The 40671-nt window shown below is 64.1% G+C and carries 47 protein-coding genes (1 of these 47 running past the window's edge); 28 read left to right on the forward strand and 19 right to left on the reverse strand.

Annotated features, from left to right (window positions below; translation table 11 throughout):
• Window positions 1-180 carry the 3' portion of a glycosyltransferase family 2 protein gene (locus PHA8399_RS12555; RefSeq protein ID WP_058286489.1) on the forward strand. 813 nt of this gene lie to the left of the window's left edge, so only the last 180 of its 993 coding nucleotides appear in the window; its start codon lies off the left edge, out of view; its stop codon occupies window positions 178-180.
• 6 nt (window positions 181-186) lie between these two features.
• On the opposite strand, the gene PHA8399_RS12560 is transcribed toward PHA8399_RS12555, so the two are convergent.
• The 5 genes from PHA8399_RS12560 to ispH form a co-directional block, all read right to left on the reverse strand.
• Entirely contained in the window at window positions 187-810 is a 624-nt protein-coding gene (locus PHA8399_RS12560) for a trimeric intracellular cation channel family protein (RefSeq protein ID WP_058286490.1), read from the reverse strand.
• Window positions 811-826: 16 nt separating this feature from the next.
• Window positions 827-1291 carry a ribonuclease HI gene (gene rnhA / locus PHA8399_RS12565; RefSeq protein WP_058286491.1) on the reverse strand — a complete coding sequence of 155 codons (465 nt, stop codon included), beginning with the start codon at window positions 1289-1291 and terminating at the stop codon, window positions 827-829.
• The gene (locus tag PHA8399_RS12570; protein ID WP_058286492.1) at window positions 1284-1883 is read right to left on the reverse strand and encodes a class I SAM-dependent DNA methyltransferase; all 600 of its coding nucleotides are present in this window, start codon (window positions 1881-1883) and stop codon (window positions 1284-1286) included. Before PHA8399_RS12570 ends, rnhA begins: the two co-directional genes overlap by 8 nt.
• A gap of 34 nt (window positions 1884-1917) precedes the next feature.
• Window positions 1918-2532 carry a LysE family translocator gene (locus PHA8399_RS12575; RefSeq protein ID WP_058286493.1) on the reverse strand — a complete coding sequence of 205 codons (615 nt, stop codon included), beginning with the start codon at window positions 2530-2532 and terminating at the stop codon, window positions 1918-1920.
• Window positions 2533-2631: 99 nt separating this feature from the next.
• Window positions 2632-3582 (reverse strand): 4-hydroxy-3-methylbut-2-enyl diphosphate reductase, encoded by a 951-nt coding sequence (gene ispH, locus PHA8399_RS12580; RefSeq protein ID WP_058286494.1) that lies wholly within the window; start codon window positions 3580-3582, stop codon window positions 2632-2634.
• Window positions 3583-3724: 142 nt separating this feature from the next.
• On the opposite strand from ispH, the gene PHA8399_RS12585 reads away from it, so the two are divergent.
• Window positions 3725-4186 carry a c-type cytochrome gene (locus tag PHA8399_RS12585; protein WP_058286495.1) on the forward strand — a complete coding sequence of 154 codons (462 nt, stop codon included), beginning with the start codon at window positions 3725-3727 and terminating at the stop codon, window positions 4184-4186.
• Window positions 4187-4251: 65 nt separating this feature from the next.
• On the opposite strand, the gene PHA8399_RS12590 is transcribed toward PHA8399_RS12585, so the two are convergent.
• Window positions 4252-4821, reverse strand: a complete 570-nt coding sequence (locus tag PHA8399_RS12590) for a LabA-like NYN domain-containing protein (protein WP_008555764.1) — start codon at window positions 4819-4821, stop codon at window positions 4252-4254.
• A 137-nt stretch (window positions 4822-4958) separates the two neighbouring features.
• Here PHA8399_RS12590 and folK point away from each other — a divergent pair, with 137 nt between their 5' ends.
• The 9 genes from folK (at window position 4959) to rnc (ending at window position 12110) form a co-directional block, all read left to right on the forward strand.
• The gene (folK, locus tag PHA8399_RS12595; RefSeq protein ID WP_058286496.1) at window positions 4959-5528 is read left to right on the forward strand and encodes a 2-amino-4-hydroxy-6-hydroxymethyldihydropteridine diphosphokinase; all 570 of its coding nucleotides are present in this window, start codon (window positions 4959-4961) and stop codon (window positions 5526-5528) included.
• 94 nt (window positions 5529-5622) lie between these two features.
• Window positions 5623-5976 (forward strand): DNA-directed RNA polymerase subunit omega, encoded by a 354-nt coding sequence (gene rpoZ / locus PHA8399_RS12600; RefSeq protein ID WP_058286497.1) that lies wholly within the window; start codon window positions 5623-5625, stop codon window positions 5974-5976.
• A 38-nt stretch (window positions 5977-6014) separates the two neighbouring features.
• Window positions 6015-8150 carry a RelA/SpoT family protein gene (locus tag PHA8399_RS12605; RefSeq protein ID WP_058286498.1) on the forward strand — a complete coding sequence of 712 codons (2136 nt, stop codon included), beginning with the start codon at window positions 6015-6017 and terminating at the stop codon, window positions 8148-8150.
• Between the two features lie 42 nt (window positions 8151-8192).
• Entirely contained in the window at window positions 8193-8834 is a 642-nt protein-coding gene (locus tag PHA8399_RS12610; RefSeq protein ID WP_058286499.1) for a DUF2062 domain-containing protein, read from the forward strand.
• A 105-nt stretch (window positions 8835-8939) separates the two neighbouring features.
• The gene (locus tag PHA8399_RS12615) at window positions 8940-9686 is read left to right on the forward strand and encodes a pyridoxine 5'-phosphate synthase (protein ID WP_058286500.1); all 747 of its coding nucleotides are present in this window, start codon (window positions 8940-8942) and stop codon (window positions 9684-9686) included.
• 7 nt (window positions 9687-9693) lie between these two features.
• Window positions 9694-10113: an ABZJ_00895 family protein gene (locus PHA8399_RS12620; protein ID WP_145977034.1), complete on the forward strand. Its 420-nt coding sequence runs from the start codon at window positions 9694-9696 to the stop codon at window positions 10111-10113.
• Window positions 10110-10541 (forward strand): holo-ACP synthase, encoded by a 432-nt coding sequence (acpS, locus tag PHA8399_RS12625; RefSeq protein WP_058286502.1) that lies wholly within the window; start codon window positions 10110-10112, stop codon window positions 10539-10541. The genes PHA8399_RS12620 and acpS overlap by 4 nt, the downstream gene beginning before the upstream one ends.
• Before the next feature lie 58 nt (window positions 10542-10599).
• Window positions 10600-11436: a signal peptidase I gene (lepB, locus tag PHA8399_RS12630; RefSeq protein WP_058286503.1), complete on the forward strand. Its 837-nt coding sequence runs from the start codon at window positions 10600-10602 to the stop codon at window positions 11434-11436.
• Window positions 11433-12110, forward strand: coding sequence for a ribonuclease III (gene rnc / locus PHA8399_RS12635; protein ID WP_058286504.1), 678 nt, complete (start codon window positions 11433-11435; stop codon window positions 12108-12110). Before lepB ends, rnc begins: the two co-directional genes overlap by 4 nt.
• Window positions 12111-12114: 4 nt before the next feature.
• On the opposite strand, the gene PHA8399_RS12640 is transcribed toward rnc, so the two are convergent.
• Window positions 12115-13497: a multicopper oxidase family protein gene (locus tag PHA8399_RS12640; protein WP_058286505.1), complete on the reverse strand. Its 1383-nt coding sequence runs from the start codon at window positions 13495-13497 to the stop codon at window positions 12115-12117.
• A gap of 201 nt (window positions 13498-13698) precedes the next feature.
• Between PHA8399_RS12640 and era the strand changes: the two genes are divergently transcribed.
• The 3 genes from era (at window position 13699) to recO (ending at window position 15823) form a co-directional block, all read left to right on the forward strand.
• Window positions 13699-14604, forward strand: a complete 906-nt coding sequence (gene era, locus PHA8399_RS12645) for a GTPase Era (protein WP_058286506.1) — start codon at window positions 13699-13701, stop codon at window positions 14602-14604.
• Between the two features lie 94 nt (window positions 14605-14698).
• Complete coding sequence (locus tag PHA8399_RS12650; protein WP_008557039.1) at window positions 14699-15028, forward strand: DUF1491 family protein; 330 nt, start codon at window positions 14699-14701, stop codon at window positions 15026-15028.
• A gap of 69 nt (window positions 15029-15097) precedes the next feature.
• The gene (gene recO, locus PHA8399_RS12655; RefSeq protein WP_058286507.1) at window positions 15098-15823 is read left to right on the forward strand and encodes a DNA repair protein RecO; all 726 of its coding nucleotides are present in this window, start codon (window positions 15098-15100) and stop codon (window positions 15821-15823) included.
• On the opposite strand, the gene PHA8399_RS12660 is transcribed toward recO, so the two are convergent.
• The 3 genes from PHA8399_RS12660 to PHA8399_RS12670 all read right to left on the reverse strand — a co-directional run bounded on the left by PHA8399_RS12660 (window position 15807) and on the right by PHA8399_RS12670 (window position 18994).
• Window positions 15807-16199 carry an META domain-containing protein gene (locus PHA8399_RS12660; protein ID WP_058286533.1) on the reverse strand — a complete coding sequence of 131 codons (393 nt, stop codon included), beginning with the start codon at window positions 16197-16199 and terminating at the stop codon, window positions 15807-15809. The two genes, recO and PHA8399_RS12660, sit on opposite strands and share 17 nt — an antisense overlap.
• 259 nt (window positions 16200-16458) lie before the next feature.
• Window positions 16459-17133: an SGNH/GDSL hydrolase family protein gene (locus PHA8399_RS12665; RefSeq protein ID WP_058286508.1), complete on the reverse strand. Its 675-nt coding sequence runs from the start codon at window positions 17131-17133 to the stop codon at window positions 16459-16461.
• A gap of 175 nt (window positions 17134-17308) precedes the next feature.
• Entirely contained in the window at window positions 17309-18994 is a 1686-nt protein-coding gene (locus PHA8399_RS12670) for an acyl-CoA dehydrogenase family protein (protein ID WP_058286509.1), read from the reverse strand.
• A 145-nt stretch (window positions 18995-19139) separates the two neighbouring features.
• Between PHA8399_RS12670 and PHA8399_RS12675 the strand changes: the two genes are divergently transcribed.
• The 3 genes from PHA8399_RS12675 (at window position 19140) to dgt (ending at window position 22246) form a co-directional block, all read left to right on the forward strand.
• A complete protein-coding gene (locus PHA8399_RS12675) occupies window positions 19140-19907 on the forward strand; it encodes a sulfite exporter TauE/SafE family protein (RefSeq protein WP_058286510.1) in 768 nt (255 codons plus the stop codon).
• Window positions 19908-19930: 23 nt separating this feature from the next.
• Window positions 19931-20827 carry a cation diffusion facilitator family transporter gene (locus PHA8399_RS12680; RefSeq protein WP_058286511.1) on the forward strand — a complete coding sequence of 299 codons (897 nt, stop codon included), beginning with the start codon at window positions 19931-19933 and terminating at the stop codon, window positions 20825-20827.
• 63 nt (window positions 20828-20890) lie between these two features.
• Window positions 20891-22246 carry a dGTP triphosphohydrolase gene (dgt, locus tag PHA8399_RS12685; RefSeq protein WP_208856300.1) on the forward strand — a complete coding sequence of 452 codons (1356 nt, stop codon included), beginning with the start codon at window positions 20891-20893 and terminating at the stop codon, window positions 22244-22246.
• On the opposite strand, the gene PHA8399_RS12690 is transcribed toward dgt, so the two are convergent.
• Window positions 22243-22863, reverse strand: a complete 621-nt coding sequence (locus tag PHA8399_RS12690) for a methyl-accepting chemotaxis protein (RefSeq protein WP_145977035.1) — start codon at window positions 22861-22863, stop codon at window positions 22243-22245. The two genes, dgt and PHA8399_RS12690, sit on opposite strands and share 4 nt — an antisense overlap.
• 229 nt (window positions 22864-23092) lie before the next feature.
• Window positions 23093-24691, reverse strand: a complete 1599-nt coding sequence (locus tag PHA8399_RS12695) for a phosphoenolpyruvate carboxykinase (RefSeq protein ID WP_058286513.1) — start codon at window positions 24689-24691, stop codon at window positions 23093-23095.
• 344 nt (window positions 24692-25035) lie between these two features.
• Here PHA8399_RS12695 and PHA8399_RS12700 point away from each other — a divergent pair, with 344 nt between their 5' ends.
• The 7 genes from PHA8399_RS12700 to PHA8399_RS12730 are packed head-to-tail and all read left to right on the forward strand — an operon-like array spanning window position 25036 to window position 30430.
• Window positions 25036-25740: a response regulator transcription factor gene (locus tag PHA8399_RS12700; protein WP_058286514.1), complete on the forward strand. Its 705-nt coding sequence runs from the start codon at window positions 25036-25038 to the stop codon at window positions 25738-25740.
• Between the two features lie 50 nt (window positions 25741-25790).
• Window positions 25791-27506: a sensor histidine kinase gene (locus PHA8399_RS12705; protein WP_058286515.1), complete on the forward strand. Its 1716-nt coding sequence runs from the start codon at window positions 25791-25793 to the stop codon at window positions 27504-27506.
• A gap of 3 nt (window positions 27507-27509) precedes the next feature.
• Entirely contained in the window at window positions 27510-27947 is a 438-nt protein-coding gene (locus tag PHA8399_RS12710; RefSeq protein ID WP_058286516.1) for an HPr kinase/phosphorylase, read from the forward strand.
• Entirely contained in the window at window positions 27940-28830 is an 891-nt protein-coding gene (gene rapZ, locus PHA8399_RS12715; RefSeq protein WP_058286517.1) for an RNase adapter RapZ, read from the forward strand. Before PHA8399_RS12710 ends, rapZ begins: the two co-directional genes overlap by 8 nt.
• Complete coding sequence (locus PHA8399_RS12720; protein ID WP_058286518.1) at window positions 28827-29234, forward strand: PTS sugar transporter subunit IIA; 408 nt, start codon at window positions 28827-28829, stop codon at window positions 29232-29234. Before rapZ ends, PHA8399_RS12720 begins: the two co-directional genes overlap by 4 nt.
• Window positions 29235-29504, forward strand: coding sequence for an HPr family phosphocarrier protein (locus tag PHA8399_RS12725; protein ID WP_027235562.1), 270 nt, complete (start codon window positions 29235-29237; stop codon window positions 29502-29504).
• 32 nt (window positions 29505-29536) lie between these two features.
• Window positions 29537-30430, forward strand: coding sequence for a lysophospholipid acyltransferase family protein (locus tag PHA8399_RS12730; protein WP_058286519.1), 894 nt, complete (start codon window positions 29537-29539; stop codon window positions 30428-30430).
• Window positions 30431-30523: 93 nt separating this feature from the next.
• On the opposite strand, the gene PHA8399_RS12735 is transcribed toward PHA8399_RS12730, so the two are convergent.
• Window positions 30524-31399: a 3-hydroxybutyryl-CoA dehydrogenase gene (locus tag PHA8399_RS12735; RefSeq protein ID WP_058286520.1), complete on the reverse strand. Its 876-nt coding sequence runs from the start codon at window positions 31397-31399 to the stop codon at window positions 30524-30526.
• 153 nt (window positions 31400-31552) lie between these two features.
• Here PHA8399_RS12735 and PHA8399_RS12740 point away from each other — a divergent pair, with 153 nt between their 5' ends.
• A complete protein-coding gene (locus PHA8399_RS12740) occupies window positions 31553-32377 on the forward strand; it encodes a DUF6473 family protein (protein WP_058286521.1) in 825 nt (274 codons plus the stop codon).
• A 72-nt stretch (window positions 32378-32449) separates the two neighbouring features.
• Here the strand turns inward: PHA8399_RS12740 and PHA8399_RS12745 are convergent, their stop codons facing one another.
• From PHA8399_RS12745 to PHA8399_RS12770, 6 genes are all read right to left on the reverse strand, one after another.
• Complete coding sequence (locus PHA8399_RS12745) at window positions 32450-33379, reverse strand: electron transfer flavoprotein subunit alpha/FixB family protein (RefSeq protein ID WP_058286522.1); 930 nt, start codon at window positions 33377-33379, stop codon at window positions 32450-32452.
• Window positions 33379-34137 carry an electron transfer flavoprotein subunit beta/FixA family protein gene (locus PHA8399_RS12750; protein WP_058286523.1) on the reverse strand — a complete coding sequence of 253 codons (759 nt, stop codon included), beginning with the start codon at window positions 34135-34137 and terminating at the stop codon, window positions 33379-33381. Before PHA8399_RS12750 ends, PHA8399_RS12745 begins: the two co-directional genes overlap by 1 nt.
• 353 nt (window positions 34138-34490) lie before the next feature.
• Window positions 34491-35063 carry a cob(I)yrinic acid a,c-diamide adenosyltransferase gene (locus PHA8399_RS12755; RefSeq protein ID WP_058286524.1) on the reverse strand — a complete coding sequence of 191 codons (573 nt, stop codon included), beginning with the start codon at window positions 35061-35063 and terminating at the stop codon, window positions 34491-34493.
• A gap of 6 nt (window positions 35064-35069) precedes the next feature.
• Window positions 35070-35273 carry a twin transmembrane helix small protein gene (locus tag PHA8399_RS12760; RefSeq protein ID WP_008553684.1) on the reverse strand — a complete coding sequence of 68 codons (204 nt, stop codon included), beginning with the start codon at window positions 35271-35273 and terminating at the stop codon, window positions 35070-35072.
• 73 nt (window positions 35274-35346) lie between these two features.
• Window positions 35347-36177: an SDR family NAD(P)-dependent oxidoreductase gene (locus tag PHA8399_RS12765; RefSeq protein ID WP_058286525.1), complete on the reverse strand. Its 831-nt coding sequence runs from the start codon at window positions 36175-36177 to the stop codon at window positions 35347-35349.
• Window positions 36178-36213: 36 nt separating this feature from the next.
• Window positions 36214-36678 carry an SH3 domain-containing protein gene (locus PHA8399_RS12770; RefSeq protein WP_244270217.1) on the reverse strand — a complete coding sequence of 155 codons (465 nt, stop codon included), beginning with the start codon at window positions 36676-36678 and terminating at the stop codon, window positions 36214-36216.
• Window positions 36679-37108: 430 nt separating this feature from the next.
• Between PHA8399_RS12770 and parC the strand changes: the two genes are divergently transcribed.
• The 3 genes from parC to PHA8399_RS12785 all read left to right on the forward strand — a co-directional run.
• Window positions 37109-39457, forward strand: coding sequence for a DNA topoisomerase IV subunit A (parC, locus tag PHA8399_RS12775; RefSeq protein ID WP_058286527.1), 2349 nt, complete (start codon window positions 37109-37111; stop codon window positions 39455-39457).
• 127 nt (window positions 39458-39584) lie between these two features.
• Complete coding sequence (locus tag PHA8399_RS12780; RefSeq protein ID WP_058286528.1) at window positions 39585-40184, forward strand: hypothetical protein; 600 nt, start codon at window positions 39585-39587, stop codon at window positions 40182-40184.
• 123 nt (window positions 40185-40307) lie between these two features.
• On the forward strand, window positions 40308-40671 hold a 364-nt coding region (locus tag PHA8399_RS12785), incomplete at its 3' end, for a GTP-binding protein (RefSeq protein ID WP_208856302.1).

The raw sequence follows: 40671 nt of genomic DNA on the forward strand, positions 1-40671 counted from the left end.
CTGGCCGACAATTTCGCTGCCGCGCTGGAGATCAAGGAAGACCTGCTGCGCGATGCCAGCCTGCGGGAATACCATGAAATGGCGCAGATCTGGCACCGCCGCCGCGGCCGCAAGGCCCGTATCAGCGATGAGGGGCAGGCGTTTCTGAAAGCCATGGAGGAGAGCCGCAAAAACGCCTGAACCGGCTCAGCTGCGGGGCGGGCGGCTTTTGTAGACGGGCAGGTGCCAGCCGAACAGGATGGAGCCCGCGCGCAGGGTCCAGCAGACGCCAGCGCAGGCGAGCAGGGCAAACCGCAGCTCAAGCCCTGCGGAAATTGCCAGCACGGCGGTGATTGCACCGGCCATCGCGCAGGTGATGTACAGCTCGCCCTGTTTCAGGACCAGCGGCACCTCGTTGCAGACCACATCGCGCATCAGCCCGCCCAGCGAGCCGGTCGCCATGCCCATCAGCACAACGATCACCGGCTCCTTTCCCAGCGCAATCGCGGCGCCGGTGCCCGCGGGCACCGCAATCGCCAGGGCGAAACTGTCCAGCCAGATCACCCAGCGCATCCGGCTTTCCACCAGATGCGCGGTAAAGAACACCGTCACCGCGGCGGCGGCTGCGAGCAGGATGTAGTTGGGGTCACCGACCCAGAACACCGGGTCCCGGTTCAGCAGCAGATCCCGGACCGTGCCGCCGCCGACCGCCGTCAGGCAGGCCACGAAGGCAAAGCCCACGATGTCGAGCTGTGCCCGGCTGGCAACCAGCGCCCCGGTCAGGGCGAAGATCAGCACCGATGCGTAATCGAGCAGGGTCAGAAAGTTCATGCGGCGGCCCCGTGCATCAGGCGCCTTTCATTTTCTTGAATGGCGCCATGCCGGCGCGCGCCAGTTCATCGGCGCGTTCGTTCTCGGGGTGGCCTGCGTGGCCCTTGACCCATTCCCAGGTCACCTTGTGGCGGCGCTGGGCCTCGTCCAGCCGCTGCCACAGCTCGACGTTTTTCACCGGCTTCTTGTTCGAGGTTTTCCAGCCGTTCTTCTTCCAGCCGAAGATCCAGCCGGTGACGCCGTTCTTCACATAGGCGGAATCGGTGACCACGGTGATCGTGGAGGGCCGCGCCAGGCTTTCCAGCGCATTGATCGCGGCCAGCAGTTCCATCCGGTTGTTGGTGGTCTCACCCTCGCCGCCGCTCAGTTCTTTTTCTTTGACGATGGAGTCACCGTCCATGGCGCGCAGCAGAACGCCCCAGCCGCCGGGGCCGGGATTTCCGGAACAGGCGCCGTCGGTATAAGCAAACAGTTCAGGCATGGGCGGTCAGGATCACGTAGGTTTCAACGCCGCCGGCCAGGCCCTGGCCATTGCCGCGGCGGGTCCGGGTTACGGTGAAGCCCGCGTCTTGAAGCAGATTTTTCAATTCATCCTCGCTGTAATAGGCATAGAAACGTCCCAGCTTGTCTCGCCCTTCGCCGTCTCCGAGCTTCATGCCAATATGGAAGATACCACCGGGGTTCAAGGCGCGATGAACCTGCGCCAGATGTCCGGGCAGGTCAGCCCGCGGCGCGTGCAGCAAGCTGAAGTTGGCCCAGATGCCATCGAAAGGGCCTTTACCTCTCACTGCTTCGAAGGTGGCGACCTCAACCTCGATCCCGAAACCGGATTTCGCCAGTTCCGCCATCTCGGGCGAGGCATCCATGGCGGAAACCGTGAACCCCATTTCCTTGAAACGGGCGGCCCAATGGCCCGGTCCGCAGCCCAGATCCAGAATGCGGGCGCCGGCTGGCAGACGGGCAATGAAGGCCGCGAAATCCGGATCGTGAAACCTGTCATCGGGGCGGGCAAAACCGTCCGCGTAAGCCCGGGCTGCTGCCGCGTAGACGTCCAGTGTTTGCCGGTCGCTCATGACCTGCCTCGTTTCCTTTCTGCGAATGGCCGGTTCAGGCGCGCTCCACGGCCAGCCGGGCCGCGAGGCCAGCAAAGACGGCGGCAAAGCCGCGGCTCATCCATTTCAGCACCCGCTCGCTGTTCAACAGGTATGCGCGGGCCTGGGCAGCAAACAACCCGTAGAGCACAAAGATGGCAAAGGTCATTGCCATGAAAACCAGGCCCAGAACCGACATCTCCAGTGTGGCGCTGGCGGGATTTCCGCTCAGGAACGGCGGCAGCAGGGCCAGGAAGAATACTGACAGCTTGGGGTTGAGGATGTTGATCAGTGCTCCGCGCCAGGCGATTTTCCATCCCGGCTGGCTGGTGCGGTTCGAGGACACGGCCAGCGCACCGCCGCTGCGCAGCGCCTGCCAGGCGAGATACAGGAGATAAGCCACGCCTGCGGCCTTGACGATTTGGAACAGAAGGGCGGAGCTGTGCAGCACCGCCGCCAGCCCCAGCGTGGCGGCGGCGAGGTGCGGAACAATGCCAAGGGTGCATCCAATCGCGGCCCAAATGGAGGCGCGCCAGCCTTGGCCGAGGCCCAGGGCCAGCGTGTAAATAACCCCTGTGCCGGGTGCGAGGACCACAACAAATGCAGTGATCAGAAAGTGCAGCGTAATCATGAATGCAGCTCCGAAGGAAATACCCGGGGATTAATGCGTATCATGATTAACCCGCGGCGGGTGTGTTTTCTGTAACCTGGATTGCACCCGGGAGGGAGATTATGCAGGTTGCCGCAAAACGCGAGGCACCTTGAACTCAACGGTTTCGACGGCTGTTTCCACCACCTCGACGGTCACGTCATAACGGGCGCGGAAGGCGTCGATCACCTCGTTGACCAGCAGTTCCGGGGCAGAGGCGCCGGCGGTGATCGCAATGGAGCGGATGCCTTCCAGCGCGCGCCAGTCGATGTTTTCGGCGCGCTGCACCAGCTGGGCGTACGCACAGCCGTTCTTGGCGCCGACCTCAACCAGGCGGCGGGAGTTGGAGGAGTTGGGCGCGCCGACCACCAGCAGGGCATCCGCCTTTGGCGCCACCGATTTCACCGCCTCCTGACGGTTGGTGGTGGCATAGCAGATGTCTTCCTTGTGCGGGCCGATAATGTTCGGGAAACGCGCTTCCAGAGCCGCAACGATGCCCTTGGTGTCATCGACCGACAGGGTGGTCTGGGTAACATAGGCCAGACGGTCCGGGTCACGCACCTCAACCGTTGCCACATCCGCTGCGGTTTCGACCAGCAGCACTTCGCCCTCGGGCAACTGGCCCATGGTGCCGATGGTTTCCGGGTGGCCCTTGTGGCCGATCATGATCATCTGCAGCCCGGCCTCGGCATGGCGCTGCGCCTCGATATGCACCTTGGAGACCAGCGGGCAGGTGGCATCGACATAGATCATCTCGCGCGCCTCAGCGGCGGCGGGCACCGATTTCGGCACCCCGTGGGCGGAGAAGATCACCGGCCGGTCGTCGGGGCATTCGTCCAGCTCCTCGACAAACACCGCGCCTTTTTCGCGCAAGGAATCGACCACGAATTTGTTGTGCACGATTTCATGGCGCACATAGACCGGCGCCCCCCATTTGCCGATCGCCATTTCGACGATCTTGATGGCGCGGTCCACTCCGGCGCAAAAGCCGCGCGGCGCTGCGAGGTAGAGGGTCAGGGCTGGCTTGGTCATGGGCGTCTCCTTGGGCGCCAGAGGTAAGCGGTTCAGGCGGCGAGGTCCAGTGCCCGGGCGGCCTCACAGGTTTGTGATTGGAGGTTCCCGCGGGGGAAGGCGGCAAAAGCCCGCCTTGCACAGCAACAGGCATGGGGACAGCATGAAGAAGGGGGTTGCCGTTACCGTTGCGGCCGGGTTGGCGGCGGCCGGGTATTACTGGCTGGCGGAGAGCGGCCCGCAGGCCGCCGGGATCCTGCCCTATCAGGATCCGGAGGCAGTGGCCTTGGGCGAGGCGGTTTATCTGGACCACTGCGCCAGCTGCCACGGAGCAGACTTGCAAGGCGAGCCAAATTGGCAGGACCGGGACAGCGACGGCTATCTGCCGGCGCCGCCGCAGGACGAAAGCGGCCACACCTGGCATCACCCGGACGCGCAGCTGCTGGACATCACACGGCGCGGCGTTGCGGAGGTGGTTGGCAACGGCTACCGCAGCCGCATGGGCGGCTTTGCCGGTGTGCTGACGGAGGAGGAAATGCTGGCAGTGCTGGCCTACATCAAGAGCCGCTGGCCAGCGAAAGTGATTGCCCGCCATAACCAGATAAACAGCCAGGCAGACAATTGATCAGGTCCGGAGAAGGCGCCGCCCCATCAGGCGCCTCGCTCCGGGTATAAGGCGGCTGCTTGCGCTCAACCGTGCGCGACCGTTGCCGAACGCTGGTCGCTCTGCTCGCGCGGCGGGCGGCCGATCACGTCGCGCAGCTCTTCCAGCTCGATGAAATTATCGGCCTGGCGGCGCAGGTCGTCAGAGATCATCGGCGGCTGGCTGCGGATGGTAGACACCACCGAAACCCGCACGCCCTGGCGCTGGAGGCTGGCAATCAGCGGGCGGAAGTCCCCATCGCCCGAGAACAGCACGATATGGTCCACCCGCGGTGCCAGTTCCATGGCATCGACGGTCAGTTCGATATCCATGTTGCCTTTGACTTTGCGGCGGCCCAGGCTGTCGGTGTATTCCTTGGCCGGTTTGGTGACCATGGTGAAGCCGTTGTAATGCAGCCAGTCCACCAGCGGCCTGATCGGCGAATACTCGTCATTTTCCAGGAGAGCGGTGTAATAAAAGGCGCGCAGCAGCTTACCGCGGCGCATGAATTCCTGCCGCAGAAGCTTGTAGTCGATGTCAAACCCGAGCGCCTTGGCCGCGGCGTACAGATTCGACCCGTCTATGAACAGCGCAAGCCGTTCGTCTTTGTAAAACATCAAATGTTCCTTCCGGTATATCCGCCTCAGCCTTGAGTTCCGTGAGTGTGAGCTTGAAAACGGCGAAACGGGTGGACTTAATGTAAGTTATTTGTCATCTGCCGCAAGTATACTGCCATTCTGAAATAGGGTCAAAAATGGCCGGAAACCGGAAACTGTCGTTGATCGCACTTGGCGGTAACCTGCCCGCTGACGCTAGTGCGCCGGAAGTCACCTTGTCAAAGGCCATCGCCGCTTTGCAGGCAGAGGATATCAGGCTGCGCAGTGTCTCGCGGTTCTTTCGCACGCCCTGCTTTCCGGCCGGTGCCGGCCCGGATTACGTAAACGCCGCTGTGGCGGTGGAAACCTCCCTGTCCGCTGATGCCCTGCTGGCGCGTCTGCACGAAATCGAGGCGCAGTTTGCCCGGGTGCGGGAGCAGCGCTGGGGAATGCGCACGCTGGATCTGGATCTGCTCGACCACGGCGGCGCGGTGCTGCCGGATGCAGCAGGATACCGCCGCTGGCAGGGGCTGCCGCTGGAACGCCAGATGCAGGAGGCGCCGGGGCAGATCATCCTGCCGCATCCGCGCATCCAGGACCGCGTCTTTGTGCTGGTGCCGCTGCAAGACATCGCGCCGCGCTGGCGCCACCCGGTCTTGCAGAAAACCGCGGCCGAAATGCTGGCGGAACTGCCGCCGGAAGAGGTGGCCGAAGTGTGCCCTCTGTAGCGCGCGCGATGCGGTGTTTTCCGCCCTTGTCAAGAGAAAGATTTGGGCGTAGAAGTCTGCCTTCTGGACCAGGAATTGAATTGGAGAGTCGCTGATGGCCCGCGTGACGGTTGAAGATTGCGTCGATAAAGTGCCCAACCGCTTTGAGCTGGTGATGCTGGCTGCGCACCGTGCCCGCGAAATCTCGGCTGGTGCCCCGATCACTGTCGAACGTGACAACGACAAGAACCCGGTTGTGTCCCTGCGCGAGATCGCCGAAGAGACCCAGAGCGCGGACGAGCTGCGCGAGCGTCTGATCGAGAGCAACCAGACCCAGATCGAGGTTGACGAGCCGGAAGAGGATTCCATGGCTCTGCTGATGGGCGCGGACCACGACAAGCCCGCTGAAGACGACATGTCGGAAGAGAAACTGCTGCGCGCGCTGATGGAGGCCCAGGGCCAGGGCTGAGGCGCGCGTTCCGAGAATTTTGAGGCTGCGGACCGGACATGATATCCCCTGACGACCTGATTGCTCTGGTCCGCAACTACAACCCCAAGACCAATGCAGCACGGATCGCAGAGGCTTATGCCTTTGGCGAGAAGATGCATGAGGGGCAGTTCCGCCATTCGGGCGAGCCCTATTTCACGCATCCTGTCGCGGTGGCCGCAATCCTGACTGAACAGCGGCTGGATGATGCAACCATCATCACCGCGCTGCTGCATGACACCATCGAAGACACCAAGGCGAACTACGAAGAAGTCGCCCGCCGCTTTGGCGGCGAGGTGGCGATGCTGGTTGATGGCGTCACCAAGCTGACCAACCTGCAGCTTAGCAGCCGCGAAACCAAGCAGGCGGAAAACTTCCGCAAGCTGTTCATGGCGATGTCCAAGGATCTGCGGGTGATCCTGGTGAAGCTTGCCGACCGTCTGCACAACATGCGCACCATCAAGGCGATGCGCCCCGAGAAGCAGGCCCAGAAGGCGCGCGAGACCATGGATATCTATGCGCCGCTGGCGGGCCGCATGGGCATGCAGTGGATGCGCGAGGAGCTGGAGGATCTGGCCTTCCGCGTGCTGAACCCGGAAGGGCGGCAGTCGATCATCCGCCGCTTTGTGACCCTGCAGCGCGAAACCGGCGACGTGATCCACCGGATCACCGGCGACATGCGGCTGGAACTGGAGAAGGCCGGGATCGAGGCGGAGGTGTTTGGCCGCGCCAAGAAACCCTATTCGATCTGGCGCAAGATGCAGGCCAAGGATCAGGGTTTCTCGCGGCTGTCGGACATCTACGGTTTCCGGGTGATCACCGGATCCGAAGAAGACGCCTACCGCGCGCTGGGCGCCATTCACCAGCGCTGGCGGGCCGTGCCGGGCCGCTTCAAGGACTATATCAGCCAGCCGAAATCCAACGGCTACCGTTCAATCCACACCACGGTGTCGGGCCGCGACGGCAAGCGGGTTGAGGTGCAGATCCGCACCCGCCAGATGCACGATGTGGCGGAAACCGGCGTTGCGGCGCATTGGTCCTACCGCGACGGGGTGCGCTCGGAAAACCCCTTTGCCGTCGATCCGGCCAAGTGGATTGCCTCGCTGACCGAACAGTTTGACGCCGAGGACGATCACGACGAATTCCTCGAAGCCGTCAAGCTTGAGATGTACTCGGATCAGGTGTTCTGCTTCACCCCCAAGGGCGACGTGATCAAGCTGCCCAAGGGCGCGACGCCGATCGACTTTGCCTATGCCATTCACACCCGCATCGGCCATGCCTGCGTCGGGGCCAAGGTGGACGGGATCCGGGTGCCGCTGTGGACCCGGCTGCGCAACGGCCAATCGGTGGATGTGATCACCGCCGAGGGCCAGACCCCGCAGGTCAGTTGGCTGGAGATCGCCACCACCGGCAAGGCCCGCACATCCATCCGCCGCGCCCTGCGCGAAGCTGACCGGGCGCGGTTTGTGAAGCTGGGGCATGAACTTGCGCGTTCGGCGTTTGAGCATGTTGGCAAGAAGGCGACGGACAAGGCGCTGGAAACCGCGGCCCGCGCGCTGCGCGCCAGCGGCGTAAACGAGCTGCTGGCACGGCTGGGCGCGGCCGAGATCACCGCGCATGATGTGGTGCAGTCGGTCTATCCTGAACTGACCACCTCCGGCGATGGCGACGAAATCTCACCCCGCCGGGCGGTGATCGGGCTGGAGCCGGGGCAGAGCTTTGAGCGTGCGCCCTGCTGCCAGCCGCTGCCAGGCGAGCGCATCATCGGCATCACCTACCGCGGCCGCGGCGTGGTGGTGCATGCTGCCGATTGCGACAAGCTGGGCGAATTCGAGGACCAGCCGGAGCGCTGGATGGACGTGCATTGGCACAGCGGCACCCATCCGGCAGCTTATGGCACCACGCTGGAACTGACCATCGGCAATGATGCCGGGGTGCTGGGGCGCATTTGCACATTGATCGGCGAGAAAAAGGCCAATATCTCGGACCTTGAATTTGTTGACAGGAAACCAGACTTTTACCGGCTTATGATCAATGTGGAGCTGCGGGATGTGGAGCAGTTGCACTCGCTGATGCTGACGCTTGAGGCGGAAAGCGATGTTGCCGCGGTGGCGCGGTTCCGGAACAAGCCGGAAGAACGCCATTTTCCGGGGTAAGCCGCTGAAACTCTGAGCCGGAACTGGGAAGGACGGACAGCTTTGGTATTCAGGCGCCGGGACAGACGTTCGCCCCTCCGGGCGCTTGCGGACTTCGTCTGGCCGCGCGGCGGCTGGGGCCGGGCCTTCCTGTACGTGAAACACCGGGTGCGGCGGCTGCCCGATTCGCCCGAGCGCATCGCCCGCGGGATCTGGGCCGGGGTATTCACCACCTTCACGCCTTTTTACGGCATGCATTTCCTGGTGGCGGCGATCATCGCGCGGCTGATGAACGGCAATATCCTGGCCTCGCTCAGTGCCACCTTCTTTGGCAACCCGCTGACCTACGTGCCGATCGGGGTCGCCAGCCTGCAAACCGGTCATTGGCTCTTGGGCACCGAGTTCGACGAGGAAGTCGACAAGTCGCTGGCGGGCAAATTCCTGGCCGCGGGCGCCGACCTGAAGGACAACCTGTTTGCGCTGTTCATGGACAAGCCGGCCGACTGGCAGGGGCTGCACCTGTTCTATAATGAGGTATTTTATCCCTACATGATCGGCGGCATCATCCCGGGCATCATCAGCGCCACGGTCTGCTATATGCTCAGCCTGCCGGTGATCCGCGTTTATCAGCAGCGCCGCCGGGCCAAGATCAAGGCCAAGTTCGAGGCGATCAAGCAGCGTGCCGAGGTCAGCACCGGCTCCTGAGCCGCGCGCCGGATTGTACCATTATCGCTTGCAGGCTTGCTCTTGCCCGCCGTCTGTCTAGTCTTTGGCTCAAGGCTTTGACTTCAGACGGATGAGAGACCTCTCATGACACAGAACCAACTGCGCCTGGGCGTGAACATCGACCATGTCGCCACCGTGCGCAATGCCCGCGGCGGCGCTTATCCGGACCCGGTCCGCGCTGCAAAACTGGCGGAGGAGGCAGGCGCCGACGGCATCACCGCCCACCTGCGCGAAGACCGCCGCCATATCACCGACGCTGACATTGACGGGCTGATGGAGGCGCTGAGCGTGCCGCTGAACTTCGAGATGGCAGCGACGGAGGAAATGCAGAAGATCGCCCTGCGCCACAAGCCGCACGCGGTCTGCATCGTGCCGGAAAAGCGCGAGGAGCGCACCACCGAGGGCGGGCTGGAAGTGGCGCGCGAGGAAAACCGCCTGGCGCATTACATCGCGCCGCTGCGCGCGGCGGGCTGCCGGGTGTCGATCTTCATTGCTGCCGACCGCAAGCAGATCGAGGCTGCGCACCGGATCGGGGCCGAGGTGATCGAGCTGCACACCGGCGCCTATTGCGACTTCCACGCCGAGGGCAAGGTCGCGGAGCGCGACCGCGAGTTGGAGGCCCTGCGGGAGATGTCTGCCTATGCCCATTCGCTTGGGCTGGAGGTGCATGCGGGCCATGGCCTCACCTATGAGACCGTGCAGCCGGTTGCGGCCTTTCCGGAGGTGAAGGAACTGAACATCGGCCACTTCCTGATCGGCGAAGCGATCTTTCGCGGGCTGACCCCGGCGGTGCAGGAGATGCGCCGCCTGATGGATGAAGCGCGGGGGTGACGGGGCGATGCACGTCAATCTGATCCGCTACGGGCTCTTGTGGATGGCGGCCTCTGCCGGGATGCTGATGCTGGGTCTGCTGCTGGCGCAGTTTGGGGCCGGGATGCCGGCCGGGCTGGCAACCGTGCTGCCGCCGATGTTTGCCGCCGTGCTGGAAGGGATGCGCATTGCGCAGGCCACCCGGGCACCTCTGGCGGGCAGGGCGGCCTGGGTCAACGCGGCAGCAATGACCGGGGTTGTGGCGGTGCTGACGGCCGTGCAGCTGCCGCTTTACTGGAACAATCCGGTGGTGGCCGAGGCGCGGCAAACGATTCCGGCCCTGTTCCTGGCAGGTGTATGTGTGCTGCTGCTGGCGGTCATCCTGATGGTCAACCGGCTGTTTCTGGGCCATGGCATCAAGCTGGGTTTGAAACGGCTGGAAGAATGATCCTGGGCGTCGGAACCGATCTTGCCAATATCGAGCGGATCCAGCGGACGCTGGACCGGTTCGGCGACCGGTTCCGGAACCGGGTTTTCACCGAGACGGAGCAGAAAAAGGCCGAGCGCCGCCGTGATGTGGCGGGCACCTACGCCAAGCGCTGGGCCGCCAAGGAGGCCTGCTCGAAGGCGCTGGGCACTGGTCTGCGCATGGGCATCGCCTGGAAGGATATGGCGGTCTCCAACCTGCGCACCGGCCAGCCGGTGATGCATGTGACCGGCTGGGCGGCCGACCGTCTGCGCGAGATGACCCCGCCCGGCCATGAGGCGGTGATCCACGTGACATTGACCGACGACCACCCCTGGGCGCAGGCCTTCGTGGTGATCGAGGCGCGCCCGTCCGCCAGCGACCCGGCGGAATCACCTTCGGGAACTTGACTTGGCCCCCGCAGGCCCGCATGTAGCCCCGGACCCTGTTTCCAAACCGGAGAGCCTGATGACGGCCAAAGCAAAGACCGGCAGTTCGATCCTTGAGACGATCAAGACCATCGTCTACGCGCTGCTGATCGCCGGTGTCTTCCGCACCCTGTTCTTCCAGCCTTTCTGGATTCCGTCCGGATCAATGAAGGAAACCCTGCTGATCGGGGATTTCCTGTTCGTGAACAAGATGGCCTACGGTTATTCCTATGCCTCTTGCCCCAGCGTGCGCATTGGCGCGGTCGGGCTGAACATTGACGCCAAGGACATCTGCGGCTTTCTGGACGGCGACAACACCCGCCTGATGGGCGGCCAGCCGGAGCGCGGCGATGTGGTGGTGTTCCGCCATCCGGTCAACGGCAACGACTTTATCAAGCGGCTGGTCGGCCTGCCGGGCGACAAGATCCAGATGAAGAACGGCGTGCTGTTCATCAACGGCGCCCCGGTCAAGCTGGAAGACGCTGGCCAGTTCGAGGAAGTGATGGAACGCCAGGGGCCGCAGGGCTCCTTCCCGCGCTGCGAAAACGCGCCGGTGGGCCAGGGGGCCATCTGCAAGAAGTCGCGCAAGCTGGAAACCCTGCCGGGCGGCAATGAGCATATCGTGCTCAACATCACCAACCAGGGCATGGACCACACCGGTGTGTACCAGGTTCCGGAAGGCCACTATTTCTTCATGGGCGACAACCGGGACAACTCCTCCGACAGCCGCCTGCCGCAGTCTGCGGGCGGGGTTGGCTTTGTGCCTTTTGAAAACCTGATCGGCCGTGCCGACCGGATCATGTTCTCCTCTGCCGGGCGGTCCATGCTGTATTTCTGGACCTGGCGGAGCGACCGTTTCTTCAAGGGGATCGAGTGAAACTGTCCAAGGAATTGCGTGCGTTCGAGGAACGGATCGGGCATAAATTTGCCCGCCCCGACCTGCTGCAGCGCGCCGTGACCCACGCGTCCGTGTCGTCGTCCAACCGCAAGGACAACCAGCGGCTTGAGTTCCTGGGCGACCGGGTTCTGGGGCTGGTGATGGCGACCGCGCTCCTGGAGCATGACAAGACCGCCACCGAAGGCCAGCTGGCGCCGCGCTTTAACGCGCTGGTGCGCAAGGAAGCCTGCGCCGATGTCGCCAAGGAGATCGACCTTGGCGCGGTGCTCAAGCTTGGCCGCTCCGAAATGATGTCCGGCGGCCGCCGCAAACAGGCCTTGCTGGGCGACGCGATGGAGGCGGTGATTGCCGCCGTTTACAAGGACGCAGGCTTTGACGCGGCTGCGGAGATGATCCTGCGCCTGTGGAGCGGACGCATTCACCTAGTCGAGACCGATGCGCGCGATGCCAAGACCTCGTTGCAGGAATGGGCGCAAGCGCGCGGGCAGAAGGTGCCGACTTACGTCGAGGTGTCGCGCAGCGGCCCGGACCACGCCCCGGTCTTCACCATCGCGGCGCGGCTGCAGGACGGCACCGAGGCACACGCCACCGCAGGCTCCAAGCGGCAGGCCGAACAAGCTGCCGCCAAGGCGCTGCTGGAACAGCTCGGCTGACCGCTCAGGTCACCCGGATATAGCCCGCTAGCCCGGTCTTCTGATGCTCGATCACATGGCAGTGGAACGCCCAGTCGCCGGGGTTGTCGGCGACCAGCGCAATCTCGGTCACCTCGTCCTTCAGCAGCAGCAGGGTGTCCGTCACCAGCGCCGGCAGCTTTCGCAGGTTTGAGCGGATCGGCACAAACGCCAGCCCGTGCAGGTGGATCGGATGCAGGTTGGGCGATTCATTGCGCAGCCGCAGCACATAGCTCTTGCCGCGCTCCAGCGTGGCCAACGGCCCGGAGCCCTTGGCGGCATCGCCGGCCCAGGGGGTGCGGTTGATCGACCAGAAACTGTAACCCATCGAGCCGCAATAACCGTCGTTCGGCGCCCCGCCCTCCGGTGTCCAGCCAAACACGAAATCATGCACTTCTGCCTTCGTAAGATCCGGCCGGGCAATCGGGTTGGCAGGCAGCGGCTTCAACTCCCGCAAATCCCGCGCCAGATTCGCGCCCATTGAAATCAGCCGCGCCATGGTGCGGGTTGGCTGGCCCGGCAGCTCAGCCAGCAGATCCGCCGTCTGCCCTTCACCCGCAGGCATGTGCACCGCGAAGTCCACCCGCTGCCCGGGGCCAACCAGCAGTGGCTCCTTTGCTGAGGGCAGGGGCATATCAAACTCAATCGGATGCCCGTCCCAGGCAATGATACCCGCTTGATCCGTGCTCAGATGCAGCTTGTAAATCCGCGTGGTGTCCGTGTTCACCACCCGGAGCCGCACCAGCCCGCCCGCCGGGTGATCATAGACCGGCGCCTGCAGCCAGTTCGCCGTCAGCACATTGCCGTGCGTCCCGCCGCGGGCCGCCCCGCGCGCCGTGTAATAGGGCAGGAACGCGCCCTGATCATCCAGCCGGAAATCCCGCAGGTTGATGGCCTGATCACCGTCAAAACCGGGGTCCTCCGCCTCCCGGATCACCATCACCCCGGTCAGCCCGTGCGCCATCTGCGCCATGGTCATGCAGTGCGGGTGATACCAATAGGTGCCGGCATCCGGCGGGGTGAACGCGTAATCGAACACCTCGCCCCCTGCGATCGGCATCTGGGTCAGGTAGGGCACCCCGTCCATCGCATTGGCAATCCGCAGCCCGTGCCAGTGCATCGCGGTGTAATCTTCGGTGCCATTCTGCACCCGCAGCCGCATGGGTTTGCCTTGCGTCCCGTACAGCACCGGCGGCGGAGCGTCCGGTGACAGGCTCACCAGACCCTCGGTCGGCGTCTCACGGAAAGCGAAACTGGCAGGCTGGATGATAAGCCGCTGCGCCTCACCGGCAGCCGTCAGCCCCCAGCCGCCCGAGCCAAGCACCCCTGCAGTTGCAGCTGTTCCCAGCAGAAAGTCACGGCGATTCATCAGGCAAGCCCTTTTATGTGCACTCAAAGAAAGGCCTGGCTCGCGGTGTGGCTTGGCGCTGCGGGTCTCCCACGGGATCTGCCACAGGTCTTTGACACAGGGCAAGCCTGTGCGACGCTGTCCCAAGCCCCGTGAAAACGCCTCTGGCCCCTGTGGGTAAAATCCTGTAGGGGATCGGCTCTGCAAACAGGACCAGTACAGATGACCACACGCGCCGGATTCGTTGCCCTGATCGGAGAGCCCAACGCGGGCAAGTCGACCCTTCTGAACCGCATGGTCGGGGCCAAGGTCTCAATCGTGACCCATAAGGTGCAGACCACCCGCGCCCGCATCCGCGGCGTGGCGATGGAGGGTGATGCGCAGCTGGTGTTCGTCGATACCCCCGGCCTGTTCAAGCCGCGCCGCCGCCTGGACCGGGCGATGGTGGCCGCCGCCTGGGGCGGCGCTGCGGACGCTGACGTTGTCGTGCTGATGGTCGAGGCCCACCGCGGCATCACCGAAGGGGTTGAGACCATCCTCGAAGGCCTCGCGGAGATCGGCGAAGGCCGCACCGTGGCGCTGGCGATCAACAAGATCGACAAGGTGCCCGCGGAAAAACTTCTGGGCTTGGCCCAAAACCTGAACAGCCGCTACGCATTCGCCGAAACCTTCATGATCTCGGCAGAGCGCGGCCATGGCGTCGATGACCTGCGCAAATGGCTGGCGGGGAAGCTGCCGGAAAGCCCCTGGCTCTACCCCGAAGACCAGATCGCCGACCTGCCGATGCGGATGATCGCGGCGGAAATGACCCGCGAGAAGCTGACCCTGCGCCTGCACCAGGAGCTGCCCTACCAGCTGACCGTCGAGACCGAGAAATGGGAAGAGCGCAAGGACGGCTCCGCCCGCGTCGACCAGATCATCTATGTGGTCCGCGACGGCCACAAGGGGATCGTTCTGGGCAAACGCGGCGAGACGATCAAATCCGTCTCCCAGGCCGCCCGCGCCGAGCTGGAGGAATTCCTGGGCCGCAAGGTGCATCTGTTCCTGCAGGTGAAGGTGCGCCCGAACTGGCTGGAAGAGGCGGAGCGCTACTCTGAAATGGGCCTCGACTTCAAGGACGGCAATTGACGCCGCCCGTGCTTTTCATCTTTCCAAAAGTACTCCCGCCGGAGGCTCCCGCCCTCGCCCTCGCCTTTGGCGCGGGCGCAGGCGAGGGCGCGGCATGACCCGCCTCACCGCCCGCTTCTGGGTGGATGCCTACCTGGCCCGGCTGCGGTTTCAGGACATCCCGGCCTTCATCACCGCGCATGGCGACGACACCGCAGGCGCGGTGCTGGTCAAGCTCAACACGCTCGACGGCCAGGCCCGCGCCTTTCACCGCACCTACGACCTGATGAGCGGCAACCGCAAATGGGATGAGCTGTCCGCCGGCGCCGAGACGGAGGTCGATGCCTCCATCCGCCGCCAGCGCGAGTTCGACCCCGACCTCTGGGTGGTCGAGGTCGAGGACCGGCAGGGCCGCCACCTGCTGGACGAACCCGGCCTCGAATGATCCTGCCGCTTGCAGCCCATCCGGCAATGCGCTCAGGTAAGGCAGGCCGCAGGACAGGGAGGCAGGGCGTTGGAGTGGCGTGATCACGGCATATTGCTTTCGGTGCGCCGCCACGGCGAAAGCTCAGCCATCATCGACGTCTTTACCGAAGGCCACGGCCGCCATGCAGGCGTCGTGCGCGGCGGCGCCGGCCGCCGGATGGCCCCTATCCTGCAGCCCGGCGCGCAGCTGGACGTGACTTGGCGGGCGCGGCTTGAAGATCACCTGGGCAGCTACCATGCCGAACCCCTGCGCAGCCGGGCTGCCGCCGCGCTCTCCGGGCGGCTGGCGCTGGCCGGGCTCAACACCGTGACGGCGCTCTTGTCCTTTTGCCTGCCGGAGCGGGAACCGCATCCGGACCTCTATTCCCGCAGCGAACAGCTGCTCGACCTTCTAGGGAACGAAGACCTCTGGCCGCTGGCCTATTTGCGCTGGGAGCTGGCGCTGCTGGAGGAGATGGGCTTTGGCTTGGACCTGTCGGCCTGCGCCGTGACCGGCAGCCGCTTCGGTCTGGCTTACGTGTCGCCGAAAACCGGCCGGGCTGTTTCACGTGAAGGCGCAGGCGACTGGGCGGACCGGCTGCTGCCGCTGCCGCCGGTGATGCTGGGCCAGGGCAACGCTGACGATGCCGAAATCTTGCAAGCCCTGCGAACCACTGGCTACTTCCTGGAGGCGCACCTGGCGCCGTCGCTTGGCAACCATCCGCTGCCTGAGGCGCGCGGGCGGCTCATGGATCAGCTCAGCCGCCGTCTTTGAACAGCATCTCGCGGCCCGCCTCGTTGCTGAGGATCAGCACATCGCCCGACACCTCCGCCAGCGTCATCTCCTGCAGGGTATGGAGGAACGCGGCCTCAGCCTCCAGTTCCGGGCAGGCAGCGCGCGTCACCGCCAGCGGCCCGGTTTCAAACCACGGATAGGGGGCATTCTGGCTGCCTTGGAGACTGTTGCAAGGCCCGCGGCCGGCGATCCTGCCCGGTTCCGGAAACGTCAGGTGCGCGGAGGCTGGAAAGGCTGCACCATCGATGCTCTGGAGCTGCCACATCTTGCCTGCGGCGCCATAGGCCGACAGGCTCTCATCCCCAGCGCAGGCGTTTGCAAGCAGCAGGGAGCCGATCAGAGCAGCGCGCAGCATCAAGACCTCCAGCAATAGCATCTCAAATCAATTTGGGACGCGGCAGCGCCCCGCACAAGCAAAGCCTGCAGCAAGTGCTCCCGCCCGCCGCCGCGGCATTGGAAATGCCTTGCGCCCGTTGGGCCCGGCGCCGCGCAGGGCGCGGCGCCTGCCGTGTCATTCCGGCGAGGCACTGCCGCGCCGTGCGCAGCACGGCGCCCGGCTCAACGCCTCAGGCGCATTCCAGGAATGCGCCGCAAGGGGGCGGGAGCAGACCCATTCAGTTTGTGCGGATAATCTCGGCGACCTTGCGGCCGATCTCGCCGCTGGCCTTGATCGAGGGGTGGATCATGTCCGGCGCGTGGTAGGAGCGGTCGCCGTGGGGCACCATGTCCTTGTTTGACACAAAGAAGATACCTTCATCCTGTGCCGCCAGACGGGTGATGCGGGCTTCCAGTGCGTTGCCCTCGTCCCGGCAATGCTCGATCAGCGACCCCACGCCGGGGCTGCGCAGATAGCCGACGTAGATCACCTTGGCACCGGTTGCGCGCAGCTCTGACAGCATCGCGGCGATGGCCCCGCCACGCCCGTCAGCCGTGATCAGCTTGTCCATCTTGCGGCCGCAGGCAACGCAGCCGAGCCACAAGTCATTGCCGCCGCCGTTCACGATCACCCAGTCCCATTTCCCGGGCGTGTACTGCTTGCGGATGTTCATCCCGGCGGCGCCGGAAAGGGGCAGTTTGTAAAGTATCCGCGCGGCAGAGACCGAGCGGTCCACCACCGGTTCCTGCAACTCCCGCGCCACTGTGTCCGGAATCGATTTGCCCGCCAGGCTATGCCACGCCAGCAGGGAATCCCCCATCGCCAGGATGCGCGGGTGATCCGCCGGCACCGCATCACCGCAGGCGGACAGAAGAATCAGGAATGGCAGGAGGAGGCAGCGCAGCAGTGTCATACCCCCTTGTTAAACAGGTTTCGCAAAGGAGCGAACAACCTGTACTGGAAATAAAGTTATTTTGCGCTGCGGTTTCGGACCGGACGCATGCAGCGCGGGTCCGGGTGGTAAAAAAGCCCGGCGCGAACGCCGGGCAAGAAGGGGAATGCTCCCCTGCGGTGGTCACTGGCGGCGGTCAGCCCAGCAGGCGGCGGGCGATGACCTGCGCCTGGATTTCGGCAGCACCCTCAAAGATGTTGAGGATGCGGGCATCGCACAGCACGCGGGAGATCTTGTATTCCATCGCAAAGCCGTTGCCGCCGTGGATCTGCAAGCCATTGTCCGCGGCCGCCCAGGCGACCCGCGCGCCCAGGAGCTTGGCCATGCCGGCCTCCAGGTCGCAGCGGTGGCCGTGGTCCTTTTCCCAGGCCGAGAAATAGGTGAGCTGGCGGGCGATCATGATCTCCACCGCCATCATCGCCAGCTTGCCGGAGACGCGCGGGAAATTGATCAGCGCCTTGCCGAACTGCTTGCGCTCCTGCGCGTACTGCATGGCGATATCCAGCGCCGACTGCGCCACGCCGATGGCGCGGGCCGCGGTCTGGATGCGGGCCGATTCAAAGGTCTCCATCAGCTGCTTGAAGCCCTTGTTCTCCTCGCCGCCCAGCAGGTTTTCCTGCTTCACGTGGAAATTGTCGAAGCCCAGCTCGTATTCCTTCATGCCGCGGTAGCCCAGCACCTCGATCTCGCCGCCGGTCATGCCTTCGGTCGGGAACGGGTGCTCATCTGTGCCCGGGGTCTTCTCCGCCAGGAACATCGACAGCCCGCGGTGATCTGTGGTGTTCGGGTCGGTGCGCGCCAGCAGGGTCATCACGTGGGTGCGGGCGGCGTGGGTGATCCAGGTCTTGTTGCCGGTGATTTTGTAGTCGCCGTTCTCGTCCTTGACCGCACGGGTGCGTAAGTTGCCAAGGTCGGAGCCGGTGTTCGGCTCGGTGAAGACGGCGGTGGGCAGGATTTCAGCGCTGGCGAGCTTCGGCAGCCAGTTGGCTTTCTGCTCCTCGGTGCCGCCGCAGAGGATCAGTTCTGCCGCGATTTCAGAGCGGGTGCCTAGCGAGCCGACACCGATATAGCCGCGCGACAGCTCCTCGGAGACCACCACCATCGAGGCCTTCGAGAGGCCGAAGCCGCCGTATTCTTCCGGAATGGTCAGGCCAAAGACGCCCATCTCCGCCAGCTCCTCGATCACCTCCATCGGGATCAGCTCATCCTTCAGGTGCCAGTCATGGGCATTTGGCTCGACCTTCTCCACCGCATAGCGGCGGAACTGGTCGCGGATCATCTCCAGCTCTTCTTCCAGGCCGGAGTTGCCGAACATGGTGGAACCGGCCTGCACCTCCATCAGCTCCACCAGCCGGGTCCGTGCGGCCTGGCTGTTGCCATGCGCGCAAAGCGTCTCCACCGCGGGCACCTTCAGCGTGTTCAGCGCGTCAGCGCCCAGGCCCAGATCCTGCAGGCGGATGATCTCGCCCTGGTTCATCTGGATGCCGCCGCTGACCTGCAGCAGGTATTCGCCAAAGCCGATCTGGTGGATCAGCTGCTCCATCTCGCCGAATTTGCCTTCGGCCTGCAGGTTTTCCGCCCATTTCTGCATCTGCCGCAGGCAGTAGACGTAAGTGGCAAGCCACGACAGCCCGTGTGCCGCCACCTGGTTTTCCTCGATCAGACGGCCGGATACCCGGCCCTCCTCGCTCACCATATCCTTGACCGAGGCGCGCGCGGCCTCAAACAGCTGGTTTAGCGGTTCCAGCGATGCGGCGGTCAGCGCCAGCAGGTCGGGAATGAGAGTCGGTTTCATATGCAAGTCCTGTCCGTCGTGGGCCATGAATCAGATCCTTCTTCGGTCGCCCGGTGGTAAATCATTTTGCAGGTGCAGCGCAACAAAAATACTAACTGGCGTGTCATTTGGATCAAATATTGCGTGTCGATTTTGCCAGTGCAGCACGCTGCGGATGTGATAGAGCGGTGGCATGACGGCACTGTTTTCTCTCCTTTCCCCGGCGGAGCTGTCGGCTGCATTTGGCATTGCGCTGCTGGCCGGCACCGTCAAAGGCCTGGTCGGTTTTGCCATGCCGATGATCTTTATCTCCGGCCTCAGTCTGTTTCTGGCGCCCGATTTGGCGCTTGCAGGGCTGATTTTGCCAACCTTGGTTGCAAACGGGATGCAGGCGCTGCGGCAAGGTCCGGCGGCCGCCCTGGCCTCGATCCGCCGGTTCCGGGTGTTCCTGCTGACTGGTCTTGTCTGCCTGCTGCTCAGTGCGCAGATGGTGCGGGTTCTGCCGCAGCAGGCGCTGCTTCTTGTGATTGGCCTGCCGGTGACGGTCTTTGCCTGCATTCAGCTGATGGGAAAGGTGCTCACCCTCTCCAATCCCAGCCGCCGCAGCGAGGCTGTAGTGGGGGGCGTTGCCGGGCTGATCGGCGGCGTCTCGGGCGTCTGGGGGCCGCCGACGGTGGCTTACCTGACGGCGCTGGGCACCGAGAAGACAGAACAGATCCGGGTGCAAGGGGTGATCTACGGCCTGGGTGCGGTGGCGCTTCTGGTTGCGCATACCGGCTCAGGTGTGATGCGGGCCGAAACGGCACCATTCTCGCTGGCGCTGATCGTGCCGGCGGTGGCGGGGATGTGGATCGGCGGGCGGTTGCATGACCGGATCGACCAGGCGCTGTTCCGGCAGGCAACGCTGGTGGTTTTGCTGGTTGCGGGGCTGAACCTGCTGCGCCGCGGGCTGTTGATGTAGGCAAGGCGCAGGCGGGAGGGATCATGTCTCAAAGGTTCAATGCGCAGCAGCTGGCAACGGGCTCTATCTTTGTTGCGCTGGCGGTGATGGGGCTGAAAATCGCGGCCTGGATGATGACCGGCTCGGTGGCCCTGTTGTCCGATGCCCTGGAATCGCTGGTGAACATCGGCGGCGCGGTAATGGCCTGGTTCGCAGTGCGCTATGCGCAGCGGCCGCCGGACGCAGGCCACCCCTATGGCCACCACAAGGCCGAATACTTCTCGGCAGTGATCGAAGGCATCCTGATCGTGATCGCCGCGCTGGTGATCGTGCATGAGGCCGTGAACGCCCTTTCCCGGCCGGAGATGGCGGATTGGGCCCCCGCGGGCCTGCTGGTCAACGCGCTGGCGATGGCGGTGAACCTCCTGTGGGCGCAAGTCCTGCTGCGGGCAGGCGCAAGGCTGAGCTCTCCGGCGCTGTCGGCAGGCGGGCGGCACCTGATGAGCGATGTCTGGACCTCTGCCGGGGTGCTGGCGGGGCTGGGGCTGGCACTGGCCAGCGGCTGGGCCATTCTCGACCCGCTGCTGGCGCTGCTGGTGGCGGTGAACATCTTGCGGGAGGGGTGGCGGGTGATCGCGTCCTCCGTCAACGGGCTGATGGACATGGCCGCACCCGAAGCGGAGCGCGCGCGAATCGAGGAGATCATCCACCGCTCCGCGGCCGGGGCGCTGCAGGTGCACGGGCTGAAAACCCGCCGCGCCGGCCGCGCCCTGTTTGTCGAGTTTCACATGGTGGTGGACGGCGCCATGTCCGTGCAGGCCGCGCATGACATTTGCGACCGGGTGGAGGCGGCCCTGAAAGCGGCGCTTCCGGATGCGCAGGCGGTGATTCACGTGGAGCCCGAACACAAGCTGGAGCCGGCCGGGATCAAGCCGCGCTGAAGCGTTTGCAATTCCGCCCGGCCTCCCGTTTAAGCGCTGTCAAACAGGCAAAGGAGCAGGCGCATGGCGATGGAGTGGAACAGGCTGCTGAACCCGGGGCGGCTGTGCCGGCCGGAGTATGGCGAGAAACCGGGCCGCCCGGCCTACCTGCAGGACTACGACCGGATCCTGTTTTCGGAGCCATTCCGCCGCCTGGCGCAGAAAACCCAGGTGCACCCGCTGCATAACCATGACCACGTGCACCACCGGATGATCCACAGCATGGAAACCGCCAGCGTGGGTCGTTCGCTGGGCGCAGGGGTAGGAGCTGCGCTGGCGGAGCGCGGCAGCCTGGCAGCGGATCAGGTGGCGCGTCTGGCAGGCCACGTCGAGGCCGCCTGCCTGGTGCATGACATCGGCAACCCGCCGTTTGGCCACTCCGGCGAGGACAGCATCGGCGACTGGTTCGCAGCTCAGTTCCGGTCCGGCCACGGCATCGCAGCACAAGTGCCGCCGCACCTGCGCGCCGAGTTCGAGCATTTCGAGGGCAACGCGCAGGGTTTCCGCATCGTCGGGCGCTTGGAATACGCGCAGCAGCAGGGCGGGCTGCGGCTCAGCTATGCGACGCTGGGGGCGTTCATGAAATACCCCTGCACCCGTCTGGCGCGGGATGAGGCTGTTGGGGCCGGCAAGGCGCCCTATGTCGGCCTCAAGAAATTCGGCGTGTTCCAGTCGGAAGCAGCGCTGTTTGAAGAGACCGCCGAGGCGCTGGGCCTTCCGGCCGAACCGGGCGGCTGGCGGCGGCGGCATCCGCTGGCCTTTCTGGTCGAGGCGGCGGATGACATCTGCTACCGCATTCTGGATATCGAGGACGCGGCCAGCATGGGCGATTTGGACCGCACTGAGGTTGCGGAGGCGCTGGAAGCGATCGTCGGCAAACCGAACGAGGACCGCGGCCTGCCGATGCGCGACCGCATCGGGCTGCTGCGCGCCTTTGCCATCGGCCAGTCGATCGACGCCGCCGTGACCGCCTTTCTGGAAAACTATGACGCCATCCTGATGGGCGAATTCAACGACGGGCTGATGGAAGTGTCCTCCAAGGCGCAGGCCTTTGCCCGGCTGAAAGAGCTGTCAGAGCAGCGGATCTTTGTGGCCCGCCGCAAGACTGAACTGGAGATCACCGGGCGCCAAGTGCTGCACGCGGTGCTGGACCACTTCCACGGTCTTTACGGCGACCTGGCCGCGTGCGGCTGGGACGTCGAGGAACTGAAGGCAAGGCACGGCTACTGGGCCAAGCTGATCCGTGCCGTGGATCTGGACCTGCGCAGGGTGGAGGACGCCTATACGGCGATGCACGCGCTGGCTGATTTCGTCTCCGGCATGACGGACCGCTATGCGCTCAAGGTGCGGGATATGGTTGCGGGATCGGTGTCCCGCTAACCGGCCTTGGAGCCGCTGGCGGCCTCCCGCGCCTCGTCGCGCTTGCGCTGGGCCATCGTGTCGGTGATGCGGTTGGCCCAGCGGTTGTTCTCATCCGCCAGCGCCTTGATCTCCCGGGCAAGATAGGCAAAACCCAGACCCGCCTTGCCTGCCCGCGCGGCCTCGATCCCGGCGTTTATGGCCAGAATGGACAGCTTCTGCACCGACCGCAGGATGTTCTCGGCAAGATTGATGATCTCGGCGTTGGCCGCCTCGGTGCGGTTCAGCGTCTCCTGCAGTTCCCTGCGCAGGCTAACCTCGGCCGAGGCATCCACAACCAGTCCTTCCAGATAGATCATTTCACCGCTGTCGCTGAACACTGCGTTGCCGCGTTCGCGCACCCAGGTTTCGGAGCCATCGGGCCGGCTGAGCCGGTAGGCAACGTCCCAGTTTCCCCGCTTTTCAATGGCAGCATCCACATCGGCAAAGACGCGGTCGATATCCTCTGCATGGGTCAATCCGGCATAAGATACCTTTGCGTTTCCCAGAATGTCCGATTTCGGGCAGCCGCAGAGTTTTTCGACCTGTCCCGCCATGAATTTCATGGTGAAGTTCTCGTCATTGGCGCAGCGGTACACAAAAGCGCTTCCGGTGCTGAATATGCTGTTGAAAACCGTCAAAGCCTCTCTATCCACTTCGCCCTCCCCGGATGCGGCGCAAATATCGGTAAATCAGGCGCAAAGCTGCGCTTGCGGAAGATTTGCGCCGGAAGGGTTAAAGAAGTGTTTAGGGTAAAATTAATTTCCTTAAATGAAAAACCCCGGCGCAGGGCCGGGGTTTTCTTTCCTCAGGGGAATGCGGTCGGCCTCAGCCGATGGCCGCGGCCTTCACGTCGTCGTCGATGAACGGCAGATACTGTTCGAAGTTGTCGGAGAACATCTGCACCAGCTTGGCCGCCTGCGCGTCATAGGCCGACTTGTCGTCCCAGGTGCGGCGCGGATCCAGCAGCAGTTCCGGCACGCCCGGCACATTGACCGGCACGTCAAAGCCGAAGTTGGCGTCCTTGCGGAATTTTGCATCCGCCAGGGAGCCGTCCAGCGCCGCGGTCAGCAGCGCGCGGGTGGCCTTGATCGGCATCCGGCTGCCGGTGCCATAGGCGCCGCCGGTCCAGCCGGTGTTCACCAGCCAGCAGGTCGCGCCGTGCTGGGCAATCTTCTCGCGCAAGAGGTTGCCGTAAACCTCCGGGCGGCGCGGCATGAAGGGCGCGCCAAAGCAGGTGGAGAAGGTCGGCTCCGGCTCGGTCACGCCGCGCTCGGTGCCCGCCACCTTGGAGGTGAAGCCGGACAGGAAGTGGTACATCGCCTGCGCCGGGGTCAGCCGCGCGATCGGAGGCAGCACGCCGAAGGCATCGCAGGTCAGCATAATGATGTTCTTCGGGTGGCCGCCGCGGGCGCTGGACGATGCATTGGAGATGTAATGCAGCGGGTAGGCGCAGCGCATGTTGGCGGTCAGGCTGTCGTCGTTGAAATCCAGCTCCTTGGTCTCCGGATCGAACACCATGTTCTCGATCACGGTGCCGAACTTGGAGGTGGTGGCATAGATTTCCGGCTCAGCCTCGGGGTTCAGGTTGATGGTCTTGGCATAGCAGCCGCCTTCGAAGTTGAAGGTGCCGTTGTCGGCCCAGCCATGCTCGTCATCGCCGATCAGAACGCGGTCGGGGTCGGCGGACAGGGTGGTCTTGCCGGTGCCGCTAAGGCCAAAGAACACGGCCGTGTCGACCGGGTTGCCCTTGGCGTGGTTGGCGGAGCAGTGCATCGGCATGATGCCCTTTTCCGGCAGCAGGTAGTTCAGCAGGGTGAACACGGATTTCTTGTTCTCGCCTGCGTATTCGGTGCCGCCGATCAGGATCATCTTGCGGTCGAAGTTCATCGCGATGATCGTGTCGCTGCGGCAGTCGTGCCGCTTGGGATCGGCCTTGAAGCTGGGGCAGTTGATGACGGTGAAATCGGCGGTGAAATCATCCAGGTCTTCACGGTCAGGACGGCGCAGCATGGTGCGGATGAACAGGTTGTGCCAGGCCAGCTCGGTCACCATGCGGACGTTGATCGCATGTGCCGGATCAGCGCCGCCCACCAGGTCCTGGACGAAGTAGTCCTTGCCCTTCATGTGCTCCAGCATGTCGGCATAAAGCGCATCAAAGCCTTCCGGGCTCATCGCCGCATTGTTGTCCCACCAGATGGTGTCGCGCACGCTGTCGGTTTTTACGACGTGTTTATCCTTGGGCGAGCGGCCGGTGAATTTGCCGGTGGTGACCAGGAAGGCGCCGCCATTGCCCAGCGTGCCTTCGCCGCGCTTCAGCGCGGCTTCGATCAGCGCCGGCTCCATGAAGTTGTAATAGACATTGCCCAGGCCCTCGATGCCCTGATCTTCGAGGCGGAATTGCGGGTTAACCCGTCCAGATGTCATGCGTTTTTTCTCCTGTGGCGGCGCGGGCGGCACGCAGGCTGCGCGGCTGCGCCATTGGGGCAATAGAAAACGGCGTCGCTGCCGGTGGCGCGGTCTTAACATGGCGTTTTAGTCGGTGAACAGGCCGGCTTACCCTAGTTAGCGCCACCAAGGCGATGTTTAGCGCAACCATTATTTGCAATGGCGAAAAGCGCCCGCTTGTTCAGCAGACGCTAAGGTATTTTTGCCCCAATAGAGTCCAAAGATCGCCGCGATTCCTCAAATGGGATTGATTCGGCGCATCAGAACGGCGATGAAGTTGGCTAAAACAAAACAGTGAACAGAGCAGATTAGGGGCAATTCCAATGTCAAAGATTGCTTTGGTTGACGATGACAGGAACATCCTGACATCGGTTTCCATGACGCTTGAGGCCGAGGGCTTTGAGGTCGAAACCTATAATGACGGCCAGGCGGCGCTGGATGCGTTCAACAAGAAGCTGCCCGATATGGCGGTGCTGGACATTAAGATGCCGCGCATGGATGGCATGGACCTGCTGCAGCGGCTGCGCCAGAAAACCCAGATGCCGGTGATCTTCCTGACCTCCAAGGACGACGAGATCGACGAGGTTCTGGGACTGCGGATGGGTGCTGACGACTATGTCAAGAAACCCTTCTCGCAGAGGCTCTTGGTGGAGCGGATCCGGGCGCTGTTGCGCCGTCAGGAGGCGATCAGCAGCGATGCCGCCGGCACCAGCAGCCCCGAGACCAAGGTGATGGAGCGGGGCAATCTGCGGATGGACCCGCTGCGCCACGCGGTCAGCTGGAAGGGCAGGGATGTGTCGCTGACGGTGACCGAATTCCTGTTGCTGCAGGCGCTGGCCCAGCGGCCGGGGTTTGTCAAAAGCCGCGACCAGCTGATGGATGTGGCCTATGATGACCAGGTTTATGTGGACGACCGCACCATCGACAGCCATATCAAGCGTCTGAGGAAGAAGATGCGCAGCGCGGATCCGGAATTTGCGGCAATCGAAACTCTTTATGGAATCGGTTACCGTTATAATGAAGAATAGGCGGCACGTTTAAGCGGGGCGCAAGCCCCCGGCCGGAGGAGTGGGCGCGCATGCGCGATACCAGCATAGTGCAACGCCAGCAGGGCGGCGATGTGGTCTTGGGGGAGGATTGGGTCACCCCCGAGCAATCCGTCACGCGGGAAATGCGGGTCAAACGCGCGCGCCGCGGGCTGCTGTCGCTCAAGGGCTCGCCGCTCACCCGCAAGATCATCACCTTCAACCTGATTGCGCTGATCATTCTGGTCTCTGGCATCCTCTATCTGAATTCCTCGCGCCAAAGCCTGGTGCAGCAGCGTGCCGGCGCGCTGGTCTCTGAGGCGATGCTCGCAGCCGACGTGTTTGAAGCGGAAATGCCGGCTGCAGGATCGGTCAGCTTTGCGGCCGGCGATGGCATCCAGGCCGAGGACACGCTGGCGCGTCTCAGCCTGCGCGGCGGCGTTGAGGCTTTTGTCTTCGACACCACCGGCAATCTGATTTCCAGCGTCAAGGGAGTCGATCGCAGCGATGCCCTGAATGTGCTGAATGACAGCGGCACCAGCAGGACTCTGATCAGCGATATGCTGTCTGCACTGTGGGGCATTGCCGGCAGCAGCAGCGCACCTGCTAGCGGCACGGAGGGTCCCGGCCCGTCGCTGGAGCAGCGGCTGGGCGGCCTGGTCGGCCAGGCGATGAACGGCGGCACCGGGGTTGAAACCGTGGTCGACACCACCGGCAGCCGGGTGATTTCTGCCGCGACACCGATCCTCCACAACGGGGCGGCCGTCGGCGTGATTGCCCTGACTTCGCCCACCGGCGAAGTGGACGCGCTGGTGCGCGGCGAGCAGGAGCGGGTGCTGCAGATGTTCGTTGTCGCCCTGCTGGTCTCGGTCGGCCTCAGCCTGGTGCTGGCCTCCACCATCGCCAACCCGCTGGCCGACCTCGCCGAGGCCGCCGAACTGGGCCGCGAGCGCGGCAGCCGCAAATCCAGCCCGGGCCGGATCCGCATTCCCGACCTCTCCGCCCGCCCGGATGAGATCGGCCGCCTCAGCCGGGCTTTGCGCGGCATGGTCAAGGCGCTGTATTCCCGCATCGACAGCAACGAACAGTTTGCTGCCGATGTGGCGCATGAAATCAAGAACCCTCTGGCCAGTTTGCAGTCGGCCGTCGGCACCCTGCGCATGGTCAAGCGCGACGATCAGCGCGAGAAGCTGATGGATGTGATCGAACATGACGTACGTCGCCTGGACCGGTTGGTCAGCGACATCTCCAATGCCTCGCGGCTCGACGCCGAGCTGGTTAAGGAGGAGGAAGAGGAGTTCGACCTGCTGGCCATGCTGGGCAATCTGAACCAGTATCTGGGCGAGGACGCCCGCGCCAAGGGGATCGACTATATCACCGATCTTCCGGCCCAGCCGATTATGCTGCAAGGGCTGGAGGCCCGGCTGGCACAGGTCTTTGTCAACCTGATCACCAACGCCATCTCCTTCTGCGAGGAGGGCGACGCCATCCGCGTCTGGGCGCGGCGCCGCGCCAACCGGGTGCTGGTGGTGGTCGAGGACACCGGCCCCGGCATCCCGGACCAGGCGCTGTCCAAGATCTTCAAACGCTTCTACTCGCAGCGCCCGATGGAGCATTTCGGCAATAACTCCGGCCTTGGCCTGGCGATCTCCAAGCAGATCGTCGAGGCACATGGCGGCGTGATCTGGGCCGAAAACATCCGCCCGACTGAGGCCGATGTCACCTCCGAACCCCTGGGCGCGCGGTTCGTGGTTGGTCTGCCGGTGTAATCTATGCCTGAACCTGAAAGCCTCATCCTGCATGCCTCCTGCGTCGCACTGGAGGGGCGGGGGCTTTTGATCACCGGCACCTCCGGCCAGGGTAAGTCCGCGCTGGCGCTGCAGCTGATGGCCTTTGGCGCCCAGCTGGTGGCGGATGACCGGGTGCAGGTCCAGCTTCTGGACGGTCTGCTGGTCGCCAGCACGCCGGAACCGATCCGCGGGCTGATCGAGGCACGCTTTATGGGGCTGCTGCACGCGCAGATCCGCAGCCCGGTGCCAGTGGCGGCGCTGGTGGACCTCGACGAAACGGAAACCGAACGCCTGCCGGTGCGCCGCACAACCCGGCTTCTGGAGCAGGAGGTGGCCCGGCTCAGACGGGTGGACGGCGCCCATTTCGCCCCGGCCCTGATGCAATACCTCAGATGCGGAGCATTGGACCCGGATGCCTGAGCAGGTGAAACAGGCGGTACCGGCGGTTCTGGTCACCGGCCCCTCCGGCGCAGGCCGGACCACGGCGATCAACGTGCTGGAGGATCTCGGGTTCGAGGCGATCGACAACCTGCCCCTGCGCCTCTTGCCCGGGCTGTTCGACGCCGCCGCTGCGCCGCGCCCGATGGCGCTGGGGCTGGACAGCCGCAACCGGGACTTCTCGCCGCGCGCGCTCTTGGATGTGATCGACATGCTGGCCGGGCGCGGCGAGCTGGAGCTGACCGTGCTCTATCTCGACGCACAGCCGGATGTGCTGCTGCGCCGTTATTCGGAAACCCGCCGCCGCCACCCGCTGGCGCCTGCCGAATCTCCAGGCGAAGGCGTGCGCCGCGAACTCGACCTGATGGGGCCGATCCGCGACCGGGCCGACATCCTGCTGGACACATCGGAAATGAACGTCCACCAGCTGAAGGCGGAGATTGAGCGCTGGTTCGCACCGGAGGGCAGGGCACTGGCGCTGTCTGTGCAAAGCTTCTCCTACAAGCGCGGCATGCCGCACGGCATCGATATGGTATTCGACTGCCGGTTCCTGGCGAACCCCTACTGGGAGCCGGCGCTGCGGCGGCTGAGCGGCGAGGACCGTGCGGTTCAGGACTACGTCAAGACGGACCCCTTGTATGAGCCGTTCTTCACCCGGGTTCTGGACCTGACCCGGCTGCTGCTGCCCGCCTACCGCCACGAAGGGAAGTCGCATCTTTCCATCGCCTTCGGCTGCACCGGCGGCCAGCACAGATCGGTGACGATGGCGGAAACCCTGGCCAAGGCCCTTGCGGAAGACGGCCAGCAAGTGTCAATTAGACACCGCGAGCTGCAAGGCCAGCAAAAAAGTGAGAGGCCGGGTTGATCGGGATTGTGATCGTTGCGCATGGCGGGCTGGCGAAGGAGTACCTCGCCGCGGTGGAACACGTTGTGGGTCCGCAGCCCAGCCTGGTGGCCATCGCCATCGGACCCGATGACGACCGGGCGGCCAAGCAGGACGAGATCTGCGCCGCCGCCAATGAGGTCGACACCGGCGGCGGGGTTGTGGTTGTGACAGACCTGTTCGGCGGGTCGCCCTCCAACCTCAGCCTCAAGGCCTGCGCACCGCCCGACCGCCGCATTCTTTACGGGGCCAACCTTCCGATGCTGATCAAGCTGGCGAAATCCCGCCACTTGCCGGTGGCCGATGCGGTCCGGCAGGCCATGGAGGCCGGGCGCAAGTATATCAACGCGCAAAACGTAAACCCTGACGGGGAGCAGGCACACTAAATGGCTCTGAAGACGCTGAAAATCATCAACGAAAAAGGGCTGCACGCCCGCGCCTCGGCCAAGCTGGTAGAGGTGGTCGAAGGGTTTGACGCCTCGGCTGAGGTGATAAAGGACGGGCTGTCCGCCTCCGGTGACAGCATTATGGGCCTTTTGATGTTGGCAGCCTCGAAAGGAACGACTATTGACGTCGAGACTTCGGGGCCCGATGCTGATGCGCTGGCGCATGCGCTGGAGGCCCTGGTGGCCGACAAGTTCGGCGAGGGCTACTAAGCCCGCGCCGGCAGCGGAACGGGAAGAGCACATTGGCGGATACCGCACACGACAGGAACACCGGCATCGCATCGGAGACCGCTGAGCAGACGGGCGAGGTCTATGACCGCCGCACGCTGACCTATGCCAACTCCTTTGATGACCGCTGGACCTCCCTGGCGATCAAGACGATGGAATGGCTGACCGGCAAGCTGACGATCCTGCGCATGGTCAGCAAGTTCGAGAAGCAGAACGCCGAATACCGCGGCCAGAAGTTCTGGCGCGGGGCGCTCAACACCATGGGCATCGACCTGAAGACCCCGCAGGAGCAGATCGACAATATCCCCGCTGACGGGCCGGTGGTGATCGTTGCCAACCACCCGCACGGCATGGTCGATGGCATGATCTTTGCCGATCTCATTGGCCGCCGCCGCCTCGACTACCGCATCCTGACCCGCTCGGTGCTGACCGGCCTGGACGAGGCTGCGACCTCCTTCATGATCCCGGTTCCCTTCCCGCATGACCCCGAAGCGCAGCGCAAGATGGTCGATATGCGGGCCAAGACCATGGCGTTCCTCAAGGAGGGCGGCGCGGTGGCGCTGTTCCCCTCGGGCGTGGTGATGTCGTCGGACAGCTGGTTCGGCCCCGCGATTGAGCGCGAATGGAACGTCTTCACCGCCCAGCTGATCCGCCGCTCCGGCGCCCGGGTGGTGCCGATCTACTTCCCCGGACATAATTCGCGCTGGTATCAGATCGCCTGCCAGATCTCGCCGATCCTGCGCCAGGGCCTCTTGCTGCATGAAATCGTGCGCTCCTGCAACAAGCCGCAGGCGCCGGTGGTTGGCAGGCCGCTGACGGACGCGCAGATGGAAAAGCTGCACAGCGACCCGCGCGGCTTCATGGCCTGGCTGCGCGAGCATACGCTCAGCCTCGGCAAAGACGGCTGATCAGGCTCCAGTTCTTCTTCTGGCTGGAAATATCCCGGGGGTGAATTGGCCGCGAGGCCAAGAGGGGGCGGCGCCCCCTCCCGCCGCTCAGGATCAGCGCGTCGGCACCGGCGTTTCGCCGCGGTAGTCGTAGAAGCCGCGCTGGGTTTTGCGGCCCAGCCATCCGGCCTCAACGTATTTGGTCAGCAGCGGGCAGGGGCGGTACTTGGTGTCCGCCAGCCCGTCGTGCAGCACGTTCATGATCGCCAGGCAGGTATCCAGCCCGATGAAATCCGCCAGCTCCAGCGGCCCCATCGGATGGTTGGCGCCCAGCTTCATCGACTCGTCAATCGATTTGACGGAACCGACACCCTCGTAGAGCGTATAGACCGCCTCGTTGATCATCGGCATCAGAATGCGGTTGACGATGAAGGCCGGAAAATCCTCTGCGCTGGCCGAGGTCTTGCCCAGCCGCGCCACCACTTCCTGGCAGGCGCTGAAAGTCGGCTCGTCGGTGGCAATGCCGCGGATCAGTTCGACCAGCTGCATCACCGGCACCGGGTTCATGAAATGGAACCCCATGAACCGCTCGGGGCGGTCGGTGCGGCTGGCCAGACGGGTGATCGAGATCGAAGACGTGTTGGACGTCAGGATGGTATGCGGCTTCAGATGCGGCTGCAGGTCTTCGAAAATGGCCTGCTTCACGGTCTCGCGCTCGGTGGCGGCCTCGATCACCAGATCGGTTGCGCCGACATCGGCCAGCTTCAGCGACGGCTGAATGCGGGCCAGTGCCGCTTTCATGTCCGCTTCAGCGATCTTACCCTTGCCGGCCTGGCGCTCCATGTTCTTGTGGATCAGGCTCAGCGCGCTGTCCAGCGCCTGCTGGCTGACGTCATTCAGCACAACATCATACCCGGCAAGCGCCATGACGTGGGCAATGCCATTGCCCATCTGCCCGGCGCCGATCACACCAACCTTCTGAATTTCCATGCCTCAGGCTCCCGAAATATCTGCCGCAACCTTACTGGCCGGGGAAGGGCGGGCACAAGAGCAGCTTGGGTGGATTTGAGGCAAATTCTCACTTTAGGGAAATTGCAATGGTTCGCCTTCAGAGTGAGTCTCGGGTGAAAAATTGGTGGTGAAATGAGCTATGAACTCAAAAGCGCGGGGGCGCTTTCGGGGGAACCATGCAGATATGGGGAATCCCGGCTGCTGGTGCGGGGGCCGCAACGGTCCTTGGCCGAGCCTTACGTTGCTTTTCTAGGCGGAACCGAAGTTTACGGGCGATTCGTTGAATTTCCCTTTGTCGACTCCCTGCAAAGCCGGCTGGGCGTGGATTGCATCAACCTCGGCAGCGTGAATGCCGGGCTGGACAGTTTTGTGCAGGATGAAACCCTGACCGGCATCGCCAGGGGCGCGCAGGTCTCGGTGCTGCAAATGCTGGGCGCGCAGAACATCTCGAACCCTTATTACCGGGTGCATCCGCGCCGCAATGACCGCTTTTTGCAGGCGCAGCCCGCGCTCAAGGCGCTGTATCCGGAGGTGGACTTTACCGAATTCCACTTTAACAAGCATCTGCTCTGCACGTTGCGGGACATCTCCGGCCAGCGGTTCGAACAGGTGCGCGAACAGCTGCAGCGCAGCTGGATCGAACGGATGAGCAGGCTGATCGAGGCGCTGGAGGGCCGCGTGCTGCTGCTGTGGCTGCGCTATCATCTGGAGGCGGATGCCGGTTTCCCGGATGAGCCGGTTCTGGTGGACCGCGCGATGGCCGATACTTTGCGCCCCAAGGTGCAGGGGATCCTGGAATTCCGGGCCGAATCCGCGGCAGCCGCGCGCGATATTGCCGGCATGGTGTTCGGCCAGATGGAGCTGCCGGCAGCACGCCACATGATCGGGCCGAAAGAGCATTTGCGCATCGCCGATGCCCTGGCCGGCTGCCTGGAACCGATGCTTCCGCGGAAATAGCACCTAGGTGCGGATCAAAAAAAGGCCCGCCATTTGGCGGGCCTTTCTGTTTCTTCAGCGGTCTAGCGGGGCTTAGCCCAGCTTCTCGGTCAGCGCCGGGACGGCGTCGAACAGGTCGGCAACCAGGCCGAAGTCCGCAACCTGGAAGATCGGCGCTTCTTCGTCCTTGTTGATTGCCACGATGACCTTGGAGTCTTTCATGCCCGCCAGGTGCTGGATCGCACCGGAGATGCCGACGGCGACATACAGGTCCGGGGCGACGACCTTGCCGGTCTGACCCACCTGCCAGTCGTTCGGGGCATAGCCCGAGTCGACCGCCGCGCGGGATGCGCCAACGGCTGCGCCCAGCTTGTCGGCCAGGTTTTCGATCAGTTTGAAGTTTTCCTCGGAGCCAACGCCGCGGCCGCCGGAGACAACGATGCCGGCCGAAGTCAGCTCGGGGCGGTCGCTTGCGGCAACCTTGTCTTCGATCCATTCGGACAGGCCCGGGTTTTCCGCCGCAGAGATGGTCTCAACCGATGCCGAGCCGCCTTCGCCAGCTGCGTCGAAGGACGCGGTGCGGAAGGAGACGACTTTCTTGGCGTCTTTCGATTTCACGGTCTGGATCGCGTTGCCGGCATAGATCGGGCGCTCGAAGGTGTCGCCGTCGACAACACCGGACACGTCCGAGATCACCATCACGTCCAAGAGCGCGGCGACGCGCGGCAGAACGTTCTTGGCGTCGGTGGTGGCCGGAGCAACGATGTGCTCATAGTCAGACGCCAGGCCGGCGATCAGCGCGGCGGTCGGCTCCGCCAGGCGGTGGCCCAGCGATGCGTCCTCGGCGACCAGCACCTTGGACACGCCTGCGATCTTGGCAGCTTCTTCGCCAGCCGCAGCAGCGGAGGCGCCAGCGGCCAGAACGGTCACGTCACCCAGCTTGGAAGCTGCAGCCACGGCTTTGGCGGTTGCGTCCATCGACAGCGCGCCGTCGGTCACTTCAGCAAGGAGAAGAACAGCCATTACACAGCCCCCGCTTCTTTGAGTTTCTCAACCAGCTCGTCGACGGAGCCGACAATGATGCCTGCGGCGCGTGCCGGCGGCTCTTTGGTGTCGACGATTTCCAGGCGCGGCGTGACATCGACGCCATAATCGGCGGCGGTTTTCTCGTCCAGCGGCTTTTTCTTCGCTTTCATGATGTTCGGCAGCGACGCATAGCGCGGCTCGTTCAGGCGCAGGTCCACGGTGATGATGGCGGGCATCTTCACGGAAATGGTCTGCAGGCCGCCGTCGACCTCGCGGGTGACCTTGGCGGTTTCGCCCTCGATGTCCAGCTCGGAGGCGAAGGTGCCCTGGGACCAGCCCAGCAGCGCCGACAGCATCTGGCCGGTGGCGTTCATGTCGTTGTCGATCGCCTGCTTGCCGCAGAGCACGATGCCGGGCTGCTCTTCCTCGACCACTTTGGCCAGGATCTTGGCAACGGCCAGCGGCTCGATGTCGGTGTGCACGTCGTCGGCAGCAACCACCAGGATGGCGCGGTCTGCGCCCATCGCCAGCGCGGTGCGCAGGGTTTCCTGAGCCTGCTTCACGCCGATCGAAACCGCAACGACCTCGTCAGCCTTGCCGGCTTCCTTCAGGCGGATGGCTTCTTCAACGGCGATTTCGTCGAAGGGGTTCATCGACATTTTGACGTTGGCGAGATCGACACCGCTGCCGTCCGCTTTGACGCGGACTTTCACGTTGTAGTCAATCACGCGTTTGACAGGCACAAGTACCTTCATTTTGCGTTCTCTCCTTAACAAACGGCAAGCCGCCCAGGGCGACTCCCCCTCTATGCTCTCGCAGCGTTGATACCGGCTGGTGTGCGCCTGCAACAGGGCAAAATCGTCACGTTAGCGCACGCCGACGTCGCGTATGCTCATTTGGAACATCATTTTTGCAAGAATGTTTCCGCTGGGAAATCCGCCTGCCGCAACGGCAGAACGCTGCTGCCGCGACGGCAGGACGCCGCTGCCGCAGCGGCAGGGCGGCGCTGCCGCACATGACGCGTTTGGCGCCGGATTCGCCAGAATCCGGCGCCAAAGGGCGAATCAGGGAAGGAACAGACCTGGGATCAGACCGGGGCAGGGGCGCCTCAGCGGTTGGCGCCGGGCACCCACAGAACGTCGTCCTTGCCGCCGTTGTTGGCGGTGCGGGCGGCGACAAAGAACCAGTCGCTGAGGCGGTTCAGGTATTTCACAGCCGCCGGGTTCACGTCGTCGGTCGTGCTGAGGTCGGTGGCCAGACGTTCGGCCCGGCGGGCGACGGTGCGGCAGACATGCAGATGCGCCGCCAGTTTCGAGCCGCCCGGCAGGATGAAGCTGCGCAGCGCCTCCAGATCCTTGTTCATGACGTCGATCTCACCTTCCAGCCGCTCGACCTGCGCCGCCACAACCCGCAGCGGCGGGTATTCGGCGTCCGCGTCCTTTGCCATTTCCGGACGGCACAAGTCGGCGCCGAGGTCGAACAGATCGTTCTGAATGCGCGCCAGGGCGGCGTCCATCTCGCCTTCAGCCTCCAGCCGGGCCACGCCGACAAAGGAGTTCAGCTCATCCGAGGTGCCATAGGCGTTCACGCGGGCCGAATGCTTGGTCACCCGCTCGCCGTTGCCAAGCGCGGTCTCGCCCTTGTCGCCGGTACGCGTGTAAATCTTGTTCAGGACGACCATCGCCGCTTATCCTCCCTGGTTGCGCAGATAGACGTAGGACAGCACCAGCACCACCGCAATGAACTGAAACAGGATGCGCAGGCGCATCATCTTGTTTGCATTGCGGCGGTTGAACTCGCCGCCCTTGCCAAAGCCGCCAATGCCGATGACCAGCGCCACAACCACAGCCGCCACGGCTGCCAGTGCCAGATAATACAGCGGATCGCTCATTCTGTCCCCCAAGCGTATCAATTCTGTTGGCCCCGTCTACCCCGCGCGGCAGCCGAAGGCGACCGCGAATCCGTTATCCGAGCCGCACCAGGATGCGGTCAATTGCCCTTGTGCTGAGGATACGGCGCAGGACGCCGGCGATATGGGTCGGGGCGGTCACATAATAGCGCGGCCGCGGGCGGCGGGATTCGCAGGCATGCGCCAGCTTGGCGGTGACCGCGGAGGCCGGCAGCTCAAACCGGTCCGGGCCGCGGCTCTCATACAGCCGCTTCAGCAGCCGCTGTTCATAAAGCTCGCGCAGCGGCGAGGCTTTCCAGTCGATGAACCGCTCAAAATACGGGATCGACTTTTCCCGGATCTTCGACGTCACCGGCCCCGGTTCGATCAGGACCATGTGGATGCCGGACCCCTGCAGCTCGACCCGCAAGGTGTCGGTCAGCCCTTCCAGCGCGTATTTCGTTGCCACATAGGCGCCGCGCCACGGAAAGGAGACAAAGCCTAGGATCGAGGAGTTCTGCACGATCCGCCCGTGCCCCTGCGCCCGCATCACCGGGATTACCTGCCGGGTCAGCTCGTGCCAGCCAAAGAAATTCGCTTCGAAAATCGTCCGCAGGGCCTCGGTGGGCAAATCCTCCACCGCGCCGGGCAAGCCGTGCGCGCCGTTGTTGAACAGCGCATCCAGTGTGCCGCCGGTGGCCGCCAGCACCTCTGCCAGGCCGGACTCGATGCTGCCGGGATCGGTGTAATCAATGCGCGGGCTTTCAAACCCTTCGGCGCGCATCCGGTCGCAATCGCGCTGCTGGCGGCAGGAGGCAAACACCCGCCATCCCCGCTCCCGCATTCCCCGCGCCGCATCCAGGCCGATGCCGGAAGAGCAGCCGGTAATCAGGATGGTTTTTTTCATGCGAAACGCCCTTCGACCCGGATTGCCCGGGGCCAGTTATGGGCGTTTCTTGCTCACCAGGGAAGCGGCAATCCAGCCGACAATGCCCTTTTCGGGCGCGCGCAGATGCAGCCAGCCGGTGCCGGTGTCCTCGATCACGATGACTTCCTCACCGGCCAGAAGCCGGGCGAGCACCGGATAGTTGGTGCCCGGTCCCTGGCGCATGTTCACTCGCGAGGCGCGGATCCGGCGGCGGTCAATGACCGGTTCCGGAGCAGGTTCTGCTGCCGCGGCAGGGACCTCAGCAGTCTGCGGGGCGGGGGCTGCCGTGATCGCGGCCAGGCCGCCATCCAGAGAGGCGAGCTGCAGCGTGCCGCCGCCGGAGCCGACCGAGAATGCGGACTGGGTGGAGGCAAGGACGCTGGACGCGCTGACTAATTGCGCGGCTGCCACACGCTGCCGCAGCGCCGGGTCAGCCTTGGGGCGCACCGGCGCGTTCGCCTGCGACCGGCGGGTCAGCACAGGCTGGGCCTTCAGGGAGGCCGCAGTGATTCTGGCAGTTTCGGGCGCGCTAGTGCTTGGTTTGGCAGCGGCGACCGGTTCAGGCCGCTGAGGCGGTTCAAAATCCGCTCCGCCGCTCAGCTCATAAAATCCCCAGCCAAGAAAAGCGAAGGACAACATAACAAATCGCGACATAACCAGGTCCCCCCAGACCAAAAATAAACAGGCAAATCCAATGACCCGCAAAAGGCCGCTGCCCTGATTGCAAGAGTTTGGAAAGTAACGCGCGGCGCGGCTGCCTGGTTCCATTCTATCTAGGGCAAGTTACCGTCCGGGAAACAGGGGAGACTCTTCTGTCTTCTCCCCTGCAACCCGCAGCCGGGCGGCAAAGCTGTGCGAATTTCGCGCACGCCCGCTTTACCAATTCCGGCGGCGGCAGTATCACGATTTCATGACCGACCTGGTAGAAGATCCCGACATGCCGTCTGCCCCTGAACAGGGTGAAATCCTGGAACCGCTGCGCCGCGCCATTGGCGAGCGCTATCTGACCTATGCGCTCAGCACCATCATGCACCGGGCGCTGCCCGACGCGCGTGACGGGCTGAAGCCGGTGCACCGGCGCATTCTCTATGCGATGAACCGCCTGCGGCTCAGCTCCACTGGCGGCTTCCTGAAGTCGGCCAAGATCTCCGGCGACACCATGGGCGACTTCCACCCCCACGGCGACGCCGCAATCTATGACGCGATGGCGCGCCTGGCGCAGGACTTCAACGTCCGCTACCCGCTGGTCGACGGCCAGGGAAACTTCGGCAACATCGACGGCGATAACCCGGCGGCGTCGCGCTACACCGAAGCGCGGATGACCTTCGTGGCCGAGGCGATGCTGGACGGCCTGAACGAGGACGCGGTCGATTTCCGCGACAACTACGACGGCCGCCTGACCGAACCGGCGGTGCTGCCCGCGACCTTCCCGAACATCCTGGCCAATGGTGCCGCCGGCATCGCGGTCGGCATGGCCACCAACATCCCGCCGCATAACATTGCCGAGCTGATCGACGCCTGCCTGCATCTGATCAAAACGCCCGACGCCCGCGATGACACGCTGCTGAACTATGTGCCGGGGCCCGATTTCCCCACCGGCGGCATCATCGTTGAGCCTAAGGAAAACATCGCCAAGGCCTACAGCACCGGCCGCGGCTCCTTCCGCCTGCGCTGCAAGTATGAGGTCGAGGACCTGGGCCGCGGCCAGTGGCAGATCGTCGTCACCGAGATCCCCTATCAGGTCCAGAAGTCCAAGCTGATCGAGAAGATCGCCGAGCTGATCCAGACCAAGAAGGTGCCGATCCTCGCCGATGTGCGTGACGAATCGGCGGACGACATCCGTGTCATCCTGGAACCCAAGTCCAAGAACGTGGACCCCGAGGTTCTGATGAACATGATGTTCCGCAACTCGGACCTGGAAATCCGCTTCAGCCTCAACATGAACGTGCTGATCGACGGCGTGACCCCCAAGGTCTGCTCGATGAAGGAGGTGCTGCGCGCCTTCCTCGACCACCGCCGCGACGTGCTGCAGCGCCGCTCGCGCCACCGGATGGAAAAGATCGACCACCGGCTGGAGGTGCTCGAAGGTTTCATCATTGCCTTCCTGAACCTCGACCGGGTGATCGACATCATCCGTTATGACGAGGACCCGAAGGCGGCCCTGATCCGCGAGGACTGGAGCAAGGACCACCCGCGCGCCCTCACCGAGGCCGATTACATCACCCCGGCGCAAGGCGCGGGCGAGCTGACAGAGGTGCAGGCCGAGGCGATCCTCAACATGCGCCTGCGGTCTTTGCGCAAGCTGGAAGAGATCGAACTGACCCGCGAGCGCGACGCCCTGCGCGAGGAGCGCGCCGGGCTGGTGGACCTGCTGGCCTCCGAAGAACTCCAGTGGTCCCGCATCTCCGAGCAGCTGAAGGAAACCAAGAAACAGTTCGGCAAGGATTACGAAGGCGGCGCCCGCCGCACGCTGTTCGCCGAAGCAGGCGAGGCCGAAGACGTGCCGCTTGAGGCGATGATCGACCGCGAGCCGATCACCGTGGTCTGCTCCCAGATGGGCTGGATCCGCGCCATGACCGGCCATATCGACCTCAGCCGCGAGCTGAAGTTCAAGGACGGCGACGCCCCGCGCTTCATCTTCCACGCGGAAACCACCGACAAGCTCTTGGTGTTCGGTTCCAACGGCCGCTTCTACACCCTGTCGGCGGCCAACCTGCCGGGCGGCCGCGGCATGGGCGAACCGCTGCGCCTGATCGTCGACCTGCCGAACGAGGCGGAGATCGTCGACCTGCTCATCCACAACCCGGAAGGCCGCCTGCTGGTCGCCTCGGATGCGGGCAACGGCTTCATCTGCGCCGAGAAAGAAATCGTCGCCCAGACCCGCAGCGGCAAACAGGTGCTGAACGTCAAGGACGACGAGCGCGCCAAGGTCTGTATCCCGGTGGAGGGCGACCACGTCGCCGTGGTCTCCGAGAACGGCAAATTCCTGGTCTTCGCGGTCGAGGAGATGCCCGAGCTGACCCGCGGCAAGGGCGTGCGCCTGCAGAAATACAACATGGCCCGCGGCAAACAGGGCTCGCTGGAGCTGGACGGCGGTCTCAGCGACATCACCACCTTCAACTGGGATGACGGGCTCAAGTGGGAAATGGGCGGCGGCAAGACCCGCCACGCGGCCGACCTCGGCGAATGGCTAGGCAAGCGCGCCAGCGTCGGCAAGCGTCCGCCGCACGGCTTCCCGCGGAGCTACAAGTTCAAATAGGCAGCGGATTTTCCTGCCAGCCTGTGCCCCCCGCGCCACCCGCGCGGGGGTTCCTGTTCAGGGGCCTTTACCCGCGGCGGCGCGCGGCGCTATCACGGCGGGGCCGAATACCTACAGAGGACGCCTCATGATCCGCATTTCTGCCCTGCTTGCCGCCCTGGCGCTGCTCACTGCCTGCGGTGAAACCCGGCTGGACGAAGCGCCCGAGGATCTGGGGGCGTTCCAGGCCCGGGTCACTCATGTCTACACCGAAAAGGCGCTGCAATGGCCGCTGTCGCGCAACGCCGACCACAGCGAATGGACCGCCCCGATCGAGACTGCGCTCAACACCCGGCTGCGGCGCTACGCAGGCACCCAGCAATACGATGTGGCGGTGACGCTCGAAGGCTTCATGCTGGCACCGCCCGGCGTGCCGGTGCTGTTCTCTCCCAAAAGCGCGGTGGTGGTGAACGTGTTTGTCTACGACGTGGCGAACAAGAAATTCCTCGCCAAGAAGCACCAGATGGAAATCTTCGAAAGCACCACCGGCGAAAGCGCGGTGCTGGGATCGGGCCATGCCCGCACCAAGGAACAGCAGATTCAAGGGCTGGCGGTCAATATCGCCGACAAGGTCGAGGAATGGATGGCCGAAAACCACAAGGAGCAGGGCTGGTTCGCACCGCGCCCCGCGGCGGGCGCTGCAAGCGCGGCAGCAGCGGCTGCGGCGGAGCCGGTTCCGGCTGGCTGAGCCCGGTGATTTCCGCTTCTGTCAAGCAGGAACGGGTTGATTTTTGCGCGCAAACCAAATAATCCGCCCGCGCAGAGGAAACCGGGTCAACGCTGACCCCTCATTTCAAAAGGCGCCCAAGGCATGGCTAAGGAAAAGTTTGAACGTAATAAACCGCACGTCAACATCGGCACCATCGGCCACGTTGACCACGGCAAGACCACGCTGACCGCAGCGATCACCAAATACTTTGGTGACTTCAAAGCCTACGACCAGATCGACGGCGCACCGGAAGAAAAAGCCCGCGGCATCACCATCTCGACCGCGCACGTCGAGTATGAGACCGAAGCGCGCCACTATGCGCACGTCGACTGCCCCGGCCACGCCGACTACGTCAAGAACATGATCACCGGCGCGGCCCAGATGGACGGCGCGATCCTGGTTGTGAACGCAGCCGACGGCCCGATGCCGCAGACCCGCGAGCATATCCTGCTGGGCCGCCAGGTTG

The sequence above is a fragment of the Leisingera aquaemixtae genome (assembly GCF_001458395.1).
Classification (GTDB): Bacteria; Pseudomonadota; Alphaproteobacteria; order Rhodobacterales; family Rhodobacteraceae; genus Leisingera; species Leisingera aquaemixtae.

What these genes read in the sequence shown, in the direction of transcription:
- PHA8399_RS12665 (WP_058286508.1), bottom strand. Translation starts at nt 17,133, where the DNA reads ATGACACTGCTGCGCTGCCTCCTCCTGCCATTCCTGATTCTTCTGTCC.
- PHA8399_RS12670 (WP_058286509.1), bottom strand. Translation starts at nt 18,994, where the DNA reads ATGGCCCACGACGGACAGGACTTGCATATGAAACCGACTCTCATTCCC.
- PHA8399_RS12660 (WP_058286533.1), bottom strand. Translation starts at nt 16,199, where the DNA reads ATGCTGCGCGCTGCTCTGATCGGCTCCCTGCTGCTTGCAAACGCCTGC.
- PHA8399_RS12710 (WP_058286516.1), top strand. Translation starts at nt 27,510, where the DNA reads ATGCCTGAACCTGAAAGCCTCATCCTGCATGCCTCCTGCGTCGCACTG.
- PHA8399_RS12590 (WP_008555764.1), bottom strand. Translation starts at nt 4,821, where the DNA reads ATGTTTTACAAAGACGAACGGCTTGCGCTGTTCATAGACGGGTCGAAT.
- PHA8399_RS12750 (WP_058286523.1), bottom strand. Translation starts at nt 34,137, where the DNA reads ATGAAGGTACTTGTGCCTGTCAAACGCGTGATTGACTACAACGTGAAA.
- PHA8399_RS12765 (WP_058286525.1), bottom strand. Translation starts at nt 36,177, where the DNA reads ATGAAAAAAACCATCCTGATTACCGGCTGCTCTTCCGGCATCGGCCTG.
- PHA8399_RS12620 (WP_145977034.1), top strand. Translation starts at nt 9,694, where the DNA reads ATGCACGTCAATCTGATCCGCTACGGGCTCTTGTGGATGGCGGCCTCT.
- PHA8399_RS12675 (WP_058286510.1), top strand. Translation starts at nt 19,140, where the DNA reads ATGACGGCACTGTTTTCTCTCCTTTCCCCGGCGGAGCTGTCGGCTGCA.
- PHA8399_RS12735 (WP_058286520.1), bottom strand. Translation starts at nt 31,399, where the DNA reads ATGGAAATTCAGAAGGTTGGTGTGATCGGCGCCGGGCAGATGGGCAAT.
- acpS (WP_058286502.1), top strand. Translation starts at nt 10,110, where the DNA reads ATGATCCTGGGCGTCGGAACCGATCTTGCCAATATCGAGCGGATCCAG.
- ispH (WP_058286494.1), bottom strand. Translation starts at nt 3,582, where the DNA reads ATGACCAAGCCAGCCCTGACCCTCTACCTCGCAGCGCCGCGCGGCTTT.
- PHA8399_RS12640 (WP_058286505.1), bottom strand. Translation starts at nt 13,497, where the DNA reads ATGAATCGCCGTGACTTTCTGCTGGGAACAGCTGCAACTGCAGGGGTG.
- rpoZ (WP_058286497.1), top strand. Translation starts at nt 5,623, where the DNA reads ATGGCCCGCGTGACGGTTGAAGATTGCGTCGATAAAGTGCCCAACCGC.
- PHA8399_RS12745 (WP_058286522.1), bottom strand. Translation starts at nt 33,379, where the DNA reads ATGGCTGTTCTTCTCCTTGCTGAAGTGACCGACGGCGCGCTGTCGATG.
- rnhA (WP_058286491.1), bottom strand. Translation starts at nt 1,291, where the DNA reads ATGCCTGAACTGTTTGCTTATACCGACGGCGCCTGTTCCGGAAATCCC.
- era (WP_058286506.1), top strand. Translation starts at nt 13,699, where the DNA reads ATGACCACACGCGCCGGATTCGTTGCCCTGATCGGAGAGCCCAACGCG.
- PHA8399_RS12605 (WP_058286498.1), top strand. Translation starts at nt 6,015, where the DNA reads ATGATATCCCCTGACGACCTGATTGCTCTGGTCCGCAACTACAACCCC.
- PHA8399_RS12740 (WP_058286521.1), top strand. Translation starts at nt 31,553, where the DNA reads ATGAGCTATGAACTCAAAAGCGCGGGGGCGCTTTCGGGGGAACCATGC.
- PHA8399_RS12615 (WP_058286500.1), top strand. Translation starts at nt 8,940, where the DNA reads ATGACACAGAACCAACTGCGCCTGGGCGTGAACATCGACCATGTCGCC.
- rapZ (WP_058286517.1), top strand. Translation starts at nt 27,940, where the DNA reads ATGCCTGAGCAGGTGAAACAGGCGGTACCGGCGGTTCTGGTCACCGGC.
- PHA8399_RS12755 (WP_058286524.1), bottom strand. Translation starts at nt 35,063, where the DNA reads ATGGTCGTCCTGAACAAGATTTACACGCGTACCGGCGACAAGGGCGAG.
- PHA8399_RS12570 (WP_058286492.1), bottom strand. Translation starts at nt 1,883, where the DNA reads ATGAGCGACCGGCAAACACTGGACGTCTACGCGGCAGCAGCCCGGGCT.
- lepB (WP_058286503.1), top strand. Translation starts at nt 10,600, where the DNA reads ATGACGGCCAAAGCAAAGACCGGCAGTTCGATCCTTGAGACGATCAAG.
- parC (WP_058286527.1), top strand. Translation starts at nt 37,109, where the DNA reads ATGACCGACCTGGTAGAAGATCCCGACATGCCGTCTGCCCCTGAACAG.
- PHA8399_RS12700 (WP_058286514.1), top strand. Translation starts at nt 25,036, where the DNA reads ATGTCAAAGATTGCTTTGGTTGACGATGACAGGAACATCCTGACATCG.
- PHA8399_RS12575 (WP_058286493.1), bottom strand. Translation starts at nt 2,532, where the DNA reads ATGATTACGCTGCACTTTCTGATCACTGCATTTGTTGTGGTCCTCGCA.
- PHA8399_RS12585 (WP_058286495.1), top strand. Translation starts at nt 3,725, where the DNA reads ATGAAGAAGGGGGTTGCCGTTACCGTTGCGGCCGGGTTGGCGGCGGCC.
- PHA8399_RS12760 (WP_008553684.1), bottom strand. Translation starts at nt 35,273, where the DNA reads ATGAGCGATCCGCTGTATTATCTGGCACTGGCAGCCGTGGCGGCTGTG.
- PHA8399_RS12705 (WP_058286515.1), top strand. Translation starts at nt 25,791, where the DNA reads ATGCGCGATACCAGCATAGTGCAACGCCAGCAGGGCGGCGATGTGGTC.
- dgt (WP_208856300.1), top strand. Translation starts at nt 20,891, where the DNA reads ATGGCGATGGAGTGGAACAGGCTGCTGAACCCGGGGCGGCTGTGCCGG.
- PHA8399_RS12695 (WP_058286513.1), bottom strand. Translation starts at nt 24,691, where the DNA reads ATGACATCTGGACGGGTTAACCCGCAATTCCGCCTCGAAGATCAGGGC.
- PHA8399_RS12650 (WP_008557039.1), top strand. Translation starts at nt 14,699, where the DNA reads ATGACCCGCCTCACCGCCCGCTTCTGGGTGGATGCCTACCTGGCCCGG.
- PHA8399_RS12560 (WP_058286490.1), bottom strand. Translation starts at nt 810, where the DNA reads ATGAACTTTCTGACCCTGCTCGATTACGCATCGGTGCTGATCTTCGCC.
- PHA8399_RS12780 (WP_058286528.1), top strand. Translation starts at nt 39,585, where the DNA reads ATGATCCGCATTTCTGCCCTGCTTGCCGCCCTGGCGCTGCTCACTGCC.
- PHA8399_RS12680 (WP_058286511.1), top strand. Translation starts at nt 19,931, where the DNA reads ATGTCTCAAAGGTTCAATGCGCAGCAGCTGGCAACGGGCTCTATCTTT.
- folK (WP_058286496.1), top strand. Translation starts at nt 4,959, where the DNA reads ATGGCCGGAAACCGGAAACTGTCGTTGATCGCACTTGGCGGTAACCTG.
- PHA8399_RS12725 (WP_027235562.1), top strand. Translation starts at nt 29,235, where the DNA reads ATGGCTCTGAAGACGCTGAAAATCATCAACGAAAAAGGGCTGCACGCC.